General features: G+C 72.3%; 53 protein-coding genes and 2 tRNA genes (1 of these 55 only partly in view). 32 read left to right on the top strand and 23 right to left on the bottom strand.

The window, feature by feature from the left end; translation table 11 throughout:
* Nucleotides 1–773, bottom strand: partial view of a M20 aminoacylase family protein gene (locus PKC53_RS09285; RefSeq protein ID WP_324428193.1) — the 5' portion only. Its footprint begins 436 nt before the window's first position; 773 of the gene's 1209 nt are visible here — the first part of the coding sequence; its start codon is at nt 771–773; its stop codon lies beyond the left edge, outside the window.
* A gap of 102 nt (nt 774–875) precedes the next feature.
* On the opposite strand from PKC53_RS09285, the gene PKC53_RS09280 reads away from it, so the two are divergent.
* The 3 genes from PKC53_RS09280 to PKC53_RS09270 are packed head-to-tail and all read left to right on the top strand — an operon-like array spanning nt 876 to nt 4421.
* Nucleotides 876–2921: a molybdopterin oxidoreductase family protein gene (locus PKC53_RS09280; protein ID WP_324428192.1), complete on the top strand. Its 2046-nt coding sequence runs from the start codon at nt 876–878 to the stop codon at nt 2919–2921.
* Nucleotides 2921–4015 (top strand): aminopeptidase, encoded by a 1095-nt coding sequence (locus PKC53_RS09275; RefSeq protein WP_324428191.1) that lies wholly within the window; start codon nt 2921–2923, stop codon nt 4013–4015. Before PKC53_RS09280 ends, PKC53_RS09275 begins: the two co-directional genes overlap by 1 nt.
* A gap of 13 nt (nt 4016–4028) precedes the next feature.
* Nucleotides 4029–4421, top strand: a complete 393-nt coding sequence (locus PKC53_RS09270) for a polyhydroxyalkanoic acid system family protein (protein ID WP_324428190.1) — start codon at nt 4029–4031, stop codon at nt 4419–4421.
* Nucleotides 4422–4447: 26 nt separating this feature from the next.
* Here PKC53_RS09270 and PKC53_RS09265 read toward each other — a convergent pair whose 3' ends face one another.
* Nucleotides 4448–5494 (bottom strand): GntG family PLP-dependent aldolase, encoded by a 1047-nt coding sequence (locus tag PKC53_RS09265; RefSeq protein ID WP_324428189.1) that lies wholly within the window; start codon nt 5492–5494, stop codon nt 4448–4450.
* Nucleotides 5495–5623: 129 nt separating this feature from the next.
* Nucleotides 5624–5878 carry an acyl-CoA-binding protein gene (locus PKC53_RS09260; RefSeq protein WP_324428188.1) on the bottom strand — a complete coding sequence of 85 codons (255 nt, stop codon included), beginning with the start codon at nt 5876–5878 and terminating at the stop codon, nt 5624–5626.
* A 94-nt stretch (nt 5879–5972) separates the two neighbouring features.
* Here PKC53_RS09260 and PKC53_RS09255 point away from each other — a divergent pair, with 94 nt between their 5' ends.
* Nucleotides 5973–7403: a wax ester/triacylglycerol synthase family O-acyltransferase gene (locus PKC53_RS09255; protein ID WP_324428187.1), complete on the top strand. Its 1431-nt coding sequence runs from the start codon at nt 5973–5975 to the stop codon at nt 7401–7403.
* Here PKC53_RS09255 and PKC53_RS09250 read toward each other — a convergent pair.
* On the bottom strand, nt 7366–8292 hold the full coding sequence (locus PKC53_RS09250) for a LysR substrate-binding domain-containing protein (RefSeq protein WP_324428186.1): 927 nt from the start codon (nt 8290–8292) through the stop codon (nt 7366–7368). The genes PKC53_RS09255 and PKC53_RS09250 overlap by 38 nt on opposite strands.
* A gap of 95 nt (nt 8293–8387) precedes the next feature.
* On the opposite strand from PKC53_RS09250, the gene PKC53_RS09245 reads away from it, so the two are divergent.
* The 3 genes from PKC53_RS09245 to PKC53_RS09235 all read left to right on the top strand — a co-directional run bounded on the left by PKC53_RS09245 (nt 8388) and on the right by PKC53_RS09235 (nt 13297).
* Nucleotides 8388–10538 carry an indolepyruvate ferredoxin oxidoreductase subunit alpha gene (locus PKC53_RS09245; RefSeq protein ID WP_324428185.1) on the top strand — a complete coding sequence of 717 codons (2151 nt, stop codon included), beginning with the start codon at nt 8388–8390 and terminating at the stop codon, nt 10536–10538.
* A gap of 41 nt (nt 10539–10579) precedes the next feature.
* A complete protein-coding gene (locus PKC53_RS09240) occupies nt 10580–11569 on the top strand; it encodes a tripartite tricarboxylate transporter substrate binding protein (protein ID WP_324428184.1) in 990 nt (329 codons plus the stop codon).
* 138 nt (nt 11570–11707) lie between these two features.
* On the top strand, nt 11708–13297 hold the full coding sequence (locus PKC53_RS09235) for an indolepyruvate oxidoreductase subunit beta family protein (protein WP_324428183.1): 1590 nt from the start codon (nt 11708–11710) through the stop codon (nt 13295–13297).
* Nucleotides 13298–13348: 51 nt separating this feature from the next.
* Here the strand turns inward: PKC53_RS09235 and PKC53_RS09230 are convergent, their stop codons facing one another.
* Entirely contained in the window at nt 13349–14122 is a 774-nt protein-coding gene (locus tag PKC53_RS09230; protein WP_324428182.1) for a hypothetical protein, read from the bottom strand.
* A gap of 30 nt (nt 14123–14152) precedes the next feature.
* Entirely contained in the window at nt 14153–14848 is a 696-nt protein-coding gene (locus PKC53_RS09225; protein WP_324428181.1) for a TetR/AcrR family transcriptional regulator, read from the bottom strand.
* 96 nt (nt 14849–14944) lie between these two features.
* Here PKC53_RS09225 and PKC53_RS09220 point away from each other — a divergent pair, with 96 nt between their 5' ends.
* Together PKC53_RS09220 and PKC53_RS09215 are read left to right on the top strand one after the other, a co-directional pair.
* Complete coding sequence (locus tag PKC53_RS09220; protein WP_324428180.1) at nt 14945–15856, top strand: ABC transporter ATP-binding protein; 912 nt, start codon at nt 14945–14947, stop codon at nt 15854–15856.
* Nucleotides 15853–16623 (top strand): ABC transporter permease, encoded by a 771-nt coding sequence (locus tag PKC53_RS09215; protein WP_324428179.1) that lies wholly within the window; start codon nt 15853–15855, stop codon nt 16621–16623. Before PKC53_RS09220 ends, PKC53_RS09215 begins: the two co-directional genes overlap by 4 nt.
* Nucleotides 16624–16668: 45 nt before the next feature.
* Here PKC53_RS09215 and PKC53_RS09210 read toward each other — a convergent pair whose 3' ends face one another.
* Together PKC53_RS09210 and PKC53_RS09205 are read right to left on the bottom strand one after the other, a co-directional pair.
* On the bottom strand, nt 16669–18597 hold the full coding sequence (locus tag PKC53_RS09210; RefSeq protein ID WP_324428178.1) for a M48 family metalloprotease: 1929 nt from the start codon (nt 18595–18597) through the stop codon (nt 16669–16671).
* A 33-nt stretch (nt 18598–18630) separates the two neighbouring features.
* Entirely contained in the window at nt 18631–19221 is a 591-nt protein-coding gene (locus tag PKC53_RS09205) for a LemA family protein (RefSeq protein ID WP_324428177.1), read from the bottom strand.
* 78 nt (nt 19222–19299) lie between these two features.
* On the opposite strand from PKC53_RS09205, the gene PKC53_RS09200 reads away from it, so the two are divergent.
* The 12 genes from PKC53_RS09200 (at nt 19300) to PKC53_RS09145 (ending at nt 28227) form a co-directional block, all read left to right on the top strand.
* Complete coding sequence (locus PKC53_RS09200) at nt 19300–19581, top strand: BolA family protein (RefSeq protein WP_324428176.1); 282 nt, start codon at nt 19300–19302, stop codon at nt 19579–19581.
* 88 nt (nt 19582–19669) lie between these two features.
* On the top strand, nt 19670–20941 hold the full coding sequence (gene murA / locus PKC53_RS09195) for a UDP-N-acetylglucosamine 1-carboxyvinyltransferase (protein WP_324428175.1): 1272 nt from the start codon (nt 19670–19672) through the stop codon (nt 20939–20941).
* Nucleotides 20938–21585, top strand: a complete 648-nt coding sequence (gene hisG, locus PKC53_RS09190) for an ATP phosphoribosyltransferase (RefSeq protein WP_324428174.1) — start codon at nt 20938–20940, stop codon at nt 21583–21585. The genes murA and hisG overlap by 4 nt, the downstream gene beginning before the upstream one ends.
* Entirely contained in the window at nt 21582–22895 is a 1314-nt protein-coding gene (gene hisD, locus PKC53_RS09185) for a histidinol dehydrogenase (protein WP_324428173.1), read from the top strand. Before hisG ends, hisD begins: the two co-directional genes overlap by 4 nt.
* A gap of 7 nt (nt 22896–22902) precedes the next feature.
* Complete coding sequence (gene hisC, locus PKC53_RS09180; RefSeq protein WP_324428172.1) at nt 22903–23997, top strand: histidinol-phosphate transaminase; 1095 nt, start codon at nt 22903–22905, stop codon at nt 23995–23997.
* A gap of 2 nt (nt 23998–23999) precedes the next feature.
* The gene (hisB, locus tag PKC53_RS09175; RefSeq protein ID WP_324428171.1) at nt 24000–24596 is read left to right on the top strand and encodes an imidazoleglycerol-phosphate dehydratase HisB; all 597 of its coding nucleotides are present in this window, start codon (nt 24000–24002) and stop codon (nt 24594–24596) included.
* Nucleotides 24597–24599: 3 nt separating this feature from the next.
* Nucleotides 24600–25247, top strand: a complete 648-nt coding sequence (gene hisH / locus PKC53_RS09170; protein WP_324428170.1) for an imidazole glycerol phosphate synthase subunit HisH — start codon at nt 24600–24602, stop codon at nt 25245–25247.
* 66 nt (nt 25248–25313) lie between these two features.
* Nucleotides 25314–26060, top strand: a complete 747-nt coding sequence (gene hisA, locus PKC53_RS09165; protein ID WP_324428169.1) for a 1-(5-phosphoribosyl)-5-[(5-phosphoribosylamino)methylideneamino]imidazole-4-carboxamide isomerase — start codon at nt 25314–25316, stop codon at nt 26058–26060.
* Nucleotides 26060–26839, top strand: coding sequence for an imidazole glycerol phosphate synthase subunit HisF (hisF, locus tag PKC53_RS09160; RefSeq protein ID WP_324428168.1), 780 nt, complete (start codon nt 26060–26062; stop codon nt 26837–26839). The genes hisA and hisF overlap by 1 nt, the downstream gene beginning before the upstream one ends.
* Nucleotides 26836–27435 (top strand): 16S rRNA (guanine(966)-N(2))-methyltransferase RsmD, encoded by a 600-nt coding sequence (gene rsmD, locus PKC53_RS09155; protein ID WP_324428167.1) that lies wholly within the window; start codon nt 26836–26838, stop codon nt 27433–27435. The genes hisF and rsmD overlap by 4 nt, the downstream gene beginning before the upstream one ends.
* Nucleotides 27432–27932, top strand: coding sequence for a pantetheine-phosphate adenylyltransferase (gene coaD, locus PKC53_RS09150; protein WP_324428166.1), 501 nt, complete (start codon nt 27432–27434; stop codon nt 27930–27932). Before rsmD ends, coaD begins: the two co-directional genes overlap by 4 nt.
* Nucleotides 27933–27960: 28 nt before the next feature.
* On the top strand, nt 27961–28227 hold the full coding sequence (locus PKC53_RS09145) for a YfhL family 4Fe-4S dicluster ferredoxin (RefSeq protein WP_324428165.1): 267 nt from the start codon (nt 27961–27963) through the stop codon (nt 28225–28227).
* Between the two features lie 24 nt (nt 28228–28251).
* On the opposite strand, the gene PKC53_RS09140 is transcribed toward PKC53_RS09145, so the two are convergent.
* The 8 genes from PKC53_RS09140 to PKC53_RS09105 all read right to left on the bottom strand — a co-directional run bounded on the left by PKC53_RS09140 (nt 28252) and on the right by PKC53_RS09105 (nt 34544).
* Nucleotides 28252–28605 (bottom strand): hypothetical protein, encoded by a 354-nt coding sequence (locus PKC53_RS09140; RefSeq protein WP_324428164.1) that lies wholly within the window; start codon nt 28603–28605, stop codon nt 28252–28254.
* Nucleotides 28602–29228: an aminoacyl-tRNA hydrolase gene (gene pth, locus PKC53_RS09135; RefSeq protein ID WP_324428163.1), complete on the bottom strand. Its 627-nt coding sequence runs from the start codon at nt 29226–29228 to the stop codon at nt 28602–28604. The genes PKC53_RS09140 and pth overlap by 4 nt, the downstream gene beginning before the upstream one ends.
* Before the next feature lie 189 nt (nt 29229–29417).
* Entirely contained in the window at nt 29418–30068 is a 651-nt protein-coding gene (locus PKC53_RS09130) for a 50S ribosomal protein L25/general stress protein Ctc (RefSeq protein ID WP_324428162.1), read from the bottom strand.
* A gap of 129 nt (nt 30069–30197) precedes the next feature.
* Nucleotides 30198–31160, bottom strand: a complete 963-nt coding sequence (locus tag PKC53_RS09125) for a ribose-phosphate pyrophosphokinase (RefSeq protein WP_324428161.1) — start codon at nt 31158–31160, stop codon at nt 30198–30200.
* Between the two features lie 72 nt (nt 31161–31232).
* Nucleotides 31233–31309, bottom strand: a tRNA-Gln gene (locus tag PKC53_RS09120).
* Nucleotides 31310–31347: 38 nt separating this feature from the next.
* Complete coding sequence (gene ispE, locus PKC53_RS09115) at nt 31348–32235, bottom strand: 4-(cytidine 5'-diphospho)-2-C-methyl-D-erythritol kinase (RefSeq protein WP_324428160.1); 888 nt, start codon at nt 32233–32235, stop codon at nt 31348–31350.
* 9 nt (nt 32236–32244) lie between these two features.
* Nucleotides 32245–32766 (bottom strand): lipoprotein insertase outer membrane protein LolB, encoded by a 522-nt coding sequence (locus tag PKC53_RS09110; protein ID WP_324428159.1) that lies wholly within the window; start codon nt 32764–32766, stop codon nt 32245–32247.
* A complete protein-coding gene (locus PKC53_RS09105; protein WP_324428158.1) occupies nt 32763–34544 on the bottom strand; it encodes a tetratricopeptide repeat protein in 1782 nt (593 codons plus the stop codon). Before PKC53_RS09105 ends, PKC53_RS09110 begins: the two co-directional genes overlap by 4 nt.
* A gap of 147 nt (nt 34545–34691) precedes the next feature.
* Between PKC53_RS09105 and mutM the strand changes: the two genes are divergently transcribed.
* The 3 genes from mutM (at nt 34692) to mutY (ending at nt 38697) form a co-directional block, all read left to right on the top strand.
* Nucleotides 34692–35528 carry a bifunctional DNA-formamidopyrimidine glycosylase/DNA-(apurinic or apyrimidinic site) lyase gene (gene mutM / locus PKC53_RS09100; protein ID WP_324428157.1) on the top strand — a complete coding sequence of 279 codons (837 nt, stop codon included), beginning with the start codon at nt 34692–34694 and terminating at the stop codon, nt 35526–35528.
* 113 nt (nt 35529–35641) lie between these two features.
* Nucleotides 35642–37651 (top strand): dynamin family protein, encoded by a 2010-nt coding sequence (locus tag PKC53_RS09095; protein ID WP_324428156.1) that lies wholly within the window; start codon nt 35642–35644, stop codon nt 37649–37651.
* Nucleotides 37648–38697: an A/G-specific adenine glycosylase gene (mutY, locus tag PKC53_RS09090; protein WP_324428155.1), complete on the top strand. Its 1050-nt coding sequence runs from the start codon at nt 37648–37650 to the stop codon at nt 38695–38697. Before PKC53_RS09095 ends, mutY begins: the two co-directional genes overlap by 4 nt.
* 21 nt (nt 38698–38718) lie before the next feature.
* On the opposite strand, the gene PKC53_RS09085 is transcribed toward mutY, so the two are convergent.
* The 4 genes from PKC53_RS09085 to PKC53_RS09070 all read right to left on the bottom strand — a co-directional run bounded on the left by PKC53_RS09085 (nt 38719) and on the right by PKC53_RS09070 (nt 43049).
* Complete coding sequence (locus PKC53_RS09085) at nt 38719–39345, bottom strand: LON peptidase substrate-binding domain-containing protein (protein ID WP_324428154.1); 627 nt, start codon at nt 39343–39345, stop codon at nt 38719–38721.
* Between the two features lie 13 nt (nt 39346–39358).
* A complete protein-coding gene (gene rapZ, locus PKC53_RS09080) occupies nt 39359–40204 on the bottom strand; it encodes an RNase adapter RapZ (RefSeq protein WP_324428210.1) in 846 nt (281 codons plus the stop codon).
* Nucleotides 40205–40293: 89 nt separating this feature from the next.
* The gene (gene recN / locus PKC53_RS09075) at nt 40294–42015 is read right to left on the bottom strand and encodes a DNA repair protein RecN (protein ID WP_324428153.1); all 1722 of its coding nucleotides are present in this window, start codon (nt 42013–42015) and stop codon (nt 40294–40296) included.
* A 167-nt stretch (nt 42016–42182) separates the two neighbouring features.
* Nucleotides 42183–43049, bottom strand: coding sequence for an NAD kinase (locus tag PKC53_RS09070; protein WP_324428152.1), 867 nt, complete (start codon nt 43047–43049; stop codon nt 42183–42185).
* Between the two features lie 80 nt (nt 43050–43129).
* Between PKC53_RS09070 and hrcA the strand changes: the two genes are divergently transcribed.
* From hrcA to PKC53_RS09055, 3 genes are all read left to right on the top strand, one after another.
* Entirely contained in the window at nt 43130–44164 is a 1035-nt protein-coding gene (gene hrcA / locus PKC53_RS09065) for a heat-inducible transcriptional repressor HrcA (RefSeq protein ID WP_324428151.1), read from the top strand.
* Nucleotides 44165–44324: 160 nt separating this feature from the next.
* Nucleotides 44325–45443 carry a polyamine ABC transporter substrate-binding protein gene (locus PKC53_RS09060; protein WP_324428150.1) on the top strand — a complete coding sequence of 373 codons (1119 nt, stop codon included), beginning with the start codon at nt 44325–44327 and terminating at the stop codon, nt 45441–45443.
* Nucleotides 45444–45512: 69 nt separating this feature from the next.
* Nucleotides 45513–45588, top strand: a tRNA-Ile gene (locus PKC53_RS09055).
* A gap of 389 nt (nt 45589–45977) precedes the next feature.
* Here the strand turns inward: PKC53_RS09055 and PKC53_RS09050 are convergent.
* The 3 genes from PKC53_RS09050 to PKC53_RS09040 all read right to left on the bottom strand — a co-directional run bounded on the left by PKC53_RS09050 (nt 45978) and on the right by PKC53_RS09040 (nt 48291).
* Nucleotides 45978–47102 carry a 5-methyltetrahydropteroyltriglutamate--homocysteine S-methyltransferase gene (locus tag PKC53_RS09050; RefSeq protein WP_324428149.1) on the bottom strand — a complete coding sequence of 375 codons (1125 nt, stop codon included), beginning with the start codon at nt 47100–47102 and terminating at the stop codon, nt 45978–45980.
* 54 nt (nt 47103–47156) lie between these two features.
* Entirely contained in the window at nt 47157–47669 is a 513-nt protein-coding gene (locus PKC53_RS09045) for a hypothetical protein (protein WP_324428148.1), read from the bottom strand.
* A 64-nt stretch (nt 47670–47733) separates the two neighbouring features.
* Nucleotides 47734–48291 (bottom strand): HNH endonuclease, encoded by a 558-nt coding sequence (locus PKC53_RS09040; protein ID WP_324428147.1) that lies wholly within the window; start codon nt 48289–48291, stop codon nt 47734–47736.
* 582 nt (nt 48292–48873) lie between these two features.
* On the opposite strand from PKC53_RS09040, the gene PKC53_RS09035 reads away from it, so the two are divergent.
* From PKC53_RS09035 to PKC53_RS09015, 5 genes are all read left to right on the top strand, one after another.
* Nucleotides 48874–49599 carry a TetR/AcrR family transcriptional regulator gene (locus PKC53_RS09035; protein ID WP_324428146.1) on the top strand — a complete coding sequence of 242 codons (726 nt, stop codon included), beginning with the start codon at nt 48874–48876 and terminating at the stop codon, nt 49597–49599.
* Nucleotides 49600–49639: 40 nt separating this feature from the next.
* On the top strand, nt 49640–51430 hold the full coding sequence (locus tag PKC53_RS09030; protein WP_324428145.1) for an acyl-CoA dehydrogenase C-terminal domain-containing protein: 1791 nt from the start codon (nt 49640–49642) through the stop codon (nt 51428–51430).
* Between the two features lie 17 nt (nt 51431–51447).
* Nucleotides 51448–51882 (top strand): DUF2147 domain-containing protein, encoded by a 435-nt coding sequence (locus PKC53_RS09025; RefSeq protein ID WP_324428144.1) that lies wholly within the window; start codon nt 51448–51450, stop codon nt 51880–51882.
* Between the two features lie 70 nt (nt 51883–51952).
* Nucleotides 51953–54346, top strand: coding sequence for a 3-hydroxyacyl-CoA dehydrogenase/enoyl-CoA hydratase family protein (locus tag PKC53_RS09020; RefSeq protein WP_324428143.1), 2394 nt, complete (start codon nt 51953–51955; stop codon nt 54344–54346).
* A gap of 40 nt (nt 54347–54386) precedes the next feature.
* Nucleotides 54387–54978: beta-ketoacyl synthase N-terminal-like domain-containing protein (locus PKC53_RS09015; protein ID WP_324428142.1), on the top strand; the 592-nt coding region annotated here is incomplete at its 3' end.

Raw genomic sequence — 54978 nt, 5'->3', positions numbered from 1 at the left:
CGCACCGTGCCCTGGATCTCGCAGGTGTCGGGCACGACGTTGGTGGCCTCGCCGGTGTGGATCATCGTCACCGAGACCACCGCGGCGTCCGTGGGCTTCTTGTTGCGCGTGACGATGGTCTGGAACGCCTGCACCATCTGGCACGCCACCGGCACCGGGTCGATGCCGTTGTGCGGCAGCGCCGCGTGCGCGCCCTTGCCGGTGATCGTGATGCGGAACTCGTTGCTCGACGCCATCGCCGGGCCATCGCAGATGCCGAACTGCCCGGCGCGCATGCCCGGCCAGTTGTGCATGCCGAACACCGCCTCCATCGGGAAGCGCTCGAACAGCCCGTCCTTGATCATCTCGCGCGCGCCGCCGCCGCCCTCCTCGGCGGGCTGGAAGATCAGGTAGACCGTGCCGTCGAACTGGCGGTGCCGCGCCAGGTGGCGCGCCGCGGCCAGCAGCATCGCGGTGTGGCCGTCGTGGCCGCAGGCGTGCATCTTGCCGGGGTGCCTGCTGGCGTGCGCGAAGGTGTTGTGCTCGGTCATCGGCAGCGCGTCGATGTCGGCGCGCAGGCCCACCGCGCGCGACGAGGTGCCGTTCTTCACGATGCCGACCACGCCGGTGGTGCCCAGCCCGCGCTCGATCGGGATGCCCCAGTCGGTGAGCGCCCGGGCGATCACGTCGGCGGTGCGCCGCTCCTCGAAACACAGCTCGGGGTGGGCGTGGATGTCGCGGCGGATCGCGGTGATCGCCGCGGCGTCGGCGAGGATCGATTCGATGACTTGCATGGCGTTCGGTCTCCTGGGCCGGCGATCTTAGCCGTGGCCGGCGCGGCGATCGACCCCGGCTGCGGCATGGCCCCACGCCGGCCGCGGCGCGACAATCGGGCCATGAACGCCGTCGCCCGCACCGTCCACGCCGCGTGCCCGCACGACTGCCCCGACACCTGCGCGATGCGGGTGACGGTCGAGGGCGGTCGCGTCGTGCGCATCGCCGGCGACCCCGAGCACCCGGGCACCGCCGGCGCGCTGTGCACCAAGGTCAGCCGCTACGCCGAGCGCACCTACCACCCCGAGCGGCTGCTGCACCCGCTGCGTCGCGTCGGTCGCAAGGGCGAAGGTCGCTTCGAGCGCATCTCGTGGGACGAGGCGCTCGACACCGTCGCCGCCCGTCTGATGGCCGTCGCCGCGCGCGACGCGCAGGGCATCGTGCCGTACAGCTACGCCGGCACGATGGGGCTGCTGCAGGGCGAGAGCATGGCCGCACGCTTGTGGCACCGCCTCGGCGCGAGCCGGCTCGAGCGCACGATCTGCTCGTCGGCGGGCGGCGAGGCGCTGGCCGCGACCTACGGCGGCAAGGTCGGCATGCACCTGCGCTTCTTCGCGCGCTCGAAGCTGATCGTCGTCTGGGGCAGCAACAGCGTCGCGTCGAACCTGCACTTCTGGTCGCTGGCGCAGCAAGCCAAGCGCGACGGTGCCCGGCTGTGGTGCATCGACCCGCGCCGCACCGAGACCGCCGACAAGTGCCACCGCCACCTCGCGCTGCGGCCCGGCACCGACGGCGCGCTGGCGCTGGCGCTGATGCACGAGCTGATCGTGCACGGCTGGGTCGACCTCGACTACGTCGCGCGACACGTCGACGGCTACGACGCGCTGCGAGCACGCGCGCTGCAGTGGCCCGCCGAGCGCGCCGCGGCGGTGTGCGGCGTGCCCGCCGACGACATCCGCGAGCTGGCGCGCGACTACGGCACGACCAAGCCGGCGGCGATCCGCCTGAACTACGGCATGCAGCGCGTCGCGGGCGGCGGCAACGCGGTGCGGCTGGTCGCGCTGCTGCCGTGCCTGGTCGGCGCCTGGCGCGATGCGGCCGGCGGGCTGCTGCTGTCGAGCTCGGGGTGGTTCGCGCCCCACCGCGACGACGCGGCGCTGCAGCGCCCCGACCTGCTGGCCGGCAGGCAGCCGCGCGCCGTCAACATGGCGACCATCGGCGACGCGCTGCTGCACCCCGGCGGTGGCGGCTTCGGGCCGCGCATCGAGGCGCTGGTCGTCTACAACAGCAACCCGGTGGCGATCGCACCCGAGTCGCCGAAGGTCGCCGCCGGCTTCGCGCGCGACGACCTGTTCACCGTCGTGGTCGAGCACTTCGCCACCGACACCGTCGACCACGCCGACATCGTGCTGCCGGCCACCACGCAGCTCGAGCACCTCGACGTGCACACCAGCTACGGCCACACCGACGTGCTGATCAACGAGCCGGCGATCGCGCCGCTCGGCGAGGCGAAGCCGAACACGCAGATCTTCCGCGAGCTGGCGGCGCGCATGGGTTTCGACGAACCGTGCTTCGCCGACGACGACGAGGCGCTGCTGCGCCAGGCGCTTCGCGGCGTCGACCTGCGTGAACTGCGCGGCCGCGGCTGGGTCACGCTGCCGCTGCCCGACGCGCCGTTCGCCGACGGCGGCTTCCCGACGCCGTCGGGCCGGGCACGGGCCGACGCGCCCGGGCTGGGCGTGCCCGACTTCGTGCCCAACCACGAGTGCGCCGAGTCGGCGCCCGCGCTCGCGGCGCGCTACCCGCTGGCGATGATCTCGCCGCCGGCGCGCCACTTCCTGAACTCGACCTTCGTCAACGTGCGCAGCCTGCGCTCGGTCGAGGGCGAGCCGCGGCTCGAGATCCACCCCGACGACGCGACGCCGCGCGGCATCGCCGGCGGCATGCGCGTGTGCGTGTTCAACGACCGCGGCCGCTACCGCTGCACCGCCGAGGTCAGCACGCGCGCACGCCCGGGCGTGGTCAACGCGCTGGGCATCTGGTGGCGCAAGTTCGGCGTCGACGGCACCAACGTCAACGAGGTGACGAGCCAGCGGCTGACCGACCTCGGCCGCGCGCCGACCTTCTACGACTGCCTGGTCGAGGTGCAGGCCGAACCCGCGGCCTGATGCGCCGCGCCGCCCGCATCGCCGCGATCTTGGCCGCGTCGTCGCTGCTCATCGGGGCGCTGGCGCTGGGTGCGCTGTGCCTGGGCGCGGGCTGCAGCAGCGTCGGCTACTACGCGCAGTCGGTGCGCGGCCACCTGGACCTGGTGCAGCGCGCGCGCCCGGTGGCCGAACTGGTTGCCGACGAGGCCACGCCGGCGGCGCTGCGCGAGCGGCTCGCGCTGGCGCAGCGGCTGCGCCGCTTCGCGGTCGACGAACTGCAGCTGCCCGACACGCGCAGCTACCGCCGCTACGCCGACCTGCGGCGCCCGGCCGCGGTGTGGAACGTCGTCGCCGCGCCCGAGCTGTCGCTGCAGCTCAAGACCTGGTGCTTCGCGGTAGTCGGCTGCGTCGGCTACCGTGGCTACTACGACCGCGCCGCCGCCGACGCGATGGCGCGGCAGTTGCGCGAGCAGGGCTGGGAGGTGCTGGTCTACCCGGTGCCGGCGTACTCGACGCTGGGCAAGCTCGAGTGGCTCGGCGGCGACCCGCTGCTGTCGACCTTCGTCGGCTGGCCCGAGGGCGAGCTGGCGCGGCTGCTGTTCCACGAACTGGCGCACCACGTCGTCTACGTCGACGACGACACGGCGTTCAACGAGTCGTTCGCCACCGCGGTCGAGCGCATCGGCGGCGCGCGCTGGCTCGAGCGCCACGCCGGCGACGCCGCGCGCGCCGAGTACGCGGCGCTCGACGCGCGACGACGCCAGTTCCGCGCGCTGACGCTGGCGGCGCGCCGCGAGCTCGAGGCGGTGTACGCGAGCGACCGGCCCGACGACGCCAAGCGCGCCGCGAAGGCCGAGCTGTTCGCGCGCCTGCGCGCCGACCACGAACGCCTGAAGCGCGACGCGTGGGGCGGCTTCGCCGGCTACGACGCCTGGTTCGCGCGCGCCAACAACGCGGCGTTGGGCGTGCAGGCGGCGTACACCGAGTTCGCGCCGGCCTTCGAGCGGCTGTTCGAGCGCAGCGGCGGCGACTTCGCCCGCTTCTACGCCGAGGTGCGCCGGCTGGCCGACTTGCCGAAGGCCGAGCGCCACGCGACACTGCGTGCCATTCCCTGATGGAGTCGTCGAAGTGTCCGAGATCCGCATCCACCGCGAGCACGACCTGGGCCTCGAAGGCGCACGCAAGGTGGCGTGGCGCTGGGCCGAGGAGGCCGAGTCCAAGTTCGGCATGGCGTGCACGGTGATCGAGGGCGAGTTCGGCGACACCGTCGAGTTCAACCGCAGCGGCGTGCACGGGCAGCTGATCGTCGCGCCCGACCACTTCGACCTGCAGGCCAAGCTCGGCTTCCTGCTCGGCGCCTTCAGCAAGACGATCGAGACCGAGATCGAGAAGAACCTCGACGCGCTGCTGGCGAAACCGACCAAGGGGGCGAACGCCAAGGTCGCGGCGAAGGCCGCCGGCAAGTCGGCGCCCAAGGCCGCCAACGGCAAGGCGGCCGGCACGAAGCGCAAGGCCGGCTGAGTGCCGGCGCCCGCTCGCGCGGGGGGTCAGCCCGCCGGAGCGAGCAGCCGCAGCAGCGTCGCCGCGGCGCGGTCGACCTGCTCGCGCGTCACGTCCAGGTGCGTCACCGCGCGCACGGTGCGCGCGCCGAACGCGTTGAGCAGCACGCCGGCGTCGCGCGAGCGCGCGACCAGCGTCGCTGCGTCGGGGCCTTCGGGCGCGAGGTGGAACACGACGATGTTCGTCTGCACCGTGGCCAGGTCGAGCCGCACCGCCGGGCAGCCGGCGAGCGCTTCGGCCAGCCGACGCGCGTGGGCGTGGTCCTCGGCCAGCCGCTCGCGGTGGTGCGCGACGCCGTGCAGCGCCGCCGCGGCGTAGTGCCCGGTCTGGCGCATCGCGCCGCCGAAGCGGCGCCGGTGGCGCGTCGCGGCGTCGATCAGCTCGCGCCGTCCGGCCAGCAGCGACCCGCCCGGCGCGCCCAGTCCCTTCGAGAACGCGACGCCGACGAGGTCGAACGGTGCGGCGAGCTCGGCTTCGGGGCGACCGCTGGCCACCGCGGCGTTCCACAGCCGCGCGCCGTCGAGGTAGGTCGCCAGGCCGCGCGCGCGGGCGCGCTCGCACAGGCGCACGACCTCGCGCTGGTCGAACACGACGCCACCGGTGCGGTTGTGCGTGTTCTCGACGGTGACCAGCGTGGTCGGCGCGAACACCGGCAGGCTCGCCGGCTTGATCGCGGCGTCGAGGTCGTCGGCGTCGAACACGCCGCCGCGGCCGACCTCGACCAGCTGCACGCCGGCGTTGGCCGCCGCGCCGCCGGCCTCGTGCCAGCCGACGTGGCTCTCGCGCGCGGCGACCACCTCGTCGCCGGGGCGCGTGAGCGTGCGCAGCGCGACCTGGTTGGCCATCGTGCCCGACGGCAGCCACAGCGCGGCCTCCTTGCCGAGCAGCGCAGCCACCTCGTGCTGCAGCCGCGTGGTCGTCGGGTCCTCGCCGTACTGGTCGTCGCCGACCTCGGCGGCGGCCATCGCGGCGCGCATCGCAGGCGTCGGCCGCGTGACCGTGTCGCTGCGCAGGTCGATCGAGACGGCAGCCACTTCAGCGGCTCCGCCGCGGCGCGCGCCAGCCGCGACCCGCGATCTCTCGGGCGACCGCCGCGGAGCCGGCGTCGCCGGTCCGCCGGCGCTGCCCCGTGGGGAGGAAGGCGTCGAAGGCGCTGCGGGGGGTCACTTCAGCGATTCGATGAGGTCGACGTACTCCTGCATCGCCGTGTTCGCGTCCTTGCCCTTCTGGCCGTCCCAGGCGTCCCACTTGGCGCGCCCGACCATGTCGGTGAAGCCGGGGCGCCTGCCCTGCACGTCGCCTTCGGTGGCCTGCTTGTACAGCGAGTAGATCTGCAGCAGCGTCGCGTTGTCGGGCTTCTCGGGCAGCTGCTTGCTGTCGGCCACGGCCTGTTCGAAGCGGGACTTGAGGTCGGCCATCGCGGGTCTCCGGTGGGTGAAAATGACAGTTGACGCGGTCGATGTTAACCAGCATCGTCGCCGCGCCCCACCACCCGCCGTCGAGGAGATCCCCATGTCCAGCGCCGCCGAGCGCATGTCGCGCGTCGATACCGCGTGGCTGCGCATGGACAGCGACGTCAACCTGATGGTGATCACCGGCATCTGGCTGCTCACGCCGGCGGTCGGCTACGAGGCGCTGTGCGAGCGGCTGCGCCACACGATGCTGCGCTACCCGCGCTTCCGCCAGAAGGTGGTCGAGGACGCGCTGGGCTACCTGTGGGTCGAGGACGAGAACTTCGACGTCGAGCGCCACGTCAGCCGCGAACGGCTCGCGCCGCAGCGCGGGCGCAGCCAGCGCCAGGCGCTGCAGGCGCGCGCCGCCGAGCTGGCGACCACGCCGCTGGATCGCGAGCATCCGCTGTGGCACTGGCACCTGATCGACGACTACGAGGGCGGCAGCGCGGTGATCATCCGCATCCACCACTGCATCGCCGACGGCATCGCGCTGATGTCGGTGCTGCACTCGATCACCGACGGCGGGCACGCGCCGCCGCGGCGCCGCGAGCACCGCGAGCACGGCCACGACGGCGACTGGCTCGCCGACGCGGTGGTGCGCCCGCTGACCGACCTGACGGTCAAGGCGATCGGCATGTACGGCGAGGGCGTGGTCAGGTCGATCGAGATGCTGTCGAACCCGCAGCGCCCGCTGGCCGGCTCGCTCGACATGGCGCGTGCCGGCATGCAGGTGGTCAGCGATGCCGCGGCGCTGGCGCTGATGCCCGACGACTCGAAGACGCGGCTCAAGGGCCGTCCGGTGGGCATCAAGCGCGTCGCGTGGTGCGAGCCGCTGCCGCTGGACGACGTCAAGGCGATCGGCAAGGCGCTGAACTGCTCGGTCAACGACGTGCTGCTGTCGTGCGTGGCCGGCGCGATCGGCGAGTACCTGCGCGAGGTCGGCGACGACCCCGCCGGCAAGGAGATCCGCGCGCTGGTGCCGGTCAACCTGCGTCCGGCCGAACAGGCGCACCAGCTGGGCAACCGCTTCGGGCTGGTGCCGCTGGTGCTGCCGATCGGTATCGCCAACCCGGTCGAGCGCGTCTACGCGGTGCGCGCGCGCATGGCCGAACTGAAGGGCAGCTACCAGCCGCTGCTGGCGTTCGCCATCCTCGCGGCCAGCGGGCTGCTGGTCAAGCCGGCGCAGGACTTCATCACGAACCTGTTCGCGAAGAAGACCACCGCGGTGATGACCAACGTCCCGGGCCCGCGCGAACCGCTGAAGTTCTGCGGCTCGACGCTGCGGCAGAACATGTTCTGGGTGCCGCAGTCGGGGCACATCGGCATGGGCGTGTCGATCCTCAGCTACGCCGGCGGCGTGCAGTTCGGGCTGATCACCGACAAGAAGCTGTGCGCCGAGCCGCAGAGGATCATCGACCGCTTCGGCCCCGAGTTCGAGAAGCTGCTGTGGATCACGCTGCTGCTGCCCTGGGGCGAGCTGGCGGACTGACCACGGGCAGCTGCATCGCCTGCGCGATGCCGCGCAGCCAGCGGTGGGCGCTGTCGTGCTGGAAGCGCCAGTGCCAGTGCATCGACACCGTGAACGGCGGCAGCCCGAGGTCCGGCTCGACGACCTGCAACGGGTGCAGGCGCGCGAAGCGCAGCGCCGGGCGCAGCGGCAGGATCACCGCCAGGTCCGTGGCCGCGAGGATCGTCGGCACGACCATGAAGTGCGGCAGCGCCAGCCGGATGCGCGGCTCGAGACCGAGCATGTGCAGCGCACGTGCCGGCTCGGCGTGGCTCCTGACGACGATGAAGTCCAGCCGCTCGAGCGCGGCGCGGTCGGTGAGCTTGGCCGCCAGCGGGTGGCCGCGGCGCAGCAGCACGACGTAGCGCTCCTCGAGCAGCGGCGCGTGCTCGGTGCCCACCAGCGCCGGCAGGTAGCCGAACGCCAGGTCGAGCCGCCCCTCCTCGAGCGCCGCGCCGATCGTGCCGGGGTCGAGCTGCACCGCCTCGACCTGCACCCCCGGCGCCTGCGCGCCGACCTCGGCCATCAGCAGCGGCAGGAACTCGTCGGCGCCGATGTCGCTCAGGTGCAGCGTGAAGCGGCGGCGCGAGCGCGAAGGGTCGAAGGCGTCGACCTCGTGGACCGCCGCGTCGAGCAGGCGCAGTGCGGCGTCGACCTGGCGCGCGAACTGCTGCGCCCTGGGTGTCGGCGCGACGCCGCCTGCCGCGCGCACGAACAGCGGGTCGCGCAGCGCCAGGCGCAGCCGCGTCAGCGCGTGGCTGGCGGCCGGCTGCGACAACCCGAGCCGCTCGGCGGCGCGGCTGACGTTGCGCGCTTCGTGCACGGCCTGGAACACGTGCAGCAGGTTCAGGTCGAGGTCTCGAATATGCATGCCGTGAATCATAGATAGTGGGTGCATCGCATGGACGCATGACGGTTGGGCGCCTAGAGTCATGCCTTTGACCGTCGTCAAGGGCGTCGCAGCGCGTGGAAGTCCAGTTCACCGAAGAGATCGAGCAGCTGAAGAAGGGCGCCGGCGAGACCTTCCAGGGCGAAGGCATCCTGGCGATCACGAAGGCGCTGCTGCAGTCGGGCGTGGCCTACATCGGCGGCTACCAGGGCGCGCCGGTGTCGCACCTGCTCGACGTGATGGTGCAGGCGCGGCCCTACGTCGACACGCTGGGCGTGCACGTCGAGGCCTGCGCCAACGAGGCGTCGGCCGCGGCGATGCTCGGCGCCAGCCTGCACTACCCGCTGCGCGGCGCGGTGACGTGGAAGTCGATCGTCGGCACCAACGTCGCCGCCGACGCGCTGAGCAACCTGGCGTCGCCCGGCGTGGTCGGCGGCGCGCTGGTCGTCGTCGGCGAGGACTACGGAGAGGGCGCCAGCGTGATCCAGGAGCGCACCCACGCCTACGCGGCGAAGAGCACGATGCTGCTGCTCGACCCGCGCCCCGAGCTGCCGGCGATGGTGAGGATGGTCGAACACGGCTTCGCGCTGTCGGAGGCGTCGAACATGCCGGCGATCCTCGAACTGCGCATCCGTGCCTGCCACGTGCGCGGGCGCTTCGCGTGCAAGGACAACGTCGCGCCGGCGCGCTCGACGCGCCACCTCATCGATGAGCCGGCCGGCTTCGACTACATGCGCCTGGCACACCCGCCGGTGACCTTCCGCCACGAGAAGCTCAAGGTCGAGCAGCGCATCCCGGCGGCGCAGCGTTACATCGCCGAGCACCGCCTCAACGACCGCATCGACGGCGAACTGGCCGACGTCGGGCTGATCGTGCAGGGGGGGCTGTTCAACGCGGCGATCCGCGCGCTGCAGCAACTCGGGCTGGCCGACGCCTTCGGCGCCAGCCGCGTGCCGCTGCTGGTGCTCAACGTGACCTTCCCGCTGGTGCCCGACGAGATCGTCGCGTTCTGCGCCGGCAAGCGCGCGGTCGGCGTTCTCGAGGAGGGCAGCCCCGAGTACATCGAGAAGGACATCCTCGCCGCGCTGCGCCGCGCTGGCGTGCCGACCCCGGTGCACGGCAAGGACCTGTGGCCGGCGGCCGGCGAGTACACCGTCGAGGCCGTCGCGCAGGGGCTGCTGGGCTTCGTCGACGCGCACCTGCCGCAGGTCGACGCGGTGCCCGCGCGCGCCTGGCTCGACGCCAACCGGCGCCGCCGCGACGAGGTGGCGCAGTCTGCCGGCGCGTTGCCGCCGCGCCCGCCGGGGTTCTGCGTCGGCTGCCCCGAGCGGCCGGTGTTCTCGGCGCTCGAGCTCGCGCAGCGCGAGGTCGGCCGCGTGCACGTCGCCGCCGACATCGGCTGCCACGCCTTCGCCACCTTCGAGCCGTTCAGCTCGGGGCACTCGATCCTCGGCTACGGCATGAGCCTGGCCAGCCGCGCCGGCGTCAGCCCGATGATGCAGCGCCGCTCGATCGCGATCATGGGCGACGGCGGGTTCTGGCACAACGGGCTGCTGACCGGCGTGCAGTCGGCGCTGTTCAATGGCGACGACGCGGTGCTGCTGATCATGAAGAACGGCTACACCTCGGCCACCGGCACGCAGGACATCATCTCGACGCCCGACGACGAGGTGAAGGCCGCCGTGGCCGACAAGCACCAGAGCCTGGTGCACAAGAACCAGACCATCGAGAAGACGCTGCAGGGGCTGGGCGTGCAGTGGCTGCGCACCGTGCACAGCTACGAGGTCGACGCGATGCGCCGCACGCTGGCCGAGGCGCTGACCACCGAGTTCGCGGGGCTGAAGGTGATCGTCGCCGACGGCGAGTGCCAGCTCGAGCGCCAGCGCCGCGTCAGGCCGTGGGTCGCCGACCTGCTGCGCCGCGGCGAGCGCGTCGTGCGCGTGAAGTACGGCGTCGACGAGGACGTGTGCACTGGCGACCACGCGTGCATCCGCCTGTCGGGCTGCCCGACGCTGACGCTGAAGGACAACCCCGACACGCTGAAGGTCGACCCGGTGGCCACCGTGGTCGACGGCTGCGTCGGCTGCGGCCTGTGCGGCGCGAACGCGCACGCGGCGACGCTGTGCCCGTCGTTCTACCGAGCCGAGGTCGTGCGCCACCCGAAGTGGTACGAAACGCTGCTGCACCGGCTGCGCGCGCCGTTCGTGCGCGCGCTGCAGACCGCCTGATCCCCTGGGCCCCGACACCCCCGACGAACGAGGAGACGACGATGCACCGAGCCCCGACCCCCACCCGCCGCCACGCGCTGGCGCTCGCCTGCGCGCTGGCCGCGGCCGCGCTGCCGGCCACCGCGGCCGCGCAGACCTTTCCCGACAAGCCGATCAAGCTGGTCGTCAACTTCCCGCCAGGCGGCGCCGCCGACGTGATCGGCCGCGCCGTCGCCGGGGCGATGAGCGAGTCGCTCAGGCAGCAGGTCGTCGTCGAGAACAAGCCCGGCGCCAACGGCAACATCGGCGCCGAGCAGGTCGCCAAGTCGCCGGCCGACGGCTACACGCTGCTGATGAGCAGCGGCGGCGCGATGACGGTCAACCCGTTCATCTACAAGCAGATGCCGTTCGACGCCGAGAAGGACCTCCAGCCGGTCGCGTCGGTGGCGCGCGTGCTGGTGTACCTGACCGTGCACCCGACGCTGCCGGTCAACAGCGTCGCCGAGTTCGTCGCCTACGCGAAGGCGAACCCGGGCAGGCTCAGCTACGGCTCGGCGGGGCAGGGCAGTTCGCCGCACCTGGCCGGCGAGATGTTCGCGCGCCAGGCCGGCTTCCAGGCCACGCACGTGCCGTACCGCGGCGCCGCGCCGGCGCTGACCGACCTGCTCGCCGGGCAGGTGCAGTTCATGTTCGACCCCGGCCCAGGGCTGAGGCACGCCGCCGAGGGCAAGCTCAGGCTGCTCGCGGTCGGCAGCCCGAAGCGCGCGTCGCAACTGCCGAACACCCCGACGCTCGACGAGTCGGGCTATCCGGGCTTCGACGCCGACACCGTCTTCGGCGTCTACGCGCCGGGCGCCACGCCGGCGGCGCTGGTCGCGCGGCTGCACGACGAGGTGAACAAGGCGCTGGCCACGCCGAAGGTGCAGGAGGCGATCCGCACCATCGGCGGCGAGGTGATGGCCGCCAGCCGGCAGGAGTTCATCGACCGCCAGAACGCCGACCGCGCGCGGTTCGGCAAGTTCATCCAGGAAGCCGGGATCAAGGTCGAGTGAACGCCCCCCGCAGCGCCTTCGGCGCCTCCGCGTCGACCGGCGCCGCCGACGGACCGGCGAAGCCGGGCCCGCGGCGGCCGCTTGAACAGTGGCGCGCCCGCTCACCGGGTTGCCGGACCCAAGGCCGGAGTGCCTGCCGTGAATGACACGTCGGCCTCCCGCCCGGTCGCGATCCTCGTGTGCGCGCTCGGCGGCGAGGGCGGTGGCGTGCTGTCGCAGTGGTTGTTCGACACCGCGCTGGCCTGCGGGCACAGCGCGCAGAGCACGTCGATTCCCGGGGTCGCGCAGCGCACCGGCGCCACCACCTACTACGTCGAGGTCTGCCCGCAGCCCGACGTCGCGCTCGGCGGCCGGCGGCCGGTGTTCAGCCTGAGCCCGGTGCCCGGCGCGATCGACCTGCTGCTGTCGTCCGAACTGCTCGAGGCGGCGCGCCAGGTCGGGCAGGGCATGGTCGGTGCCGAGCGCACGATGGTGATCAGCTCGAGCGCGCGCGCGCTGACCGTGGCCGAGAAGATGCAGCCCGGCGACGGCCGCGTCGACGACGTGGCGCTGCTGGGCACGCTGCAGCGCCACGCGCGCGCCGTCGAGGTGTTCGACATGGCGGCGCTGGCGCGCGAGGCCGGCACGGTGATCAGCGCGGTGATGCTCGGCGCGGTGGCCGCGTCCGGGCTGCTGCCGTTCGCGCGCGAGGCCTACGAGTCGACGATCCGCCGCGGCGGCAAGGGCGTCGACGCGAGCCTGCGCGGCTTCGCGCTCGCCTGGGACCGCGTCGCCGCAGGCCGCGCGCAGCGCGAGGCCGCGCATCGCGTGTTGCGCGCGGCGCTGCCCGCGGCGACGCCGGCGCCCGCGCTGCCGCCTTCGGTGCGCGAAGCCTTCCCGGCGCCGGCGCACGAGACGATCGCGCTCGGCCACGCGCGGCTGGTCGACTACCAGGACGCGGCGTACGCCGCGCTGTACCTGCAGCGCCTGCGGCGCGTGCTTGACGCCGAGCGCGCCGCCGACCCCGACGGCACGCTCGGCGCCGCGCTGACACGCGAGACGGCGCGCTGGCTGGCGCTGTGGATGGCGTTCGACGACATCGTGCGGGTTGCGCACCTGAAGCTGCGCGCCGCACGCGCCGCGCGCGTGCGACGCGAGGTGGCCGCGCGCGACGACGAACTCGTCAGGGTGTACGACCACTTCAAGCCCGGTGCCCCCGAACTGGCCGCGCTGCTGCCGCAGCGATGGGCCGAGCGCCTGCTGGCCTGGGACGCGCGTCGCCGCGCCGCCGGCCGCGAGCCCTGGGCGCTGCCGATGAAGGTCGGCACGCACACCGTCGGCGGTGCACTGGCGCTGCGCGTCGTCGCGTCGCTGAAGGGCCGGCGGCGCCGCGGCAGCCGCTTCGCGCTGGAGCAGTCGCTGATCGAGCGCTGGCTGGCCGCGGTCGAGCGCGGTGCGCGCGAGCACTGGGCGCTGGGCGACGAACTGGCGCGGTGCGGGCGGTTGATCAAGGGCTACGGCAGCACCAACGAACGCGGCAAGGAGCGGTTGCTGCACGTGATCGACCACCTCGCGTTCGGCGCGTCGGCGCCGCGCGAGCGCGCCGCCGCGGTGCGCGAGGCGCGCGAGGCGGCGCTGGCCGACGAGGGTGGTGCGGCGTTCGACCGCACGCTGGCCGCGCACGGCGCGCCGCCGCGCGCGGCCAGGCCGCAGCCGGTGCGCTTCCACCGGCGGCGCCCGCAGGGCTGACCGGCGCCCGCGCGGACGGGCGGCACGCGAAGCGCGCCGCGACCGGGGGCATCAGTCCTCGAGCTCGGCCTTGGCCATCTCGACGTCGAGGCGCTCCATCGCGTCCATCGGCTTGCACGCCGCTGCGTCGGCGTACAGCTTCTCGGCCTCCTTCATGCGCTTGTCGCCCTCGAGCATGACCAGGCCGTTGGCGTACTCGACCATCGCGATCGCGCTGGTCGGGTTCAGGCGCAGCGCCTCCTTGTACATCCTCAGCCCGGTGGCGGCGTCGGCGCCCTGCGTCTTGCCGAGCAGCTTGCCGACCTTGTCGATGACCTCGGCGTGGAACGCGCCGAGCGCGATGTGCGCGTCGGCGTGTTTCGGCGCGAGCTTGATCGTGGTCTCCAGCGCGGCCTTGACCTTGCCGCCCAGCCCCTGGGCCAGCGCCTTGGTCACGCTGATGCCCTGGCTGTAGCGGCCCGTCGCGTACGCGTACCAGTACCAGGCGTTGGGGTTCTGCGGCCGGGCCGCCTGCTGCGCCTCGGCGCGCTCGGCGACCTGCTGGAACATCGCGAGCCTGGCCTTCTCGCTCTTCTCGAGGTAGTTGGCGTGGATCGCCTGCGCCTTGTTGGCCACCGTGATGCCGTCGCCACCGGCCTTCAGCCCGGCGTCGAAGGCCTTCTGGAACTCGCCGGCGTGGAACAGCGCCCACGCCGCCTGCACCGCCTCGTCCCTGGGCCAGGGTTCGACATCGCCGGCGTGCAGGCGGGCCCAGTGCTTCTTCAGCGCCGCCGCGTCGTGGCGGTAGGCGGCGCTGTCGTAGGGAAAGGCGGTCCACTTGGCCATCGTCGTCTCCTCGCTCGGGCGGTGTGTCGTTCAGGGCTTGCGGTACGGGCTGGCGAGCGCGTGCAGGTGGTCGCGCTCGGCGGCGTCGAGGTACGGCATCAGCAGGCTGAGCACGTGGTACGCGCCGCGTGCCAGCGCCGCGCCGGCGCTCTCGGGCTCGAGCGCGTGGCGCGGGTCGCGCACGTATTCGTAGCTCAGCCAGTAGGTCAGCACGACGACCATCGCGGTGGACACCGGCTCGGCCTCGCGCGCGGTGATGCGCACCGCGCCGCCGCGGCCCAGGCCGTCGAGCACCGCGCGCACCGCGCGCGCCTTGTTCTTCAGCACGAACTGGAACTGCGTCTCCAGGCGGCGGTTCTTGCTGAGCAGGTCGTTGAGATCGCGGTACAGGAAGCGGTACTGCCAGATCAGCTCGAACAGCATGTGGAAGAACAGCCACGCGTCCTCGACGTGGCGCACGTCGTCGGCGGCGTGCAGCAGTTCGCCCAGCGCCTTCTCGTAGCGCCCGAACAGCGCGTTGATCAGCTCGTCCTTGGCCGGGTAGTGGTAGTACAGGTTGCCGGGGCTGATGTTCAGCTCGGCCGAGATCAGCGTGGTGCTGACGTTGGGTTCGCCGAAGCGGTTGAACAGGTCGAGCGTGACCTCGAGGATGCGCTCGGCGGTGCGCCGCGGCGCCTTCGGCGTGCGGGACGGTCTCGGCGCGCTCGGCGCCCGGGTCGACGGCATGGTGCGGCGATTCTGGCCGATGTGCACGCGGCTTCGCAGCAGGTGCAACCCGGTGGCGATGCCCGCGCGCTTCGACGCCCCTAGAATCGCGCCCCCATGCCCGCCGTCCGCTTCGAGCACGTCAGCAAGGTCTACCGCAGTGCGCGCGGGCCGCTGAAGGCGCTCGACGACGTGAGCTTCGACATCGGGCGCGGCGAGTTCTTCGGCCTGCTCGGGCCCAACGGCGCGGGCAAGACGACGCTGATCTCGATCCTCGCCGGACTGGCGCGCGCCAGCGGAGGGCGCGTCACGGTGATGGGCCACGACGTGGTTGCCGACTACGCCGCGGCGCGTCACGCTCTGGGCATCGTGCCGCAGGAACTGGTGTTCGATCCGTTCTTCAGCGTGCGCGAGACGCTGCGCATCCAGAGCGGCTACTTCGGCGTGCGCGGCAACGACGCGTGGATCGGCGAACTGCTCGAGGGCCTGGGCCTGTCCGACAAGGCCGACGCGAACATGCGCCAGCTCTCGGGTGGCATGAAGCGCCGCGTGCTGGTGGCGCAGGCGCTGGTGCACCGCCCGCCGGTGATCGTGCTCGACGAGCCGACCGCCGGCGTCGACGTCGAGCTGCGGCAGACGCTGTGGCAGTTCGTCGCGCGGCTCAACAAGGCCGGCCACACGGTGCTGCTGACCACGCACTACCTCGAGGAGGCCGAGGCGCTGTGCGGGCGCATCGCGATGCTCAAGCTCGGCCGCGTGGTCGCGCTGGACCGTACCTCGGCGCTGCTGGCTGGCACCGCGAGCACGATGCTGCGCTTCAAGACCGACGACGCGCTGCCGCCCGAAGTGGCCGCGCACGCTCGCGTGACCGGGCGCATCGCGCAGATCAGCGCGCACGACGCGGCCGAGGTCGAGGCCATCCTGGCGCGCCTGCGCGGCGCCGGCGTGCGCGTCGAGGACCTCGAGATCGGCCGCGCCGATCTCGAGGACGTGTTCATCGAGATCATGCAATCGGCGCAGCACGCATGACGACGATCCGGCTGGCGGGCGCGCGCACGCTGTTCTACAAGGAGGTGCTGCGTTTCTGGAAGGTCGCGTTCCAGACCGTCGGCGCACCGGTGCTCACCTCGGTGCTGTACCTGCTGATCTTCGGCCACGTCCTGGAGGGGCGCGTCGAGGTGTTTCCCGGCGTGGGCTACACCAGCTTCCTGATCCCCGGGCTGATCATGATGAGCGTGCTGCAGAACGCGTTCGCCAACAGCAGCAGCTCGCTGATCCAGAGCAAGATCACCGGCAACCTGGTGTTCCTGCTGGTCACGCCGCTGTCGCACTGGGCCTGGTACGTGGCCTACGTCGGCGCGTCGATGGTGCGCGGTCTCACCGTCGGACTGGGCGTGTTCGCGATCACCCTGTGGTTCGCGCCGATCCGCTTCGAGCAGCCGCTGTGGATCGTCGTCTTCGCCGCGCTCGGCGCCGCACTGATGGGCTCGCTGGGCCTGATTGCCGGGCTGTGGGCCGAGAAGTTCGACCAGATGGCGGCGTTCCAGAACTTCATCGTGATGCCGCTGACCATGCTCAGCGGGGTGTTCTATTCGGTGCAAGGCCTGCCGCCGTTCTGGCTCGAGGTCAGCCACCTGAACCCGTTCTTCTACCTGGTCGACGGCTTCCGCGCCGGCTTCTTCGGCGTCAGCGACGTGTCGCCGTGGACCAGCCTCGCGGTGGTCGGTGTCGCGTTCGCCGCGGTCGCGGCGCTGACGCTGCGCCTGCTGGCCGGCGGCTACAAGCTGCGTCACTGAGCACCCACGCGGCCGGGCTGCGCCCGGGCCCGTCCCCCGCGGGGATCAAGTCGTCTTGGGGCGGCCCGGCGACGCCTTGGTGGGCAGGGGTTCGACGCGCCGCGCCGGCGCCGATCCGTCGTCGAGGGCGGCGAAGCCGGCGGGCAGGCGTGCCACCAGCGCCGGCGGCATCGGCACCTCGAGCAACGCCGCCGCGGCGATCAGCGCCGCGGCAGCGTCGTCCGACGCGGCCAGCGCCGGCTCGTCGGCCCAGGCCTGCACCCAGGCACGCACCGGCAGCGGCCGTTGCAGCGCGGGCAGCCGCTGCAGGCGCAGCAGCGCACGCCAGGCCCGGCGGCGGGTGGGCGGCGCGACGCGCCGGTCGAGCAGGCGCAGCGCCGACTTGGCGTGGCGCGCCCAGCGCGCGGCGTGCCGGCTGTCGAGGCCGAGCACGTCGGCCAGCACGTCGGTGGCGATCGCGATGTCGTCGGCGCAGGCCGCCAGCGTCGCGCGGTCACCCGCGCCGCGGAACGCCAGCACACGCGCGCGCAGGCGGTGGCGCAGCAGCGCCCAGCGCAGCGCGACCGCGGGCGTCGTCGCGGCGTCGCGCGCCTCGTCGAGCAGCGCGCGCCGCCGCGCGCCCGGCCAGCCGGCGGCACGGCGCGCCAGCGCGTCGAACGCCGCGAGGCGCGCGTCCGGCGCCAGCGCCGCGAGGTCGGCCTGCATCGCGGCGGCCGACGCCGGCGGCATCGCGTGCCAGGCCGACGCCGGCGGCGCCGCGCCGCCCGGGCGCAGCAGCGTCAGCAGCGCCGCGCGCAGCTCGCCTGGGCCGCGCCAGCGCCCGATGCGCGCCAGCGCCTCGGCTTCGCGCGCGCGCCGCTGCTCGGCGGCGGTGGCCAGCTGCGGGCGCTGCACGGGGTCGTGGCGCGCCGCCTCGGGCGGTGCGGCGTCGTGCCCGGCGGCCGTCGTCACGCCGGTCCCGCAGGCCAGGCCGGTCATCGGCAGCGGCGGGTCGTCGGACGGCGGTGGCAGCACGTCGGCGCTCAGCCCGGGCATCGGGCGTCCGTACAGGCGGCGGATGCGCTCCGACAGCGGTGGGTGCGTCGTCCACCCAGCCCACTGCGGGTGCGCGACCAGGAACAGGTGCGCCAGCGCGCCGGTGCGCGCCGACAGGCGGTCGGCGTGCGTGCGTTGCTGGTCGGCGATCTTGCGCAGCGCGCCGCCGAGCCCGGCGACCTGGCGCGCGTACTTCACCGCCGACGCGTCTGCGAGGTACTCGCGCTGGCGCGACACCGCGGCCTGCAGCAGCCGCCCGGCGGCCCAGCCGAGCGCGCCGACCGCCATCAGCGCCAGACCGAACAGCACGCCGAGGTGGCGCCGGCCGTGCTGGTCGGCTTCGGTGAGCCGGCGTCCGAGGTCGAACAGCAGCCGCAACCCCCAGACCATGCCGATCAGCCGCATGTTGAGCGTCGTGTCGCCGTGCACCAGGTGACTCAGCTCGTGCGCGACCACGCCCTGCAGCTCGGCGCGGTCGAGCCGCTCGAGCGCGCCGCGCGTGACCGCGACGACCGCATCGTCGGCGCTCCAGCCGGCGGCGAAGGCGTTGATCGCATCCTCGCGCGGCAGCACCCAGGCCGCGGGCGGCCGGGTGTTCGCGGCGATCGACATCTCGGCGACGACGTGGGCCAGCCTTCGTTCGAGCGGATCGTGCCGGCCCGCCTCGCGCGCGCCCGCGAGCCGCGCGACGTGGGCACCGCCCTCGCGCAGGCGCAGCGATTCGACCGCGCAGCCGCCGAGCACGTACAGCAGCACCAGCGCGGTGTTGGTGGCGAAGAACCAGTCGGGATAGCCTTGGGTCCAGGGCGCGGTCAGCCGGTACGCCAGCATCAGCGTCAGGTTCACCGCGACGACCAGCGCGAGCACCACCAGCGCGAATAGCGCGACGAGCTGCCGCGTGCTCGCCTGCGCGGCCTCCTGGTGGCGACGGAAACGCATCGCCTGCGTAAGGGGCGTCGAAGGCGCGGCGGGTCAGAACTGCACGCGCACCGCGCGGCGTTCCTCGTCGCTGGCGGTGGCGTCGAGCATCGCCGCGGGTCGAAAGCCCGTGAGCTGCGCGACGACCAGCGACGGGAAGTGCTGCGCCGCGTTGTTGTGGTCGAGCACCGCGTCGTTGAACGCCTGGCGCGCGAACGCGACACGGTTCTCGGTGTGCGTGAGCTCCTCGGCGAGCTCGCGCATCGTGCGGTCGGCCTTCAGCTCGGGGTAGGCCTCGACGACGGCCATCAGTCGCGCCAGCGCCCCACCGAGTACGCCGTCGGCGGCGGCCAGCGCGGCGATGCGATCGCCGTCGGCCGGCGCCTGCTGCGCGCGGTCGGCGGCCGCGCGCGCGGTGTTGCGCGCCCGGGTCACGGCCTCGAGCGTGTCGCGCTCGTGCTGCAGGTACTTGCGCGCGACCTCGACCAGGTTGGGCACCAGGTCGTAGCGGCGCTTGAGCTGCACGTCGATCTGCGCGAACGCGTTGCCGATCTCGTTGCGCAGCCGCACCAGCCGGTTGTAGACCCACACCGCCCAGGCCACGATGGCGGCGACCATTACCAGGCCGAGGGTGGCGGAATCCATGGGGCCTCCGGGGGGTATTGGGGTGATCTGCGGCGCCAGCGGCCGGCTCGGGGGTCAGCCCGTAGAATCGAGTGCATCATGGCCGAACCGACCGCTTCCGACGTCCGCGCGTATCTTGCCGCCGGACTGCCTTGCGAGCACCTCGAAGTCGAGGGCGACGGGCGCCACTTTTTCGCGACCATCGTCTCCGCCGCGTTCGAGGGCCGCTCGCGCGTGGCGCGGCACCAGCAGGTCTACGCGGCGCTGGGCGATAGAATGCGTGAACAGATTCACGCGCTGTCGATGAAGACGTTGACGCCGGCCGAATGGGCCGAACAAGACCGCCCGGCGCCCCCCGGCGCACCCCCCTGCCACCACTGAAGCTCGCCGCGCGGCGTGCGCGGCGGGCGACGCACGGCGCCGCGTCCGCGAGTCCGTGCCGAGGCCGCCGCCGCGCTGCCACCGGCCCATGGACAAACTGCTGATCCGCGGCGGCCGCCGCCTCGAAGGCGAGATCCGCATCTCGGGCGCGAAGAATGCCGCGCTGCCCGACCTCTGCGCCGCGCTGCTGAGCGCCGAGCCGCTGACGCTGGACAACGTGCCGCGGCTGCAGGACGTCGCAACCATGCTCAGGCTGTTGACGCACATGGGCGTGCGCGTGACCCGCGACGATGCCAGCCGCGAGCGGGTGACGCTCGACGCCGGGCACATCGCCGCACCCGAGGCGCCTTACGACCTGGTGAAGACGATGCGTGCGTCGGTGCTGGTGCTCGGGCCCCTGCTGGCGCGCTGCGGCACCGCGCGCGTGTCGCTGCCGGGTGGCTGCGCGATCGGCTCGCGCCCGGTCGACCAGCACATCAAGGGGCTGCAGGCGATGGGCGCCGAGATCGCCGTCGAGCACGGCTACATCGTCGCCAGGGCGCCGGCGGGCGGGCTGCGTGGCGCGCGCATCGCCACCGACATGGTCACCGTGACCGGCACCGAGAACCTGCTGATGGCCGCCGCGCTGGCCCGCGGCGAGACGGTGCTCGAGAACGCGGCGCAGGAGCCGGAGGTGGTCGACCTCGCCGAGTTGCTGATCGCGATGGGGGCGGTCATCGACGGGCACGGCGGCAGCCGCATCCGCGTGCAGGGTGTAGACGCGCTGCACGCCCCGCGTGCGCCGCACCCGATCATCCCCGACCGCATCGAGACCGGCACCTTCCTGTGTGCAGTCGGCGCCGCCGGCGGGCACGCGCGGCTGCACGGCGCACGTGCCGACCACCTGGACGCGGTGATCGACAAGCTGCGCGACGCCGGCGTCACGGTCGAGGCGGGCGATGGGTTCATCGACGTGCGCATGGCGTCGCGCCCCAGGCCGGTGAGCTTCCGCACCAGCGAGTACCCGGCGTTCCCGACCGACATGCAGGCGCAGATGATGGTGCTCGACTGCATCGCCGACGGCACGTCGCGCGTCACCGAGACGATCTTCGAGAACCGCTTCATGCACGTCAACGAACTGGCGCGTCTGGGCGCGAGGATCGAGGTCGACGGGCACACGGCCGTCGTGCACGGCGTCGAACGGCTGTCGGGCGCGACGGTGATGGCGACCGACCTGCGCGCGTCGGCGAGCCTGGTGATCGCCGCCCTGGTGGCCGACGGCGAAACCGTCGTCGACCGCATCTACCACCTCGACCGCGGCTACGACCGCATGGAAGTCAAGCTGCGCGCGCTGGGCGCCGAGATCGAGAGAGTGCGATGACGATCACCCTCGCGCTGTCCAAGGGCCGCATCTTCGACGAGACGCTGCCGATGCTCGCGCGCGCGGGCATCGAGGTGCTCGAGGATCCGGAGCGCTCGCGCAAGCTGATCCTGCCGACCAGCCGCGCCGACCTGCGCGTCGTGCTGGTGCGCGCCTCCGACGTGCCGACCTACGTGCAGTACGGCGGCGCCGACCTCGGCGTCGCCGGCAAGGACGTTCTGCTCGAGCACGACGGCACCGGGCTGTACCAGCCGCTGGACCTGAGGATCGCGCGCTGCCGCATGAGCGTGGCGGTGCGCGACGACTACGACTACGCCGGCGCGGTGCGGCAGGGCTCGCGCATCCGCGTGGCCACCAAGTACACGCAGACGGCGCGCCAGCACTTCGCCGACAAGGGCGTGCACGTCGACCTGATCAAGCTGTACGGCTCGATGGAACTGGCGCCGCTGACCGGCCTGGCCGACGCGATCGTCGACCTGGTGTCCACCGGCAGCACGCTGAAGGCGAACCACTTGGTCGAGGTCGAGCGCATCATGGACATCTCGTCGCGGCTGGTCGTCAACCAGGCCGCGCTCAAGCTCAAGCGCGAGCCGCTGCGCGCGCTGATCGACGCCTTCGCCGCTGCCGTCGCCGAGAAGCCATGACCGTCGCCGTGCGCCGCCTGACCACCGCCGCGTTCGAGTTCGAGCAGGACTTCCAGCGCATGCTGCACTGGTCGGCCGAGACCGATCACGAGATCGAGACGCGTGTCGCCCAGATCGTGGCCGACGTGCGCGCACGCGGCGACGCCGCGGTGCTGGAGTACACGGCGCGCCTCGACGGGGTCGAGAGGGCGTCGGCGGCGGCGCTCGAGATCACGCGCGACGAGTTGCGGGCAGCGCTGGCCGCGATCACGCCGGCACAGCGCACGGCGCTGGAGGCGGCTGCCGCGCGCGTTCGCGACTACCACGATCGCCAGCGTCACGCCTGCTGCCGCAGCTGGAGCTACCGCGACGCCGACGGCACGCTGCTCGGGCAGAAGGTCACGCCGCTGGACCGCGTGGGCATCTACGTGCCGGGCGGAAAGGCGGCGTACCCGTCGAGCGTGCTGATGAACGCGATTCCGGCGCAGGTGGCCGGCGTCGGCGAGATCGTGATGGTGGTGCCCACGCCGTGCGGCGAGAGAAATCCGCTGGTCCTCGCTGCCGCCGCGGTGGCCGGCGTGCACCGTGCGTTCACGATCGGCGGCGCGCAGGCGGTGGCCGCGCTCGCCTACGGCACGGCCACGGTGCCGCGCGTCGACAAGATCACCGGGCCGGGCAACGCCTACGTGGCCAGCGCGAAGAAGCACGTCTTCGGCCAGGTCGGCATCGACATGATCGCCGGCCCGAGCGAGATCCTGGTACTGGCCGACGGCACGACGCCGCCCGACTGGGTCGCGATGGACCTGTTCAGCCAGGCCGAGCACGACGAACTCGCGCAGAGCATCCTGCTCAGCCCCGACGGCGCCTACATCGATCGCGTGCAGCAGGCGATCGAGCGGCTGCTGCCGACGATGCCGCGCCGCGACATCATCCGCGCCTCGCTCGAAGGCCGCGGCGCGCTGATCCACACGCGCTCGATGGAGGAGGCGTGCGAGATCAGCAACCGCATCGCCCCCGAGCACCTCGAGGTGTCGAGCGCCGACCCGCACCGCTGGGAGCCGCTGCTGCGGCACGCCGGCGCGATCTTCCTCGGCGCGTTCACCAGCGAGAGCCTGGGCGACTACTGCGCCGGGCCGAACCACGTGCTGCCCACGTCGGGCACCGCGCGGTTCTCGTCGCCGTTGGGCGTCTACGACTTCGTCAAGCGTTCGAGCCTGATCGAGGTCAGCGACGCCGGCGCGATGGCACTCGGCCCGATCGCCGGCGAACTGGCCGACGGCGAAGGGCTGCCGGCGCACGCCGAGGCGGCGCGCATGAGGTTGCGCGGATGAGGCTGCGATGAGCGCGACGCCGACGCTCGCCGAGCGCATCGCGTGCACGATCCGCCAGGACGTGCAGAGCATGCACGCCTACGCGATCCAGCCCAGCGCCGGGCTCGTGAAACTCGACGCGATGGAGAACCCGTTTCGCCTGCCGCCCGAGCTGCAGCGCGAACTCGGCGAGCGGCTGGCCCGCGTGGCGATCAACCGCTACCCGGCGCAGTGCGTGGCCGACGTGATCGAGGCGCTGGCGCGCTTTGTCGAGTTGCCCGCAGGCTGCCAGCTGATGCTGGGCAACGGGTCCGACGAGCTGATCGCGCTGCTCGCGCTCGCCTGCGACGTGCCCGGCGCGACGATCCTCGCGCCGGTGCCCGGCTTCGTGATGTACGAGATGTCGGCGAAGCTGCAGGGCCTGCGCTTCGTCGGCGTCCCACTCGCGAGCGACTTCGAGCTCGACGAGGCGGCGATGCTCGCCGCGATCGAGCGCCACCGCCCGGCGATCACCTACCTCGCGTACCCGAACAACCCCACCGCGAACCTGTGGGACGACGCCGTGATCGACCGCGTCGTCGGCGCGGTCGCGCAGCAGCACGGCCTGGTGGTGTTCGACGAGGCGTACCAGCCGTTCGCGTCGCGCACCTGGATGCAGCGCATGGCGGCGCACGAGCACGTGCTCGTGATGCGCACGCTGTCCAAGTTCGGGCTGGCGGGCGTGCGCCTCGGCTACATGGCCGGTGCCGCGGCGCTCGTCGAGCAGATCGACAAGGTGCGCCCGCCGTACAACGTCAGCGTGCTCAACGCGGAGGCGACGCTGTTCGCGCTCGAGCACGCCGACGAGTACGCGCGCCAGGCCGCGCTGCTGCGCGCCGAGCGCGAGCGGCTGCAGCGCGCGCTGCGCGACATGGGCGGCGTGCGCGCCTACCCGAGCGAGGCGAACATGATCCTGGTGCGCGTGAGCGACGCCGCACGCGCCTTCGCCGGCATGAAGCAGCGTGGCGTGCTGGTGAAAGACGTGTCGGCGCTGCACCCGCTGCTGGCGAACTGCCTGCGCCTGACGGTGGGCACGCCCGACGAGAACACGCTGATGCTCGACGCCCTGAAAGCGAGTCTGTGACGATGACCGACCACCGCATCGCCGAAGTCCGGCGCGACACCCGGGAGACGCAGGTCCGCGTGCGGGTCGACCTCGACGGCACCGGCGCGTCGAAGCTCGCCACCGGCATCGGCTTCTTCGACCACATGCTCGACCAGGTCGCGCGCCACGGGCTGATCGACCTCGAGGTCGAGGCGCAGGGCGACCTGCACATCGACGGTCACCACACGGTCGAGGACGTGGGCATCACGCTCGGCATGGCAGTGGCGAAGGCCGTGGGCGACAAGAAGGGCCTGGTGCGCTACGGCCACGCCTACGTGCCGCTCGACGAGGCGCTGTCGCGCGTCGTGATCGACTTCTCGGGCCGCCCGGGGCTGCACCTGCACGTGCCGTTCACGAGCGGCATGGTCGGCGGCTTCGACACGCAGCTCACCTACGAGTTCTTCCAGGGCTTCGCCAACCACGCGCTGGTGACGCTGCACGTCGACAACCTCAAGGGCGTCAACGCGCACCACCAGTGCGAGACCGTGTTCAAGGCCTTCGGCCGCGCGCTGCGCATGGCCGCGGCGATCGATCCGCGCGCCGCGGGCGTCGTGCCGTCGACGAAAGGCACGCTGTAGGCCATGACGAGAACGGTGGCCGTCGTCGACTACGGCATGGGCAACCTGCGCTCGGTGTCGCAGGCGGTCGCGCACGTGGCGCGCGATGCCGACGTCAGGGTCATCGTCACGGCCAACCCCGAGGAGGTCTACGCCGCCGAGCGTGTCGTGCTGCCGGGGCAGGGGGCGATGCGCGACTGCCTGCGCGAACTGCACGACTCGGGGTTGAAGGACGCCGTGCTGCACGCCGCCGCGCACAAGCCGCTGATGGGCGTGTGCGTGGGCATGCAGATGCTGCTCGACCACAGCGAGGAGCAGGACACGCCGGGGCTGGGCCTGATCGGCGGGCGCGTCAAGCGCTTCCGGCCGGAAGGGCAGTTGCAGCCCGACGGCAGCCGCTACAAGGTGCCGCAGATGGGCTGGAACCGCGTGTTCCAGACGCGTGCGCACCCGCTGTGGGCGGGCGTGCCCGACGGCGCGTGGTTCTATTTCGTGCACAGCTACTACGCGCAACCGTCCGACGCGCGCCACACCGCCGGCGAAACCGAGTACGGCGTGCGCTTTACCTGTGCCTTGGCACGGGATAACATTTTCGCGACGCAGTTCCATCCCGAGAAGAGCGCCGCCCACGGCCTGGCCCTGTACCGCAACTTCCTGCACTGGAAGCCCTGACCACCCTGCTGCGGTCCGCCACGCGCTCCTCGCGCCCCGTTTGTCCACCCCCGCTCTGAGCGAGCCATGCTGCTGATCCCGGCCATCGACCTCAAAGACGGCAAGTGCGTGCGCCTGCAACAGGGCGACATGAACGTCTCGACGATGTTCGGCGACGACCCGGCGGCGATGGCGCGCCGCTGGCTCGACGCCGGCGCACGCCGCCTGCACCTGGTCGACCTCAACGGCGCCTTCGCCGGCAAGCCCGTCAACGAACCGGCGATCAGGGCCATCCTCAGGGAAGTCGGCGACGAGATCCCGGTGCAGCTCGGAGGCGGCATCCGCGACCTCGACACGATCGAGCGCTACCTCGACGACGGGTTGAGCTACGTCATCATCGGCACCGCGGCGGTGAAGAACCCCGGCTTCCTGCGCGACGCCTGCACCGCGTTCGGCGGCCACATCATCGTCGGGCTCGACGCGAAGGACGGCAAGGTCGCCACCGACGGGTGGAGCAAGCTCACCGGCCACGAGGTGATCGACCTGGCGAAGAAGTTCGAGGACTACGGCGTCGAGGCCGTGATCTACACGGACATCGGCCGCGACGGCATGCTCACCGGCATCAACATCGACGCGACCGTCAAGCTCGCGCAGGCACTGACGATCCCCGTGATCGCCTCGGGTGGCCTCTCCGACCTCGCCGACGTCGAGCGCCTGTGCGCCGTCGAGGACGAAGGCATCGAGGGCGTGATCTGCGGGCGCAGCATCTACACCGGTGCGCTCGACTTCGCCGCCGCGCAATCGCGGGCGGACGAACTGAACGGCGCCCCCTGATGCTGGCCAAGCGCATCATCCCCTGCCTCGACGTCACCGGCGGGCGCGTCGTCAAGGGCGTCAACTTCGTCGAGCTGCGCGACGCCGGCGACCCGGTCGAGATCGCTGCGCGCTACAACGAGCAGGGTGCCGACGAGCTGACCTTCCTCGACATCACCGCCACCAGCGACGGGCGCGACCTCATCCTGCACATCGTCGAGGCGGTGGCCTCGCAGGTGTTCATCCCGCTGACGGTGGGCGGTGGCGTGCGCAGCGTCGACGACGTGCGCCGGTTGCTCAATGCCGGCGCCGACAAGGTCAGCTTCAACTCGGCGGCGGTCGCCAACCCGCAGGTGATCCGCGACGCGTCGGACAGGTACGGCGCGCAGTGCATCGTGGTGGCCATCGACGCCAAGCACCGGCACGGCGAAGACCTGGCCGCGCGTGGCCCGGGCTGGGACGTCTACACCCACGGCGGGCGCAAGAACACCGGGCTCGACGCGGTAGCATGGGCCTCGCGGATGGCCGAGCACGGTGCCGGCGAGATCCTGCTCACGAGCATGGACCGCGACGGCACCAAGAGCGGCTTCGACCTCGAGCTCACGCGCGCCGTGGCCGACGCGGTGCCGGTGCCGGTGATCGCCTCGGGCGGCGTCGGCGCGCTCGAGCACCTGTCGGAAGGCATCCGCATCGGCGGCGCCGACGCGGTGCTCGCGGCGAGCATCTTCCACTACGGCGAGTTCACGGTCGCCCAGGCGAAGGCGCGGCTCGCGCGCGACGGCATCCCGGTGCGGCTGTGACCCGCCCGCGCGGCGCGCCACCGCGCGAGGTGCGACTGATCGGCGGCCGTTTCAAGCGCAGCAAGCTGCCGGTGGCCGACCGGCCCGGACTACGGCCCACACCCGACCGCGTGCGCGAGACGCTGTTCAACTGGCTGGGGCAGGACCTGTCGGGCTGGCGCGTGCTCGACGCCTTCGCCGGCAGCGGCGCGCTGGGCTTCGAGGCGGCGTCGCGAGGTGCCGCCGAGGCGGTGCTGGTCGAACGCGACGCCGCGCTGATCGACAGCCTGCGCCGCAGCGCGCAGCGGCTCGGGGCCGCCCAGGTGCAGGTCGTCGCGGCCGACGCGCTGACGTGGATGGCACGCTGCGGGCCCGCCCGCTTCGACCTGGTGTTCATCGACCCGCCGTTCGACGCGGGTCTCTCCGCGCCCGCGCTGGCGGCGGCAGGGCCGCTGCTGCGCGCGGGCGGCGTCGTCTACCTGGAGGCATCGCAGGCGTTCGTGCCGGCACCCGGATGGGTGCTGCGCCGCCACGCACGCGCCGGCGCGGTGCATGCCCATCTGCTGCAACCCGCGAGCTACACTGACCCGGACCCCGACCGCAGGAGCGCGCCGTGACCTCGACGACCCGCCTGACCGCCGTCTATCCTGGCACGTTCGACCCGATGACGCTCGGCCACGAGGACCTGATGCGGCGCGCCAGTCGGCTGTTCGAGCGACTGATCGTCGCCGTCGCCGCCGGGCACCACAAGCGCACGATGTTCACGATCGCCGAGCGGCTCGAGATCGCGAAGGAGGCGGCCAAGCCGTACCCCAACATCGAGGTGATCCCTTTTCGCGGGCTGCTGCGCGACTTCGTGGTCGACAACGGGGGCAAGGTGGTCGTGCGCGGGCTGCGTGCGGTCAGCGACTTCGAGTACGAGTTCCAGATGGCCGGCATGAACCGCCAGCTGATGCCGCACGTCGAGACGCTGTTCCTCACGCCGAGCGACCAGTTCCAGTTCGTCAGCGGCACCTTCGTGCGCGAGATTGCCACCCTCGGCGGTGATGTCTCCAAGTTCGTGTCACCCTTCGTGCTCGAACGGCTGAACGGGCGCGTGGCGTCGTCGGCCTGAACCCGCGAGACCCGGAGGACCTGGCGCCATGGCGCTGATGATCACCGACGAGTGCATCAACTGCGACGTCTGCGAGCCCGAGTGCCCGAACCAGGCGATCTCGATGGGCGACGAGTTCTACCGCATCGACCCCGACCGCTGCACCGAGTGCGTCGGCCATTTCGACGAGCCGCAGTGCGTACAGCTGTGTCCGGTCGCGTGCATCCCGGTCGACCCGGCTCGCGTCGAGTCGAAGGACACGCTGTGGGCGAAATTCCGCCGCTTGCAGGCGGAGGCCGCCGCATCGGCTGGCTGACGCTGCGGCGCCGCTCGGTCGCGGTCAGCCGGCCTTGGGTGCCTTGCCGCGCCGCGATGTGCGCCGCGGCTCGTCGTCGTCGCGAGGGCGCGGCGCCGTGTGCAGGCCTGCGGCGCGCCTGAGCACGTACGCCTCGGCCTCGCGCGAGCGGCGCTCCTGCGTCAGGCGTGCCGCGAGCGCGGCCTCACGCCGGGCCACGTCGAGCGCCGCGCTCGCTGCAGCGCTGTCGGTGCGCGCGTCGACCACCAGGGCTCGGCCGTCGGTGCACGGGGCCTGCGAGAACACGCGACCGTCGCCGCAGCGATAGATCGTCGATTGCGCGGCGGCGTCCAGCGCCATCAGCAGCGCGCAACCCAGCAGCGCGTGACGGGTGTTCACGGCGTCGCGGCCGCCGGCGGGGCGGCGTCGGGGCGCGGCAGCTTCGGCCGCGCCGGCTTGGCGTGCAGTGTCATCGTCGCGCGCTCCATGTCGCCGGCCAGCAGCAGGTCCAGCGCGTCGAGCGTGCGCGCGATGCACTGCTCGATCGCTTCACGCTGCTCGGGCGCGGGCTTCTTCAGCACGTAGTGCACGACCTCGGACTTGACGCCCGGGTGCCCGATGCCCAGTCGCAGTCGCCAGAAGTCGGCACTGCCGAGCTGCGCGACGATGTCCCTCAATCCGTTGTGCCCGGCGTGCCCGCCGCCGAGCTTGAGCTTGACCTGGCCCGGCATCAGGTCGAGTTCGTCGTGCGCGACGAGGATCTCCTGCGGCGCGATCTTGTAGAAGCGAGCGAGCGAGGCCACCGAGCGGCCAGACAGGTTCATGTACGTCTGCGGCTCGAGCAACCACAGCGGGCCGCCCGCGCGGTTCACCCGCGCGAGCATTGCCTGGTGGCCGCGCTCGGGGGCCAGCGTCGCACCGAGCTTGCGTGCCACCGCGCCGACCCACCAGAAACCGGCGTTGTGGCGGGTGGGTTCGTAGTCGGGGCCCGGGTTGCCCAGGCCGACGAGGAGTCGGATCATGCGATCGATTATCCGGGCGCGAACGGCAACAAGAAGCCCCACCGAAGCGGGGCCCGGGAACGGAAAGGGCCCCACCGAAGCGGGGCCCGGGAACGGAAAGGGCCCCACCGAAGCGGGGCCCGGGACCGGAAAGGGCCCCGCCAGAGCGGGGCCCAAGGGGGGACAGACGCTGTGGTGCCGCGTCTGCGATCACTTCTTGTTCTGCTTCTCGTCCTTCTTGCCCTTGGCCGGCTTGCCCTTCTCGGCCTTGGCCACCACAGGCGCCGGCGCGGCCTCTTCCTCTTCCTTGGGCACCGTCACGGCGACGATCACCGGGTTGAGCGTGCCGCGGCGCACGTACTTGATGCCGGTCGGCAGCTTGAGGTCGCTGGCGTGCAGCGACTGGCCCTTGACCAGCTGCGACAGGTCGATCGTGATGAATTCGGGCAGCTGCGAGGCCAGGCACTCGACCTCGAGCTCGGTGGCGACGTGGCTGACCAGGCACTTGTCGGTCTTCACCGCCGGCGAGTTCTCCTCGCCGCTGAAGTGCAGCGGCACCTTCTTGCGCAGGCGCGTCGTCTCGTCGACGCGCTGGAAGTCGACGTGCAGCACGATCGGCTTGAAGGCGTGCATCTGGAAGTCGCGCAGCAGGACCTTCTCGGTTTTGCCGCCGAGTTCCATGTCGAGCAGCGACGAGTGGAACGCCTCCTTCTTCAGCGCGAAGAACAGCGCGTTGTGGTCGAGCTCGATCATCCTCGGCTCGCCGGCGCCGTAGACGATGCCCGGCACCTTGCCCGCGTTGCGCAGGCGGCGGCTCGCTCCGGTCCCCTGCAGCGAACGCTCGAAAGCGGTGAACTTCATGGTCACTCCAAGTTGAAAACGGCCCCGCGACCAGGGCCCGGACTGGCGGGCCGTCGGGCCCACCGCTTCGAGGGTGACCGAGGCGGCCACCCATCGACGGAAAGGGCTCCGAAAGAGCCCGCTCTCCCATCAAAAATTACTGTTCTGCTCCGCAAACAGCGACGTCACCGACTCGCCGTCGCTGATGCGGCGGATCGTCTCGGCGAACAGGAACGCCACCGACAGCTGGCGGATCTTCGGGCAGGTCTTGGCCGCGTCGCCGAGCGGCAGCGTGTTCGTGATCACGACCTCGTCGAGCGCCGACTTGCGGATGCGCTCGATCGCCGGCCCCGAGAACACCGCGTGCGTGCAGTACGCGTAGACACTGGCCGCGCCGCGCTCCTTGAGCACCTCGGCGGCCTTCACGAGCGTGCCGGCGGTGTCGATCATGTCGTCCATGATGACGCAGTTGCGTCGCTCGATCTCGCCGATGACGTGCATCACCTCGGCCACGTTGGCCCGCGGGCGGCGCTTGTCGATGATCGCCAGGTCGCAGCCGAGCTGCTTGGCCAGCGCCCGCGCGCGCACGACGCCGCCGACGTCGGGCGAGACGACGACCAGGTCCTTGTAGTTGCGGCTCTTCAGGTCCGACAGCAGCACCGGCGACGCGTAGATGTTGTCGACCGGGATGTCGAAGAAACCCTGGATCTGGTCAGCGTGCAGGTCCATCGTGAGCACGCGCTCGACGCCGACCACCTCGAGCATGTTGGCCACCACCTTGGCGCTGATCGGCACGCGCGTCGAGCGCGGGCGGCGGTCCTGGCGGGCGTAGCCGAAGTACGGGATCACCGCGGTGATGCGCCGCGCACTGGCGCGCTTGAGCGCGTCGGTCATGATGCACAGCTCCATCAGGTTCTCGTTGGTCGGAGAACCGGTGGGCTGGATCACGAACACGTCGCGCGCGCGCACGTTCTGCTGGATCTCGACGTCGACCTCGCCGTCCGAGAAGCGTCCGACCTTGGCGTGGCCGAGCTCGACGCCCAGGTGCGTCGCGATCTCCAGCGCCAGCGCCGGGTTGGCGTTGCCGGTGAACAGAACGGTGTTGAACAGCACGGGCGGCTCGACGGAGTCCTTGCGCCGGCCGCGCGGCGAGGCGGGCAGGACGGTGGTGGCTAGGAAAGGATGTGGCAGGGGAGGAAGGATTCGAACCCTCGAATGTCGGAATCAAAATCCGATGCCTTAACCAACTTGGCGACTCCCCTCCACGGGACCCGGCTCGCGCCGCGACCCTGAAACCTCCTCAGTCGGCCCAGCCCTCGAGCGGGTGCGTGGGCAGACTGCGACACCGGCGTCCCGTCCAGCCCGCCGGCAGCGTGTCGAGCACGTCGTCGGCGGCGCCTGTCGCCTCGGGCAGGGCGACGGTGTCGATTCTCGCAAACACGGCGCTGCCGGAGCCGGTCATGCGGCTGTGCCCGAAGCGCGCGGCGAGCCACTGCCCGGCCTCGCGAACCTCGGCGCACTGCGCCTCGGCCACCGGCTGCAGGTCGTTGCGACCGAACGGGCTCGCACCCCCTGCCGCCAAGCGTGCAAGAAAGCCCGAAAGTATAACAGGCTCGGTGTCGCGCACGAGCCGTTCGCTGGCGAACACCGCCGGCGTCGACACGGTGGCGGTCGGCTTGACGACGACGAAGCGCATCGGCGGCAGGTCAATCGGCGTCAGCCGTTCGCCGATGCCCTCGACGAACGCGGCGCGCCCGCCGACGAAGAAGGCGACATCGGCGCCCAGGCGCGGCGCGAGCGCCAGCAGCCGCTCGCGCGACCAGTGCAGCCCCCACAGCCGGTTGAGCGCGAGCAGCGTCGTCGCCGCATCCGAACTGCCGCCGCCGAGCCCGGCACCCCACGGCACGCGCTTGTCGACCGAGATGTCGGCGCCGAACGCGGTGCCGCTGTCGCGCTGCAGCAGCGCGGCGGCGCGCAGGCACAGGTCGTCGACGGGCAGCGGTGGGCCCAGGTCGTGTCGCCGCAGCCGCGCGTCGTCGCGGCGCTCGAAGTGCAGCGTGTCGGCCCAGTCGATCGGCACGAACACCGACTGCAGCAGGTGGTAGCCGTCGGCACGCCGGCCGACGACGTGCAGGAACAGGTTCAGCTTGGCCGGGGCCGGCACGTCGTAAAGGGCGCGCAGCGCCATCACGCGTGCTCAGCGGGCGTCGTCGAGGCGCACACGCAGTGTCACCGCCGGCGGCTGCGCGCGCTGCATCGTCACCCAGCCCTCGGCGTGACGGCTCAGGTCCACGCGCCAGCCCAACTGGTCGAACCCGGCGTCGGTGCGGGCGCTGTCGGCGCCGGGCCAAGGGCGCGCGCGCAGCCAATCGAACAGCGCGGGCAGCGGCAGCGGTTCGCCGAGCATCTGCTGCGTCAGCGCATCGAGGTCGGTGAAGCGCCGTGAGCCGTCGCTGGTGGTCAGTTCGGCGTCGCCGGGCCACCAGCGCGCCTGCGCGATCGTGCTGCCGATCGGCGTGCTCAACGCCAGCTCGCCCTGCTCAGCGCTGCCGCGCAGCTCGAAGGTCGCGCCCAGGTGCCGGGCCGGTTCGGCGGCGTGCGCCGCCACCTGCAGCGCCAGTCGGCCGCTGAGCGCGGGCGCCTCGACCGCGGGCGGCGCGGCGCAGCCGGCGAGCGCCAGCGCGCACAGCGCCGCCAGGCGCGTGGCGGCGTGCGTCACAGGTCGACCCGCAGCCGCGCCAGCGTCTCGCGCAGCACGCTGTTGCCAGCGTCGCGGCGCTGCGCGTCGCGCCAGATGCGCCGCGCCTCGTCGCGTTCGCCCTTGACCCACAGCACCTCGCCGAGGTGGGCCGCGATCTCGGTGTCCGGCCGCGTCGCGTAGGCCTCGCGCAGTAGGCGCACCGAGGCGTCGAGGTTGCCGACCCGGTACTCGAGCCAGCCGAGGCTGTCGGTGATGAACGGGTCGCCGGGCGCCAGCTCGAGCGCGCGCACGATCAGTGCACGCGCCTCGTCCAGGCGTAGCCTACGGTCGGCCAGCGAGTAGCCCAGTGCGTTGTGCGCGTGGTGGTGGTCGGGCTTGATCGCCATCACGCGGCGCAGCAGCCGCTCCATGTCGTCGAGGCGGTCCATCTTCTCGGCGAGCATCGCCTGCTCGTACAGCAGGTCGGTATCGTCGGCGAAGCGCTCGCCGACCGTGTCGAGCACCCGGTAGGCATCGTCCCAGCGCTCGACCTCGCGCAGCACCTGCGTCTCGGCCAGCAGCTTGGCGCGTGCGTCCTGCGTGTTGCGCTCGGGCACCGCGCGCACCAGCGCACGCGCCGCATCGACGTCGCCGCGGCGCGCCAGCAGCGTCGCGCGGCGCGTCTGCACCTGCAGCGCCTGCCCCGGGTCGTCGATGCGCGCGAGCCAGCGTTCGGCGGCATCGAGGTCGCCGCGCTGCTCGGCGGCCTGCGCGAGCAGCAGCCAGGCCTGTGTCAGCGAGCCCCGTGCGCCTGGCGACGCGTCGTCGTCGGCATCGCCCGACGCCGGCGGGGAATCGGCGGCGTCGCTGCGCTGCACCAGCTCGACGTGGCGCTGCAGCGCCTGCTCGGCGCCGGCGGTGTCGCGCAGTTCGAGCCGCAGCGCGCCGAGCGTCAGCCACGGCCCCGGCAGCTCGGGGCGCGTCTGCGTGACCTGCTCGAGCTGCGCGATCGCGTCGGGGTAGCGCTGCGCGCTGGTCAGCGCGCGTGCGTAGGCGGCGCGCACCTCGGGTTCGACCTGGGGCGAGCGCATCGCGTCGGCGAGCAGCGCGTCGGCATCGCGCGACTCTCCCATCATCTCGACGGCCAGCAGCAGCGGCGCGGGGGCGAGCGGGTCGTCGCGCGCGGCGTCGCGCAGCAGCGCCAGCGCGCGGTCGCGCTGCCCGGCGCTGCGCCACAGCCGCGCCAGCGCCACGCGCACGGCCGTGCGCGTGTCGCCGCGCTCGGCGTATGGCGCGAGCACCGGCTCGATCGTCGTCGCGATCAGCGACGGGTCGGTCTGGCGCTGGAACAGCCGCGGCAGCACGCCGATCATGCCCGCCCGGTCGGCGTCGCTGGCCTGTTCGAGCAGCGTGCGCAGCGGCTGCGCGATCTCGCCGCCTCGGTTCAGCGCCAGCAGCAGCTGGATCTCGAAGCGCGCCGCCTCGACCGACGCCGGCGCGACTTCGCGCCACGCGCGCGCCGCCGCCAGCGCCTGCTCACCGGCGCGCGCCTGCAGCGCGATCTCGACACTGCGCCGGAACAACGCCTCGTCGCGGGTGCGTCGCGCGGCGTCCAGGATCACTTGGTACGCATAGCCCACCTCGCCGCCGCGCAGCTCCAACTCGCCGATCAGCAGCTGATAGAACAGCGGCGCGTCGAGCGCCGAGCGCGGCGGCGCGGCCGGCTCGGTGGCGGTGGTCGCAGCGGCCAGCGTCGCCGCCGGTGTGCCGGGCGCGCTGGGATTGGCGGGGGTCTGCGCGCAGGCCGGCAGCGCCATCGCGACCGCCAGCCACCACGCCGGGGGTCCGCCGAGGCGACGCTGCCGGGCAGGTCGCAAGGCACGCGGGCCGCCAAGTCGCACCGTCGGGCCGCCAGTGGGCATCGTCAAACCTGTCGTCAAAAATTCATTCTAGATAATTGGTGGATGCCCGAGCTTCCGGAGGTCGAGGTCACGCGCCGCGGTATCGCCGAGCCGCTGCACGGCGCGCGCGTCGTCGCGCTGCACACCGGTGCGGCGCTGCGCTGGCCGCTGGGCGTCGATGCCGCGGCGTTGGTCGGGGCGACGGTCGGCGAGGTCCGGCGCCGCGGCAAGTACCTGTGGCTGCCGCTGGAGCGCGCCGCCGGCAGCGGGGTGGGCGGCGGCTTGCTGTTGCACCTGGGCATGTCAGGATCGCTGGCCTGGGTCGACACCGGTCTGGCCCGCGGTCGCCACGACCACTTCGACCTCGTCACCGATCGCGGCACGCTGCGCCTGACCGATCCGCGGCGCTTCGGCGCCGTGGTGTGGTCACCGTCGCCCGATGCCGGCATGGCCGGCAAGCTGCTCGCCGGCCTGGGCGCCGAGCCGTTCGACCCGGCGTTCGACGCCGCCGCGTTCCACGCCGCGCTGCGCGGGCGGCGCACGCCGATCAAGCAGGCGCTGCTGGCCGGCGACGTCGTCGTCGGCGCCGGCAACATCTACGCCTGCGAAGCGCTGTTCGACGCCGGCATCCACCCGCGCACGCCGTGCCGGCGCGTCGGGCCGGCACGCAGCGCGCGGCTGCTGGCGTCGCTGCGCCAAGTGCTCGGGCGTGCGCTGGCGCTGGGCGGATCGACGCTGCGCGACTTCCGCGATGCGCACGGCGCCGCCGGCGCGTTCCAGGCCGAGGCGCGCGTCTACGGACGCGAAGGCCAGCCTTGCCCGCGCTGCGGCGCGCCGATCCGGCGCATCGTGCAGGCGCAGCGCTCGACCTACCTGTGCCCCGCGTGCCAGCGCGGGTAGACGCGCATCGTCACGTCTTTCGCGCGTTTGTTGACACCTTCGCGCCGGGGCGCTGCGCTACAGTGGCACGGCCCCGTCGCGCCGCGGTGCCGCCGGCGGCATCCGCCTCCCGCATGCACAGCAGTTCGTTCGCCCGCCACCTCGACGCGTTCGCCGCTTGGCGGCTCGCGCTGGAGCGCCAGCTCGCCGAGTTGGTCCAGTCGCTGCGTGCGATGTCGCTGCTCGACCCCGAGGCGGCCGACACGCTCGACGCGCTGCGCCGCCGGCTCGGCGGCGACCGTGTCGTCGTTGCGTTCGTCGCCGAGTTCTCGCGCGGCAAGTCCGAGCTGATCAACGCCATCTTCTTTGCCGACAGCGGCCGGCGCATCCTGCCGGCCACGCCGGGGCGCACGACGATGTGCCCGGTGGAGATCGGCTGCCAGCGCGGCGAGCCGCCGCTGCTGGCGCTGCTGCCGATCGACACGCGCACGCTGCCGCAATCGCTCGACGAACTGCGCCGCCGCCCCGAGCTGTGGACGCGCATCCGCCTCGAGACCGACTCACCCGAGCGGCTGGCCGACTCGCTCGGCGAGGTCATGCGCACGAAGGCGGTGACCATCGACGAGGCGCGTGCGCTGGGGCTGTGGGACGACGAGCGCCCCGACGACAACCCGCCGCTGGTCGCCGAGGGACTGGTCGAGATTCCGAGCTGGCGCCACGCGGTGATCAACTACCCGCACCCGCTGCTCGAGCGCGGGCTGGTGGTGCTCGATACGCCGGGGCTGAACGCCATCGGCGCCGAGGCCGCGCTGACGCTCGGCCTGCTGCCGGCGGCGCACGCGGTGGTGTTCGTCGTCGGCGCCGACACCGGCGTCACGCGTTCGGACCTGGCCATCTGGCGCGACCAGCTCGGCGCGCAGACAATGCAGCGCTACGCGGTGCTCAACAAGATCGACGTGCTCGCCGACCCGCTGCTCACGCGCGAGCAGGTGGCCGCACAGATCGAACGCCAGCGCGAGACCACCGCCGCCGCGCTGGGGCTCGATCCGTCGCAGGTGTTCGCGCTGTCGGCGCGGCAGGCGCTGACGGCGCGTATCGACGGGCAGCGCCTGCCGTTGCTCGACAGCCGGCTGCCGGCCTTCGAGGAGGTGCTTGCCGAGGACCTGCTGCCGCGCCGGCGCGACGCGCTGCAGCGCGCGCTCGCCGAGGCGCTCGGGCCGCTCGAGCTGCGGCTAGTGCGCCAGCTCACCGACCAGCGCCGCCACGCCGCCGAGCACCTGCTCGAACTGCGCGGGCTGCGCGGCAAGAGCCAGGCCAAGGTGCAGCTGATGCTGCAGCGCGTCGGCGGCGAGGCGCAGGACTTCGAGCGATGCGTCGCGCGCCTGGGTGCGCTGCGCGCAGTGCACTCTCGCATGCTGCGCCACACGCTCGACGCGCTGTCGATCGACCGGCTGCGCGCCGACGTCGACCGCCTGCAGCACGACATCGGCGCGACGCTGCTGCGCCTGGGCGCGCGGCGGCTGTTCGGCGCGCTGTGCCAGCGCCTTCGCGAGCGGGTGGGGGTGGCCGCCAAGCGCAACCAGGAGACGCGCGAGATGCTGCAGGCCAGCTTCGCGCAGCTCAACGCCGACTTCGGCTTCGCGCTGTCGCTCGCCGAGCCGCCGTCGCTCGAGCGCACGCTGCGCGAGCTCGCCGACATCGAGCGCAACGTCGGCGGCTTCCTCGGGCTCGCGCACGCGCTGCGGCTGGCTGACCCACGCTACCTCGAGCAGTTCCGTCGCACGGTGTGGTCGCGCCTGCGCACGCCGTTCGACGCGGCGATCGGTGAACTCGAGCAGTGGAACCGCGCCGCGTCGGCGCAGGCCGAGGCGCAGCTGCGCGAGCGGCGCGAGGCCTTCGCGCGGCGGCGCGACGCGCTCGAGCGCATCCGCGCCGCCACCGGCGAGCTCGAGTCGCGCATCGCCGAGGTCGAGTCGCAGGACCAGACCCAGCGCGAGCAGCTGTCGCGGCTGCAGGCGCTGTTCGGCGCGCTGCGCGAGCACGCACAGCGCGCACCGGACCCCGACGCTGCGCTGCCGGCGTGGCGGCAGGAGCCGCCGACGCTGACGCTGGTCGCGCCGCGCACACGCGCCGGCGCGGCGTGAGCGAGCGCACCGGGATCGCCGCGCGCGTCGTCGCGTGGCAGCGCCACCACGGCCGCCACGACCTGCCGTGGCAGCGCACGCGCGACCCGTACCGCGTGTGGCTGTCGGAGGTCATGCTGCAGCAGACGCAGGTCACCACCGTCGTCGCGTACTACGAGCACTTCCTGGCGCGTTTTCCCGACGTCGCGTCGCTCGCGGAGGCGTCGCTCGACGACGTGCTCGCGTTGTGGAGCGGGCTCGGCTACTACGGCCGCGCGCGCAACTTGCACCGTTGCGCGCAGGCGGTGGTGCGCGAGCACGGCGGCGCGTTCCCGCGCGACAGTGCGACGCTGGCCACGCTGCCGGGCATCGGTCGGTCGACCGCGGCGGCGATCGCCGCGTTCTGCTTCGGCGAGCGCGCCGCGATCCTCGACGGCAACGTCAGGCGCGTGCTCGCGCGCGTGCTGGGCTTCGGCGAGGACCTCGCCCGCGCTGCCGCCGAACGCGCGCTGTGGCAGCGTGCGCACGAACTGCTGCCCGCGCGTCGTGTCGACGTCTACACGCAGGGGCTGATGGACCTCGGCGCGACCGTGTGCTCCGCGCGCGCGCCGCGCTGCGGCGCCTGCCCGCTGGCCGACATGTGCGTCGCGCGACGCCAAGGCGAGCCCGAGCGCTTCCCGGTGAAGTCGCGCCGGCTGCAGCGCGGCCGCCGCCGCCACGCGCTGCTGTGGCTGACGCAGGCAACGCGGGTGTGGCTGGCGCAGCGTCCGTCCACAGGCGTCTGGGCGTCGCTGTGGAGCCTGCCCGAGCACGCATCGGCCGACGCGCTCGAGCGCGTGGTCGCGGACTGGCCCGGGCTCGGGGGCTGGTGCGAGCCGGTCGTGCACACGCTGACGCACTTCGACTGGGAGTTGCGCCCGTGGCGCCACGAGCTGCCGGCGCGCCTGTCAGCGGCGCGGCGCGCGCAGGTCGAACGCTCGCTGGGCGCGGGCCGCTGGTTCGACCGCGACGAAGCGCTGGCGCTGGGCCTGCCGGCGCCGGTGCGTCGGTGGATCGAGGGCGACTGACGCGGGTCGGCCGCGTCGGGGTCAGCCGGCGACCACGCCGCGCTGGCGCAGGAACTCGTCGACCAGCTTGAGCCGCAGCAGCGGGTCGTCGAGCTGCATCAGCCGCTGCTTGGCGCCGAGCGGGATCGGCAGCAGCTCGCACCATCGGTTGGCCACCCAGCCCGCGTCGTCGAGCCGGTACGGCTCGGCGACCGGGCGCGCGCCCTGCGCGCCGAGCGCCTCGATCGCATTGCCCAGCGCCTGCGCGGTCGCGCGCATCGCCGCCGGCACCGCGGCCTCGGGCTCGTCGGCCAGCCAGCGCACCGTCGCGGTCCACAGGCCGTCGGCCTGCTGCCGCGCCGGGCCCGCCAGCGCGAAACGTCGTTGCGCCCGGCAGCGCACCTGCAGGATGCCGGGCTGCGTCGCGTCGACCTCGTCGATGCGCGCCTGCGTGCCGGCGTCTTCGAAGCGCACCGCGTCGCCGGCGCTGCGCACCTCGCCACCCTCGCGCAGGCAGACCACGCCGAAGCCTGAGCCGTCGCGCAGGCAGCGGCTGACGAGGTCCAGGTAGCGCGCCTCGAACACCTTCAGGTGCAGCAGCCCGCCCGGGAACAGCACCATGCGCAGCGGGAACAGCGCGAGCTCGAAGGTGCCGGCGTCGTCGTTCATCGCCGCGCCGACCTCATGTGGGCCCCAGTTCGCGGTGGCGCACCAGCGCCGGACGGTCGAAGCCGAAGCGGCGCGCCAGCGTCTCGACGAAGTACACCGAACGGTGCTGGCCGCCGGTGCAGCCGATGGCTACCGTCAGGTAGCTGCGCTGGTCGGACTCGAACGACGGCAGCCAGCGGCGCAGGAAGGCCTCGATGTCCTGCAGCATCGCCACCGCCTCGGGCTGCGCCTCGATGTACTCGGCCACCGGGTCGTCGCGGCCGGTCAGCGCGCGCAGCTCGCGGATGTAGAAGGGGTTCGGCAGCACGCGCACGTCGAACACGTAGTCGGCATCCAGCGGCACGCCGTGCTTGAACGCGAACGACTGGAACACCAGCGTCAGCGAGCGCGCGCCGACCTGCACCAGGTCGCGCACCCAGGCGCCGAGCAGCGCCGGGCGCAGCTGGCTGGTGTCGATCACCGTCGACACCTCGCGCAGCTCGGCGAGCAGCTCGCGCTCGATCTCGATCGCCTCGATCAGCGCGCGGTGCTGGTCGGCGGCGGGTTTGGCCAGCGGGTGAGGGCGACGTGTTTCCGAGAAGCGCCGCACCAGCGTGTCGGTGTCGGCGTCGAGGAACAGCGAGCGGATCGCGACGCCTTCGCCGCGCAGCTGCTCGAGCAGCGGCAGCAGGTGCGGCAGCGCCCCGGTGGTGCGCACGTCGACGGCGATCGCGACGCGGCGCACGTCGTGGTCGGCCTCGACGCGCAGAAAGTCGCGCAGCAGTTCCGGCGGCAGGTTGTCGACGCAGAAGAAGCCGGCGTCCTCGAGCGCATGCAGCGCCACCGACTTGCCCGAGCCCGAGATGCCGGTGACGAGCACGACCTCGCGGTCGCTCGCCGCCGTGGCGCTGGGCGCGGGCGCCCCGGCCTCGCCTGCCGGCCCGCGCGCATCGCCCGGCCGGCGCGTGTTCACGGGCGGGTCCGCGGTGGCCGCGCCGCTCCGGCGCGCGGCCCGGCCGGCGCGCCGGCCTGGCGCAACATCGCCTGCGCGTGCTGCGCACCGGTGCCGGCCAGGTGCGCGCCGCCGAGCATGCGCGCGATCTCCGCCACGCGTGCCTCGCCGCCGACAGCACTCAGCTCGCTGACGGCGGCGGCGTCGCGTTCGACCTTGCGCACGACCAGGTGTGCGTCGGCGCAGGCGGCGACCTGGGCCAGGTGCGTGACGGCGAGCACCTGCTGGCGCGCGCCGAGCTGCTTCATCAGCCGCCCGACGGTGTCGGCGACCGCGCCGCCGATGCCTGCGTCGATCTCGTCGAAGATCAGCGTCGCGGCGCCGCCGCCGGCGGCCGTGGTCGTCACCGCGACCGCCAGCGCGAGCCGCGACAGCTCGCCGCCCGACGCGACCTTGGCCAGCGGCCTCGGCGCGCTGCCGGCGTGCCCGGCGACGAGCAGTTCGACGCTCTCCAGCCCGAAGCTCTGCGGCGTGTCCTGCGCCGGCAGCGCGACCTCGAAGCGGCCGCCGGCCATGCCCAGCTGCTGCATCGCCTGCGTCACCGCCGCCGCCAGCCGCGGTGCCGCGGCGTGGCGCGCGGCGCTGACACGCCGCGCCTCGTCGCGCCAGGCGCGCTCGGCGGCGCCCTGAGCGGCCTCGAGCGCGTCGACGTCGGCGGCGGCGTCGTGCGCGGCGAGCTCGCGCCGCCAGCCGTCGAGCAGCGCCGGCAGCTCGGCCGGCGGCCGGCGGTGGCGGCGCGCCAGCGCGAGCCACGACGCCAGCCGCGCGTCGAGCGTGGCGAGGCGGTCCGGGTCGAGCTCGACGTGACCGAGGTAGCCGCCCAGCGTGTGCGCAGCGTCCTGCAGCTGCGCCTGCGCGCCCTGCAGCACCTCGATCACCGGCGCGAGCCGGGCGTCGTACGTGGCGACTCCGCCCAGCGCGTCGAGCGCGCGCTGCACCAGCGCGGCGGCGCCGACGCCGACGCCGTCGTCGTCGTCGTCGCCGCCGTCGACCGCGGCCTGCGCCGCGTGCGCGGCGTCGAGCAGCGACTGCGCGTGCGCCAGGCGCTGGTGCTCGGCGTTGAGCATGTCCCACTCGTCGGCGCCGGGCGCCAGGCGCTCGATCTCGGCGATCTGCCAGGCCAGCCGCTCGCGCTCGCGTTCGGCCTGCCCGGCTTCGTGGCGCGCACGCTCGAGCGCCTGCTGCGCCGACTTCCACGCGGCGAAGCGGCGCGCCAGCTCGGCGGTGTCGACGCCGGCCTGCGCGTCGAGCAGCGCGCGCACCGCCGCCGGGCGCGTCAGACTCTGCCAAGCGTGCTGACCGTGGATCTCGACCAGCCGGTCGGCCGCCTCGCGCAGCTGCGCGACGGTGGCCGGGCTGCCGTTGACCCAGGCGCGGCTGCGGCCCTGCGCGTCGATCGCGCGACGCAGCAGCAGCGTGTCGTCGCCCGGGAAGCCGGCCTCGTCGAGCCAGCCGCGCAGCGCCTCGGGCGTGTCGAACTCGGCGCCGATCTCGGTGCGCGCCGCGCCTTCGCGCACCACGCCCGCGTCGCCGCGCGCGCCCAGCGCGAGCTGCAGCGCGTCGACGAGGATCGACTTGCCGGCACCGGTCTCGCCGGTGAGCACCGTGAACCCCGGCCCCAGCTCGAGCTCGAGCGTGTCGACGATGACGAAGTCCCGCAGGACCAGCCGCCGCAGCATGTCAGCGCCCCGGCCGCGGGTGGCGCGAACCGCAGGGCGACGCCCTGCAAGCGTCGAGCGGCAGCCACGGGTCCGGCTTCGCCGGCCCGCGGGCGGCGCCCCATGGGGACCGATCGGGCCCCTTCGTCGCCCGGGCAGGAGGCGCCGAAGGCGCTTCGGGGGGGAGCCTACTCATACCACCGCAGCTTGCGCCTCAGGGTGCCGTAGTAGCTCCACCCGCGCGGGTGCAGGAAGCGCACCTTGTGTGCCGACCGGCGCAGCCGCACCTGGTCGCCGTGCAACAGGCTGGCCAGTCGGTGCATGTCGAAGTTGACCGAGGCGTCGCGCCCGGCGACCACCTCGACCGTGATCTCGCCGTCGTCGGGCAGCACGATCGGGCGGTTGGACAGCGTGTGCGACGCGATCGGCACCATCAGCCAGCCGGCGATCGCCGGGTGCACGATCGGCCCGCCGGCCGACAGCGCGTACGCGGTGCTGCCGGTCGGCGTGGCGACGATCAGGCCGTCGGCGCGCAGCCCGACGATCTGTTCCTCGCCGACGGCCACACGCAACTCGACCATGCCCGCGGTGGCGCCGCGGTTGACGACGATCTCGTTGAGCGCGAACTCGCTGAAGATGCAGGTGCCGTCGCGCCACACGCCGCCTTCGAGCATCGCGCGGTGCTCTTCCTCGTAGTCGCCGGCGACCATCGTGCCCAGCGCGTCGCGGTAGCGGTCGACCGGCACGTCGGTGATGAAGCCCAGCCGCCCCTGGTTGATGCCCACCAGCGGCACGTGGTGGCGCGCCAGTTCGCGCGCGATGCCCAGCATCGTGCCGTCGCCGCCGACGACCACCGCCAGGTCGCAGTGGCGGCCCAGGTCGGCGGGTTCGTGCGCGCCGTACTCGGTGATCCCGGTGTTGCGCGCGGTGTCGGCCTCGAGCGAGACGTCCAGGCCCAGGCCGATCAGGAAATGGGCGATGTCGTCGAGCACCGGCCGGATGCCCTGGGCCTGGTACTTGCCGACCAGCGCCGCGTGACGGAAGCGACTCGCCATGGCGACGATTACACCATACGGCCCCGCCGCGCGAGGGGGGAGGCGGGGCGCGCGCAAGCCCTTGTCACTACAATGAAAACATGCTCGACGAGCGCGCCCGCACGCTGCTGAAGACCCTGGTCGAACGCTACATCGCCGACGGCCAGCCGGTGGGCTCGCGCACGCTGTCGCGCGCCAGCGGGCTCGAGCTGAGCCCGGCGACCATCCGCAACGTGATGGCCGACCTCGAAGAGCTCGGCCTGATCGCCAGTCCGCACACCAGCGCCGGGCGCGTGCCCACCGCGCGCGGCTACCGCGTGTTCGTCGACACCATGCTCACCGCGCAGCCGCTGGACCTGTCGCGCGTCGACCCCGGCCTGGCGGCGGTGCGCGAGCAGGTGCAGGCCGACCAGCCGCAGCGCGTCATCGCGCAGGCCGCGCAGGTGCTGTCGAACCTGTCCCACTTCGTCGGCGTCGTCACCTCGCCGCGCAAGGCCGGCGTGTTCCGCCACATCGAGTTCCTGCGCCTGTCCGAGCGGCGCGTGCTGGTGATCCTGGTCGACGCCGACGGCGACGTGCAGAACCGCGTGATCGTCACCGCGCGCGACTACACGCAGGGCGAACTCGTCGAGGCGACGAACTACCTGAACTCGCACTACGCCGGGCTGAGCCTGGACGGCATCCGCGAGCGCCTGAAGACCGAGATCGAGGCACTGCGCGGCGAGATCGCCACGCTGATGCAGGCGGCGGTGCAGGCGGGCAGCGAGGCGCTGGCCGAGAGCACCGAGCAGGTGGTGGTCAGCGGCGAGCGCAACCTGCTCGAGGTGCAGGACTTCGGCAGCGACCTCGGCGCACTGCGCAAGCTGTTCGACCTGTTCGAACGCAAGACCGAGCTGATGCGCCTGCTCGAAGTGTCCAGCCGCGCCGAGGGGGTGCGCATCTACATCGGCGGCGAGAGCGGGGTGGTGCCGTTCGAGGCCTTGTCGGTCGTGTCGGCGCCGTACGTCGTCGACGGCGAGGTCGTCGGCACGCTGGGGGTCATCGGGCCGACGCGCATGCCCTACGAGCGCATGATCCAGATCGTCGACATCACGTCGCGACTGGTCAGCCACGCGCTGTCGCATCACCGCCACTGACCGGCGCGTGCCCCCGCGTGGCTTGGGCATACTGCGCGCCGCGGCCGCGGCGCCGGCGTCGAGACGACGGAACTTCCCGCGTCGCCCCAGGTCTGCGCGGCGTCGGTGGCCGCAGGCGCCCGCTGGGCGCCGTTCCTTGTCCTGCCTTCAGGAGTCTTCCATGGTCCGGTTTCCTCGGTGTTCGACCCTCTGTGCCGCGATCGCGCTGTGCCTGGGCGCCTCCGGCGGCGCGCTCGCGCAGGGCGGCGCGAAGACGCTCAACGTGATGAACTGGGCCGACTACATCGGCCCCGACGTCATCGCCAACTTCGAGAAGGAAACCGGGATCAAGACCAAGTACGACGCGACGATCGAGAGCAACGAGACGCTGCACGCCAAGCTGGTGGCCGGGCGCACCGGCTACGACATCGTCGTGCCCAGCGCGCACTTCGCGGCGCAGCAGATCAAGGGCGGCATCTTCCAGCCGCTCGACCCGGCGAAGATCCCGAACCTGAAGAACCTCGACCCCGCCTTGCAGGCCAAGCTCGCCGAGGCCGACCCGGGCAACAAGCACCTCGTGACCTGGATGTGGGGCTTCGTCACGGTGGGCATCAACGAGCAGAAAGTCAAAGCCGCGCTCGGCACGACGCCGATGCCGGAGAACCCGCTGGACCTGATCTTCAAGCCCGAATACGCGAGCAAGCTCAAGGGCTGCGGCATCCACGTGCTCGACTCGGCCAGCGAGGTCGTGCCGGTGGCGATGATCTACGCCGGCAAGGACGGCTACAGCACCAACGCGAAGGACTACGACGCGGCGCGCGAGGTGCTGATGAAGGCGCGCCCGTACGTCACGCGCATCTTCTCGCCCGGCCCGATCAACGACCTCGCCGGTGGCATGCTGTGCGTGTCGCTCGGCTACTCGGGCGACTTCAACATCGCCAACGAGCGCGCCGCCGAGGCGAAGGCCGGCTTCACGATCAAGCCGCTGATCCCGCCGCGCGGCGCGACGATGTTCCTCGACACGATGGCGATCCCGAAGGACGCGAAGAACGTCGACGCGGCGCACGCCTTCATCAACTACATCCTGCGCCCCGAGGTGCACGCATCGCTGACCAACGAGGTCTTCTACGGCAACCCAAACCCGGCGTCGAAGCAGTTCGTCAAGCCCGAACTGGCGAAGAACCCGACGATCTTCCTGTCGGAAGCCGACATCAAGAAGCTCGCGGTGCCGCGCACGCTGCCCAACGAAGCGCGGCGCGTGCAGACGCGCGTGTTCCAGACGTTCAAGTCGGGCAAGTGACGCGCCGCGACCGATGCGACCACCGATTCCGGTGATCGCTTCGACGAAGGCGCTACGATCGCGGCCCGCGGGCCGTTAGCTCAGTGGTTAGAGCAGGGGACTCATAATCCCTTGGTCGCTGGTTCGATCCCAGCACGGCCTACCAGCGACCGCGGCCCCATCGCGCCGCCGTTGCGCCGCAGCAGCAGTGACTGGAGCCAGCGCGACGACTCGGGCGTCGTGTCGCAGCGGCGCGGCGGCTCGTAGCGCAGGCCGATCGCGACGCGCCCGGTCCACCAGACGTGTTTTCCGGTGCCCGGGATCACGAACTCGCCGACGTGGTCGCGCGGGATCTCCACCGGCGGCGCCGACGCACTGTGGTCGATGCCGTCGCGGTGGCACGGGTGGGTTTGCGCGGTGCTGGGCATGCTCGACTCCACCGTCGTGACCTCGATGCCCCGATGTTGCGCGCGCGCCCGGGGGTTGGCACTCCACCGGTCGCGGGGGCGCCGCCCCCGCGGATGAGGGGGGGTGACGGAGACGGCGCCGCCCTCGTCAGCCCCAGACCTCGCGCGCGGTCTCGACGACCAGTCGCAGCTTGCGCCGCTGGTCGTCGACGGCGATGTTGTTGCCGTGCACCGTGCTCGAGAAGCCGCACTGCGGGCTCAGTGCCAGCTGTTCGAGCGGTGCGTACTGCGCCGCCTCGCCGATGCGGCGCTTCAGGTCGTCCTTGCTCTCGAGCTGCCCGAACTTGGTCGTCACCAGGCCGAGCACGACGATCTTGCCCTTGGGCAGGAAGCGCAGCGGGCGGAAGTCCCCGCTGCGGTCGTCGTCGTACTCCATGAAGTACGCGTCGAGGTTCATCTCGGCGAGCAGTGCCTCGGCCACCGGCTCGTAGTTGCCCTGCGCGGCGAAGGTGCTCTTGAAGTTGCCGCGGCACAGGTGCATCGCCAGCGTCATGCCCGCGGGCTTGCGCGCGACCACCTTGTTGATGAACTGCGCGTAGCGGTGCGGCAGCTCGTTGGGGTCGTCGCCGCGCTGGCGCGCGGCCTCGCGCATCTTCTCGTCGCACAGGTAGGCCATGTTGGTGTCGTCCATCTGCACGTAGGTGCAGCCGGCGTCGGCGAGCGACTGCAGCTCGTCGCCATAGGCCTTCGCGACGTCGTCGTAGAAGTACGGGTCGAGCTCGGGGTAGGCGTCGCGGCTGATGCCGGCGCGTCCGCCGCGGAAGTGCAGCATCGTCGGCGACGGGATGGTCACCTTCGGCGTCGCGCCGGGCGCGAGTCGCGCGACCTGCGCCTTCAGGAACTCGAAGTCGGCACGCTGGATGTCCTTCGCGTGGCGCACCTTGTCGACGACGCGCATCACCGGCGGCGCGAGCTCCTCGGTGCCGTCGGGCTTGCGGACGGTCACCGGCACGTCGGTCTTCACGCCGCCGAGCTGCTCGAGGAAGTCGATGTGGAAGTAGGTGCGGCGGAACTCGCCGTCGGTGATCGACTGCAGGCCGACGTCGTGCTGGAACTGCACGATCTCGGCGATCGCACGGTCCTCGACCTCGCGCAGCTGCGCGGCGCTGATCTCGCCACGGGCCTTCTTCTCGCGCGCCTCGAGCAGGTAGGGCGGGCGCAGGAAGCTGCCGACGTGGTCGGCGCGGAACGGGGGCGTGGTGCGTGCGGTCATGGCGGGTCTCCGGAGGAGCCCGCATCCTAGCGCCGCACGCGGCGCCCCCGCGTGCTACGGTCGCCCGCCCGGCGTGTACACCGGCTCCGGCTTCACCGGCGCCGGCACGGTGCCCGGCGGCGCCTTGGTCACGCGCGTGCGGCCCCCCGAGGTGACGAGGATCACCGCGTCGCCCGGCTGGAAGCGCTCGTCGCCCTGGGCCTGCACGATCGCGCGACGGTCGCCGTTGCGCATCTGCAGCATCAGCTCGACGGCCGACTCGCGCGTGGCCGCACGCTCGATGGTGTTGCCGATCACCGCGCCGGCCACGGCGCCGACAACGCCGATCGCCACCGCCTCGGCACCGCCGCTGCGCGAGCCGCCGAGCACGCCGCCGACGACGCCGCCGGCGGCGGCGCCGGTGCCGCTCTGCGAGCCGTCGACGACGACGTCGCGCACCGCGAGCACGGTGGCGTCCTGCACGGTCGAGAGCCGCTGCGCGTCGCCGCGCTGCACGACGTCGGGGCTGGTGGTGGAACACGCGGCCACGCCGGCGGCCAGCGCCAGCGCGATCAGGGCTCGGGGCATCGACTTCTCCATGGAATGCCCTGACAACGGGCCGCTGCGGCCCGCGGTTGACCCGCGGGCGCCGTCAGCCGTGCAGCCGGCTCGAGCGCGGCACGCTGGCCAGCAGGAAGTCCATCTGGTCGGCGAGGATGCGCCGGCCGCGAAGGATCATGTCCTCGTGCAGGCTGGGCACGTAGGGCAGGTACATCAGCGTCATGCGCGCTTCCTCGGGCAGGCGGTTGCCCTTGCGCCCGTTGCAGGCCCGGCACGCGGTGATGCAGTTCATCCAGCTGTCGTCGCCGCCGCGCGAGGTCGGCACGATGTGCTCCCGGGTCAGTTCGTCGAAGTGGAAGCGCCCGCCGCAGTAGGCGCACACGAGGCGGTCGCGTGCGAACAACTTGGGGTTGGACAGGGCCGGCACCTGCCGCCATGCGCGGCTCGGAATCGCGCCGCGCACCGCGACGATCGGGTGCACCGCGATGCGCGACTGCCGCCCCGTCGTGCGCTGGATGCCGCCGCGCAGCACTTGGCATGCTTCGCCGAGTGTCCACGCGACGCCGTCGCTGGCGTAGAGCACCGCGGCCTCGCGGGCCGAGATCCAGGCCTGCGGCCGGCCCGACACGTCGAGTTGCAACACGTCCAAGAAGACCACCTCCGACACCGCCACGACCGCAGGAAACGTGCCGGGCGCAACTGACGGAGATTAAACAATCCGCGCAGGCGCTTCAATAGCGACGTGTGGCCGCCACGCCGTCATCGGCGTGTCATCGAGCCGTGGGCGCGTCGCCGGCATCGTGCCGGCGGCATTCAGGCGGGCCGCAGGCCGCGTGTGTGCGCCGCTAGCCGCGTCAGCGCCATGCACGCGGCAGCCGTCCGCGCGATCGGGCAGACGATGCGGGTCGACGCCGCCCAGCGTCGCACCGCGCGCCTTTGCCTGCCCCGCGTGCCCGACGGCGAGCCGCCTTGCCGCGACGAAGCCACCGATTGCCCCCCCTCCCCCGAGCGACCGCCGTGATCTTCGTTCGGGCGTGCGCTCGACCGACGCACGTCGATGGTCGGGGCCGTCATCGAAACAAGGGTTAACCCTCGGCTTCGAGGCGATCCATCGCGAACGCGGCCCCCGCTCTAGGTGGGTGCGCCTAGAAATCGCGCTGCCGGGGCCTGTGCAGCCGCGCGCGAGTCTGCAAAATAGAACGATCGTTCGTTTCATTCCGAACCCGAGTCGATGACGCCTCCCGCCACCGCAGCCGAACGCGGCGACACCGAGTTTGCCGACCGCGCCGCGCCGGCCCGCGCGGGCACGCGCAGTGCGCGCGGCGCATTGCACAAGGGCCAGCAGACGCGCGCCGCGATCCTCGACGCCGCGCTGGGGCTGGCGTCGCACATGGGGCTCGAGGGGCTGTCGATCGGCGCGCTGGCCGAGTTGATGCAGATGAGCAAGTCGGGCGTGTTCGCCCACTTCGGCTCGCGCGAGGAACTGCAGATCTCGGTGATCCGCGAGTACCACCGCCGTTTCGAGGACGAAGTGTTCTTCCCCGCCGTGCGCGAGGCGCGCGGCCTGCCGCGCCTGGCCGCGCTGTTCGAGCGCTGGGTGCGTCGCGTGTCGATGGAGATCGACTCGGGTTGCATCTACATCAGCGGCGCCGTCGAGTTCGACGACCGGCCCGGCCCGGTGCGCGACGCGCTGGCCGCGATGGTGCAGGCCTGGCACGCGGCGCTGGAACGTGCGATCCGCATCGCGATCGAAGAAGCCCACTTGCGGCCCGACACCGACGCGCAGCAGATGCTGTTCGAGGTCCACGGCCTGATCCTCGCGCTGCACCACGACGCGCGCTTCCTGCGCATGCCCGGCGCGCTCGACCGCGCACGCGCCGGCTTCGCGCGCCTGGTCGCGCACTACGCCACCGCCAAGGGGCGGCGCGCCGACCGCGTCGCCGTGGCGCAGCCCTGAACCCGTTTTCTTCCGTCGACGTCGTACCAAGGAGTTGCCCATGCCCACCTACACCCCCCCGTTGCGCGACATGCAGTTCGTCATGCACGAGGTGCTGAACGCGGTCGACGCGCTGCGCGAGATCCCGCGCCACGCCGAGGTCGACGCCGACACGCTCGACGCCGTCGTCGCCGAGGCCGGCAAGTTCGCCGCCGAGGTGCTGGCGCCGCTGAACGCGGTCGGCGACCGCGAAGGCTGCAAGCTCGACAAGGCCAGCCACGAGGTGCGCACGCCCACCGGGTTCAAGGAGGCCTACGCCGCGTTCGTCGAAGGCGGTTGGCCGGCGCTGCCGTGCGAGCCCGAGTTCGGCGGCCAGGGCCTGCCGGTGCTGCTGAACCAGTGCATGTACGAGATGCTCAACAGCGCCAATCAGGCCTGGACGATGTACCCGGGGCTGACGCACGGCGCCTACGAGTGCCTGACGATCCACGGCACCGACGCGCAGAAGCGCATGTACCTGCCCAAGCTGACCAGCGGCCACTGGACCGGCACGATGTGCCTGACCGAGCCGCACTGCGGCACCGACCTCGGGCTGCTGCGCACCAAGGCCGAGCCGCAGGCCGACGGCACCTACAAGCTGACCGGGCAGAAGATCTTCATCAGCGCCGGCGAGCACGACATGGTCGAGAACATCGTGCACCTGGTGCTCGCGCGGCTGCCCGATGCGCCGGCGGGCAACAAGGGCATCAGCCTGTTCGTCGTGCCCAAGTACCTCGTCGACGCCGACGGCCGGCTCGGCGCGCGCAACGCGATCACCTGCGGTGCGATCGAGCACAAGATGGGCATCCACGGCAACGCGACCTGCCAGATGAACCTCGACGGTGCCGTCGGCACGCTGGTCGGCGAGCCGAACAAGGGCCTGCAGGCGATGTTCGTGATGATGAACGCCGCACGCCTGGGCGTGGGCAACCAGTCGCTCGGCCTGACCGAGTCCGCGTACCAGAACGCCGCGGCCTACGCCAAGGAGCGCCGCCAGATGCGCGCACTGTCCGGCCCCAAGGAACCCGACCAGGGCGCCGACCGCATCATCGTGCACCCCGACGTGCGCAAGATGCTGCTCACCGCGCGCGCCTACGCCGAGGGCGGCCGCGCGGTGGCGATGCACACCGCGCTGCTGATCGACAAGGAACTGCACCACCCCGACCCCGAGGTGCGCAAGGCCTGCGCCGACGAGGTCGCGCTGCTGACGCCGATCATCAAGGCGTTCTTCACCGACAACGGCTGGATCGCCACGTCGCACTGTCTGCAGGTGTTCGGCGGCCACGGCTACATCGCCGAGTGGGGCATGGAGCAGTACGTGCGCGACTCGCGCATCAACATGATCTACGAGGGCACGAACACGGTGCAGTCGCTCGACCTGCTCGGGCGCAAGGTGCTCGGCGACAACGGCAGGAAGCTCAAGGCGTTCGGCAAGCACATCGCCCAGTTCGTCGAGGACAACGGCGTCGACGAGAAGATGCTCGAGTTCGTCAACCCGCTGGCCGACCTCGGCGACAAGGTCACCAAGCTGACCACCGAGCTCGGCTTCAAGGCGATGAAGAACCCCGACGAGGTCGGCGCCGCGGCGGTCGACTACCTGCGCGTGTGCGGCCACCTGGTGTTCGCCTACTTCTGGGCGCGCATGGCGAAGATCGCGCTCGACAGGCAGGCCGGTGGCGACCCGTTCTACGTCGCGAAGCTGCACACCGCACGCTTCTACTTTGCGAAACTGCTGCCCGAGACCGCCGGCCTGATCCGCAGCGCGCGCGCCGGCCTCGAGCCGCTGATGGCGATGGACGAAGCGCTGTTCTGAAACCCGAGGAGACGCCCATGTTCAAGCGAATCACCCTGACCGTGCTGCTGGCCGGCGCCGCGACGCTGGCCGCCGCGCAGTCGACCCCGGTCGGCCTGTGGCGCACGATCGACGACGAGACCAAGCAGGAGAAGTCGCTGGTGCGCATCGTCGACAACGCGGGCATCCTCGTCGGCAAGGTCGAGAAGCTCAACGACCCGTCCAAGCAGGACGCGAAGTGCGACAAGTGCAGCGACGCTCGCAAGGACCAGCCGGTGCTGGGCATGACCATCGTCGAGGGGGTGAAGAAGAACCCCGACGAGGCGTACTGGGACGGCGGCACCATCCTCGACCCGAACAACGGCAAGGTCTACCGCGTGCGCATGACACCCAAGGACGGCGGCAAGGCGCTCGAGGTGCGCGGGTTCATCGGGCCGTTCTACCGCAACCAGACCTGGCTGCGCGTCGAGTGACGCCGGCCCCCGGCCCCGACGGCGGCCCGACGGCCGCGGGCGGTCCCCCGAGTTCTCAGGAGTGACATCGATGAAGAAGTTCCAGGTGCGCAAGGTCGCCGTGCTCGGCGCCGGCGTGATGGGCGCGCAGATCGCGGCCCATCTGGTCAACGTGCGCGTGCCCGTCGTGCTGTTCGACCTGGCCGCCAAGGAGGGCCCGAAGAACGGCATCGCGCTGAAGGCCATCGACGGGTTGAAGAAGCTCAAGCCTTCGCCGCTGGGCGTCGTCGACGACGCCGCGCTGATCCAGCCGGCCAACTACGACGAGCACAGCGATCTGCTCAAGGATTGCGACCTCGTGATCGAGGCGATCGCCGAGCGCATGGACTGGAAGCTCGCGCTGTACCAGCGCATCGCACCGTTCGTCGCGCCGCACGCGATCCTGGCGTCGAACACCTCCGGGCTGAGCATCACCCGGCTCGGCGAGGCGCTGCCCGAGGAGATGCGCGCGCGCTTCTGCGGCATCCACTTCTTCAACCCGCCGCGCTACATGCAGCTCGTCGAGCTGATCCCGACGCCGGCCACGCTGGCCGGCGTGCTCGACCAGCTCGAGACCTTCTGCACGACCACGCTCGGCAAGGGCGTGGTGCGCGCGAAGGACACGCCGAACTTCATCGCCAACCGCGTCGGCATTGCCGGCATGCTGGCGACGATCCACGAGGCGGCGAATTTCGAACTGTCGTACGACGTCGTCGACGACCTGACCGGCAAGAAGATGGGTCGCGCCTCCAGCGGCACCTTCCGCACCGCCGACGTCGTCGGCCTGGACACGATGGCGCACGTGATCAAGACGATGCAGGACAACCTGCAGGGCGATCCGTTCTACGCCAGCTACGCGACGCCGCCGGTGCTCGCGGGGCTGATCGACAAGGGTGCGCTGGGGCAGAAGAGCGGCGCGGGCTTCTACCGCAAGGACGGCAAGGTCATCCTGCGCCTGGATCCGGCCAAGGGCGAGTACGTGCCGGCCGGCGGCAAGGCCGACGCGATCGTCGAGCGCATCCTGAAGAAGCCGCCCGCCGAGCGGCTGAAGCTGCTGCGCGACAGCAGCAACCCGCAGGCGCAGTTCGTCTGGGCGATCCTGCGCGACGCGTTCCACTACGCCGCGGTGCACCTGGGCGAGATCGCCGACAGCGCGCGCGACGTCGACTTCGCGATGCGCTGGGGCTTCGGCATGAAGCAGGGCCCGTTCGAGCTGTGGCAGGCCGCGGGCTGGTCGCAGGTCGCGCAGTGGGTCAAGGAGGACATCGATGCCGGCAAGGCGCTGAGCAGCGCGCCGCTGCCGGCGTGGGTGTTCGACGGCCCGGTGGCCGCCAACGGCGGCGTGCACCGCGCCGAGGGGTCGTGGAGCGCGGCGCACTCGCGCTGGGTCGGGCGCAGCACCCTGCCGGTGTACCAGCGCCAGCAGTTCCCCGAGCGCGTGCTCGGTGCCGGCGCGATCGAGCCGCTGAACAGCGGCACCGAGGTGTTCGCCAACGACGAGATTCGCGTGTGGACGCCCGACGGCGAGGTGCTGGTGGCCAGCATCACCGCCAAGCTACACCTGATCAGCCCGGCGGTGACCGAGGGTCTGCTCAAGGCCATCGAGATCGCCGAGCAGGACTACGCCGGGCTCGTGATCTGGTCGCCCGACGACGTGTTCTCCGCCGGCGCGAACCTCGAGGCGCTGATGCCGGTGTTCATGAAGCACGGCTCGAAGGGCATCGCCCCGGAGGAGAAGAAGCTGCAGGACGCGATGCTGCGCATCCGCTACGCGCAGGTGCCGGTGGTCGCGGCGATGCGCGGCATCGCGCTGGGCGGCGGTTGCGAGATCGCCGTGCACTGCGCGCGTCGCGTCGCGCACATGGAGACCTACGTCGGCCTGGTCGAGGTCGGCGTCGGGCTGATCCCGGGCGGCGGCGGCCTGGCCTACATCGCGCGGCGCGCCGCCGAGATGGCCGCTGCGGCGCCGGGCAGCGACCTGCTGAGCTTCCTGCGCGACGGCTACCTGGCCGCGGCGATGGCCAAGGTCGGCACCAGCGCGCTCGAGAGCCGCAAGCTCGGCTACCTGCTCGACAGCGACGTCATCGTCGCGCACAAGGACGAGTTGCTGCACGTCGCGATCGGCCAGGCCAAAGCGATGGCCGACGCCGGCTGGCGGCCGCCGCTGCGGGCGCCGTTCCCCGTGGCCGGCCGTTCGGCGAAGGCGACGATCCAGGCGCAGCTGGTGGCGATGCGCGACGGCGGCCAGATCAGCGCGCACGACTACCACCTCGGTGCGCTCGTCGCCGACGTGGTGTGCGGCGGCGACGTGGATGCCGGCACGCCGGTGACCGAGGAGTACCTGATGGCGCTCGAGCGCAAGCACTTCTGCGCGCTGCTCGACCACCCGAAGACGCAGGAACGCATCATGGGCATGCTCCAGACGGGCAAGCCGGTGAGGAATTGACCACCCCCGAAGCGCCTTCGGCGCCTCACAGGAGAGTCTGATGAGACAAGTTCAGGACGCCTACATCGTCGCCGCCACCCGAACGCCGATCGGCAGGTCGGGCCGTGGCTACTTCAGGAATACGCGCCCGGACGACCTGCTGGTCGCGGCGATCCAGGGGGCCTTGAAGCAGGTGCCCGGGCTCGACGCGAAGGCGATCGAGGACGCCGTCGTCGGCTGCGCGATGCCCGAGGGCGAGCAGGGGCTGAACGTGGCGCGCGTCGCCGCGCTGCTGGCCGGGCTACCGAACTCGGTCGGTGGCGTCACCGTCAACCGCTTCTGCGCGTCGGGGCTGACCGCGGTGCAGATGGCCGCCGACCGCATCCGCGTCGGCGAGGCCGAGGTGATGATCGCCGGCGGCGTCGAGAGCATGAGCATGGTGCCGATGAGCGGCAACAAGCCGTCGTTCAACCCGGCCGTGTTCGCGCGCGACGAGAACGTCGGCATCGCCTACGGCATGGGCCTGACGGCCGAGAAGGTCGCAGCGCAGTGGAAGGTGACGCGTGAACGGCAGGACGCGTTCGCGCTCGAGTCGCATCGCCGCGCGATCGCCGCGCAGCAGGCCGGCGAGTTCGCCGACGAGATCACGCCGT

The organism is Azohydromonas sp. (assembly GCF_035325925.1).
GTDB lineage: Bacteria > Pseudomonadota > Gammaproteobacteria > Burkholderiales > Burkholderiaceae_C > Calidifontimicrobium.
The sequence above is the reverse complement of the archived record's forward strand: the minus strand, read 5'-3'. Positions and strand labels throughout refer to the sequence as shown.

What these genes read in the sequence shown, in the direction of transcription:
- PKC53_RS09280 (WP_324428192.1), top strand. Translation starts at nt 876, where the DNA reads ATGAACGCCGTCGCCCGCACCGTCCACGCCGCGTGCCCGCACGACTGC.
- PKC53_RS09275 (WP_324428191.1), top strand. Translation starts at nt 2,921, where the DNA reads ATGCGCCGCGCCGCCCGCATCGCCGCGATCTTGGCCGCGTCGTCGCTG.
- PKC53_RS09260 (WP_324428188.1), bottom strand. Translation starts at nt 5,878, where the DNA reads ATGGCCGACCTCAAGTCCCGCTTCGAACAGGCCGTGGCCGACAGCAAG.
- PKC53_RS09255 (WP_324428187.1), top strand. Translation starts at nt 5,973, where the DNA reads ATGTCCAGCGCCGCCGAGCGCATGTCGCGCGTCGATACCGCGTGGCTG.
- PKC53_RS09250 (WP_324428186.1), bottom strand. Translation starts at nt 8,292, where the DNA reads ATGCATATTCGAGACCTCGACCTGAACCTGCTGCACGTGTTCCAGGCC.
- PKC53_RS09240 (WP_324428184.1), top strand. Translation starts at nt 10,580, where the DNA reads ATGCACCGAGCCCCGACCCCCACCCGCCGCCACGCGCTGGCGCTCGCC.
- PKC53_RS09230 (WP_324428182.1), bottom strand. Translation starts at nt 14,122, where the DNA reads ATGGCCAAGTGGACCGCCTTTCCCTACGACAGCGCCGCCTACCGCCAC.
- PKC53_RS09225 (WP_324428181.1), bottom strand. Translation starts at nt 14,848, where the DNA reads ATGCCGTCGACCCGGGCGCCGAGCGCGCCGAGACCGTCCCGCACGCCG.
- PKC53_RS09220 (WP_324428180.1), top strand. Translation starts at nt 14,945, where the DNA reads ATGCCCGCCGTCCGCTTCGAGCACGTCAGCAAGGTCTACCGCAGTGCG.
- PKC53_RS09215 (WP_324428179.1), top strand. Translation starts at nt 15,853, where the DNA reads ATGACGACGATCCGGCTGGCGGGCGCGCGCACGCTGTTCTACAAGGAG.
- PKC53_RS09210 (WP_324428178.1), bottom strand. Translation starts at nt 18,597, where the DNA reads ATGCGTTTCCGTCGCCACCAGGAGGCCGCGCAGGCGAGCACGCGGCAG.
- PKC53_RS09205 (WP_324428177.1), bottom strand. Translation starts at nt 19,221, where the DNA reads ATGGATTCCGCCACCCTCGGCCTGGTAATGGTCGCCGCCATCGTGGCC.
- PKC53_RS09200 (WP_324428176.1), top strand. Translation starts at nt 19,300, where the DNA reads ATGGCCGAACCGACCGCTTCCGACGTCCGCGCGTATCTTGCCGCCGGA.
- murA (WP_324428175.1), top strand. Translation starts at nt 19,670, where the DNA reads ATGGACAAACTGCTGATCCGCGGCGGCCGCCGCCTCGAAGGCGAGATC.
- hisG (WP_324428174.1), top strand. Translation starts at nt 20,938, where the DNA reads ATGACGATCACCCTCGCGCTGTCCAAGGGCCGCATCTTCGACGAGACG.
- hisD (WP_324428173.1), top strand. Translation starts at nt 21,582, where the DNA reads ATGACCGTCGCCGTGCGCCGCCTGACCACCGCCGCGTTCGAGTTCGAG.
- hisC (WP_324428172.1), top strand. Translation starts at nt 22,903, where the DNA reads ATGAGCGCGACGCCGACGCTCGCCGAGCGCATCGCGTGCACGATCCGC.
- hisB (WP_324428171.1), top strand. Translation starts at nt 24,000, where the DNA reads ATGACCGACCACCGCATCGCCGAAGTCCGGCGCGACACCCGGGAGACG.
- hisH (WP_324428170.1), top strand. Translation starts at nt 24,600, where the DNA reads ATGACGAGAACGGTGGCCGTCGTCGACTACGGCATGGGCAACCTGCGC.
- hisA (WP_324428169.1), top strand. Translation starts at nt 25,314, where the DNA reads ATGCTGCTGATCCCGGCCATCGACCTCAAAGACGGCAAGTGCGTGCGC.
- hisF (WP_324428168.1), top strand. Translation starts at nt 26,060, where the DNA reads ATGCTGGCCAAGCGCATCATCCCCTGCCTCGACGTCACCGGCGGGCGC.
- PKC53_RS09145 (WP_324428165.1), top strand. Translation starts at nt 27,961, where the DNA reads ATGGCGCTGATGATCACCGACGAGTGCATCAACTGCGACGTCTGCGAG.
- pth (WP_324428163.1), bottom strand. Translation starts at nt 29,228, where the DNA reads ATGATCCGACTCCTCGTCGGCCTGGGCAACCCGGGCCCCGACTACGAA.
- PKC53_RS09130 (WP_324428162.1), bottom strand. Translation starts at nt 30,068, where the DNA reads ATGAAGTTCACCGCTTTCGAGCGTTCGCTGCAGGGGACCGGAGCGAGC.
- ispE (WP_324428160.1), bottom strand. Translation starts at nt 32,235, where the DNA reads ATGGCGCTGCGCGCCCTTTACGACGTGCCGGCCCCGGCCAAGCTGAAC.
- PKC53_RS09105 (WP_324428158.1), bottom strand. Translation starts at nt 34,544, where the DNA reads ATGGCGCTGCCGGCCTGCGCGCAGACCCCCGCCAATCCCAGCGCGCCC.
- mutM (WP_324428157.1), top strand. Translation starts at nt 34,692, where the DNA reads ATGCCCGAGCTTCCGGAGGTCGAGGTCACGCGCCGCGGTATCGCCGAG.
- PKC53_RS09095 (WP_324428156.1), top strand. Translation starts at nt 35,642, where the DNA reads ATGCACAGCAGTTCGTTCGCCCGCCACCTCGACGCGTTCGCCGCTTGG.
- PKC53_RS09085 (WP_324428154.1), bottom strand. Translation starts at nt 39,345, where the DNA reads ATGAACGACGACGCCGGCACCTTCGAGCTCGCGCTGTTCCCGCTGCGC.
- recN (WP_324428153.1), bottom strand. Translation starts at nt 42,015, where the DNA reads ATGCTGCGGCGGCTGGTCCTGCGGGACTTCGTCATCGTCGACACGCTC.
- PKC53_RS09070 (WP_324428152.1), bottom strand. Translation starts at nt 43,049, where the DNA reads ATGGCGAGTCGCTTCCGTCACGCGGCGCTGGTCGGCAAGTACCAGGCC.
- hrcA (WP_324428151.1), top strand. Translation starts at nt 43,130, where the DNA reads ATGCTCGACGAGCGCGCCCGCACGCTGCTGAAGACCCTGGTCGAACGC.
- PKC53_RS09060 (WP_324428150.1), top strand. Translation starts at nt 44,325, where the DNA reads ATGGTCCGGTTTCCTCGGTGTTCGACCCTCTGTGCCGCGATCGCGCTG.
- PKC53_RS09050 (WP_324428149.1), bottom strand. Translation starts at nt 47,102, where the DNA reads ATGACCGCACGCACCACGCCCCCGTTCCGCGCCGACCACGTCGGCAGC.
- PKC53_RS09045 (WP_324428148.1), bottom strand. Translation starts at nt 47,669, where the DNA reads ATGCCCCGAGCCCTGATCGCGCTGGCGCTGGCCGCCGGCGTGGCCGCG.
- PKC53_RS09035 (WP_324428146.1), top strand. Translation starts at nt 48,874, where the DNA reads ATGACGCCTCCCGCCACCGCAGCCGAACGCGGCGACACCGAGTTTGCC.
- PKC53_RS09030 (WP_324428145.1), top strand. Translation starts at nt 49,640, where the DNA reads ATGCCCACCTACACCCCCCCGTTGCGCGACATGCAGTTCGTCATGCAC.
- PKC53_RS09025 (WP_324428144.1), top strand. Translation starts at nt 51,448, where the DNA reads ATGTTCAAGCGAATCACCCTGACCGTGCTGCTGGCCGGCGCCGCGACG.
- PKC53_RS09020 (WP_324428143.1), top strand. Translation starts at nt 51,953, where the DNA reads ATGAAGAAGTTCCAGGTGCGCAAGGTCGCCGTGCTCGGCGCCGGCGTG.